We start from the raw sequence: 55,493 nt of genomic DNA, 5'->3' as shown, positions 1-55,493 counted from the left end.
CCACAACCTGATGGGCGCAGGCCGCTCGATCGCGGTGCAGAACTTCAACGAGCAGGCCTGCATCCTGGCGCTGGGCGTCATCTACAGCCTGTTCACCAAGATGGGACTGTCGGCCTACGGCGCCATCACCTGCTTCGGCCTGCTGGTGGCGGCCATCATGTGGTGCATCGGCGAGTGGTACCGCCGCAATTGCCGCAAGCACCCGCAGGAGCTGGAGCGGCTGCTGGACATCGCCCGCCACGACGAGAACCACTGACGCCCTGCCGGGCGGCTGGGTCGCGCGCGCCGGCTCAGTAGAATGCTGCCTTTTCAATAGCTGTTTGTACTTGCTGATCCTGGTTTTCAGATGAAAAATCATCTGAAACCCTCATACAGCAAGCGCGAGCAGCTATCCATTTTATTTTCCTGCATGCCTACCGCGCTTCCCTTCCTGGCACTGCTGTGCAACGCCTTCATCTGGGGCACGATCTGGTGGCCCTTCAAGATCCTGCAGTCGCACGGCGTGCATCCGGTGCTGGGCACCACGCTGATGTATGCGCTGCTGTTCAGTTGCCTGGCGCTGCTCAAGCCCGGCGCGATCGCCATCGCGCGCCGCCACCCCATGCTGCTGGTGCTGGCCACCTCGTCGGGCGTGACCAACATCCTGTTCAACTGGGCCGTCACCTCGGGCGAAGTGGTGCGCGTGGTGCTGCTGTTCTACCTGATGCCCGCGTGGTCGGTGCTGCTGGCCTGGTACTTCCTGGGCGAAAAGCCCACGCGCTACTCGCTGCTGCGGCTGGTGCTGGCCTTTGCCGGCGTGGCGCTGGTGATGCTGCCGCCGGGCACGACCTGGCAGTCGCTGACCGCGCACCTGGCGCTGCCCGACCTGCTGGCCATCGCCGGCGGCTTCACCTTCGCCTGCACCAACGTGGTCCTGCGCAGCCAGCACCGCGTGGCCAGCGAGGCGCGCATGCTGTCCATGTTCTTCGGCGGGCTGGTGGCCGGCTCGCTGATGTCCTGGCTGGGCACCAGCACCGGCCTGCTGCCGGGGCTGCCGGCCCTGGCGTGGGCCTGGCCGGTGCTGATCGCGGTGATCGCCGTGCTGCTGATGCTGAGCAACTGGTCGCTGCAGTACGGTGCCTCGCGGCTCGCGGCCACGACGGCGGCGGTGGTCATGCTGTCCGAAGTGGTGTTCGCCAGCACCTCCAGCGTGCTGATCGAGGGCACGGTGCTGAGCAGCCGCCTGCTGCTGGGCGGCGCGCTGGTGCTGTCGGCCTCGCTCTTGGCAGCGCTGGAGAAGAAGCTAGCATAGGCGCATGCCTACCACCGTCTTCGATTTCACGCTGCACGACGCCGCCGGCCAGCCGCTGGCGCTGTCGGGCCACCAGGGCCGGGTGCTGCTCATCGTCAACACCGCCACGGCCTGCGGCTTCACGCCGCAGCTCGCGGGGCTGGAGGAGCTGCAGCAGCGCTACGGCGCCCAGGGCCTGCAGGTGCTGGGCGTGCCCTGCAACCAGTTCGGCGCGCAGGCGCCGGGCAGCAACGGCGAGATCGCGCAGTTCTGCGAGCTGCGCTACCAGACCAGCTTTCCCAGCCTGGCGAAGGTGGAGGTCAACGGCGACGGCGCCGATCCGCTGTATGTGTGGCTGAAGGAACGCGCGCCCGGATTGCTGGGCCGGCGCATCCGCTGGAATTTCACCAAGTTCCTGGTGGGGCGCGACGGTACGACGGTGCAGCGCTTTGCGCCGATGACCAAGCCGGACCGGCTGCGCGCCGCCATCGAGCGGGCGCTGGCGGCCTGACGGCAGCGCCGCGCGTTATTCGAGCATCACGGACTCGATGCCGGCGGCCAGGCTGACCAGGCCGGCGATGATGCACACGGTGCCCCAGAACTTGCGCAGCCAGCGGCGGGCGGAGGGTGACATGGGCATGGAGGTCTCCTGAAGCTGGTCAGTGACCAGGGGCATGCGGCCAGTGTACGTATGCCGGCCGGCCGCAGCAAGCGAGAAATAATAATGAAAATAGCTGCAAACGCCTGACTATCAAGCGCTTGCAGCTATCAATAGATGAGCTTTCGCTTATTCTGCAGCGGCGGCTTCGCCGTCGGCCGGCGCGGCCACGGGGGCGGGCACCGGCGCCTGAGCGATCTGCTCGAGCTGGGCGGCGCGCTCCAGGTGGCGCTGCACGGCACCGGGGTGCATGCCGTACATGTCGGCGAACTCGGCCACGCTCTTGCCGCTGGCGGCATAGGCGCGGGCCAGGGCCTCGGCCTTGGCGTCGAACTCGGCCACTTCCTGCAGCGCGGCGTCGAGCAGGGCCTGCGTGGCCTCGTCGCGCACCTGCACCTTTTCCAGGAAGGCTTCGCGGCTCAGGCCCGAGGCCATGAAGGCGATGCCCATGCGGCGGCGCAGCTTGATCTGCAGGTCTTCGCCATCGCGCGGCTTGCGGCGGCGGAAGGCCTCGACCAGCGCGTGGAACACGTGCTCGGGCGCCATGGCCTCGACCACCTGGCCCTGCAGGTCATGGCGCGGCTGGCCCATGGAGACGGCGTTCAGATAGCGCGTGGAGCGGGTGTGCAGGCCCAGCGCCACCTTCAGCTCGGCCTTGTCGAAGGCGTCGGTATGCGCGGCCAGCAGATCCTGGTAGATGCCGCGCTTGAGCGGCAGCGGCTGCTCGCCGAACAGCGCCGGGTACAGGCCGGCCAGCTTCTCGACCACCGGGTGGCGCGGGCGCGGCGGAGCCTTGGGCTGCTGCGGCGCGGCCTTGGCGGCGGCGCGCGGCCGGCGCTGGTCGGAGCGGCCCTCGTTGCGGCGTTCCGGGCGGCGCTCGCCGCGCGGCTCGTTGCGCGGCGCCTGGCGTGGAGCCTCCGGCGCGGGCTCGGCCGCGCGGGTCTCGAGCGCCGTGCCCTGGGTGGCCAGCTTCAGTGCGTCGGCCATCGCGGAGTTGGAGGGGGCGCGGTCTTGGTTGCGCTGCGGCCGGGGCTGGCGAGGCGCGTTGGAGGGGGTGGAGGATTCAGTCGTCATGGCAAAAAAATGCCTTGGCTACTACCAAGGCTATGGCCCGAATTGTAGCTACTCGGCGTCCGGCCTAGGTTTCCGAAGGCAATAGGGCGTCGTCCAGCACCTCGATCCAGTGCCGCACGGGCACGCCGCTGGCCGCCTGCAGGTGAGAGATGCAGCCGATGTTGGCCGACAGGATTGCGGCCGGCTTGGTGTCGCCGCAGGCGTCATCCAGCGCGTGGAGCTTGCGGTCGCGCAGCTGGTGCGACAGCTCGGGCTGCAGCACCGAGTAGGTGCCGGCCGAGCCGCAGCACAGGTGCGACTCGGTGCGCGCCACGCGGATGTCGAAGCCCAGGCTGCGCAACGCGGCCTCGACGCCGCCGCGCAGTTGCTGGCCGTGCTGCAGCGTGCAAGGCGGGTGGTAGGCCAGCGGCGCGTCGGGGATGCGCAGCTTGCCCTGCAGCTGCGGCACCAGGCGGGGCAGCAGGTCGGGCAGCAGCTCGCTCAAGTCGCGCGTGAGGCCGGCGATGGTGGCGGCGCGCTCGGCGTAATCGGCGTCGTGGCGCAGCAGGTGGCCGTAGTCCTTGACCATCACGCCGCAGCCCGAGGCGTTCATCACGATGGCCTCGACCTCCTTGCGCGCCACATAGGGCCACCAGGCGTCGATATTGGCCTTGGCCTGCGCCAGCGCGCCCTCGGGGTCGCTCAAATGCTGCTTGACGGCGCCGCAGCAGGTGGCGGCCTGCGCCACGATGGTCTGGATGCCGGCGGCATCGAGCACGCGCGCGGTGGCGGTGTTGATGCCGGGCATCATCGCGGGCTGCACGCAGCCGGCCAGCATCAGCACCTTGCGCGGGTGCTCGCGGCTGGGCCAGGCGCCGGGCTTGGGCGCGGAGGCCAGCTTCTCCTGCAGCCCGGCGGGCAGCAGCGGTTTGACTATGCGCCCCAGCGCCATCGCCGGCGCAAAGGCCTTGGACGTGAGGCCGGCGCGCAGCGCCGCGCGCTTGCTGCGCTCGCCCAGCGGGCGGGCGACCTGCTCGTCGACGATGTGGCGGCCGATGTCGAGCAGCTTGCCGTACTGCACGCCGCTCGGGCAGGTGCTCTCGCAGTTGCGGCAGGTGAGGCAGCGGTCCAGGTGCTGCTGGGTCTTGCGCGTGGGCTCGTGACCTTCGAGCACCTGCTTGATGAGGTAGATGCGGCCGCGCGGGCCATCGAGCTCGTCGCCCAGCAGCTGGTAGGTGGGGCAGGTGGCGGTGCAGAAGCCGCAGTGCACGCATTTGCGCAGGATGGCCTCGGCCTCCTCGCCTTCGGCCGTGCGCTTGTATTGGGGGGCCAGTTGGGTTTGCATGGTCGCTCCTTACGCTACGGCCCAGTCGCCCAGGCGGCCCGGGTTGAAGATGCCCCGGGGGTCGAAGGCCTGCTTGAGCCGCTGGTGCACGCCCAGCAGCGCCGGCGACGCGGGCGCGAGGCCGAAGTCCTCCGACGAGGTCCAGCGCACCGCGGCGCCCAGGCGAAAGCACACGGCGCTGCCGCCCACGCTGCGCGCCAGCGCCTGCAGCGCATGGGCATGCTCGATGGGCGCCTGCAGCCAGCGCAGCGCGCCGCCCCACTCCAGCAGCGCCGAACCCAGCCCCTCGCCGTGGTTGAGCACCGGCGCGGTGGCCGGCACCGACAGGCGCCACAGCGCATGCTCGGGCGCCATGTGGCGGAACCACGGCAGCTGCTGCTCGCGGCAGGCCAGCCACATGGCGTCGGCCTGGGCGTGGTCCAGCATCTGGCCGCCCATCCTGCCCACGGCGGCCTGCACCGCCGCCATGGCGCCGCGCAGCCGCACCATCAGGTAGCCGGCATCGGGGGCATCGTCCACCGCCTGCCACAGGCTGGCGTTGATAGGCAGCGGCTGGGCACGCCAGCCGGCCAGCAGGTGCAGCGCCTGCTGCTGGCTGCATTCGTAGTACAGCGTGGCCTGCGCCTTGGGGATGGGCAGCACCTTGAGGCTGATCTCGGTGAGCAGGCCCAGCGTGCCCCAGGAGCCGGCCATCAGGCGCGAGACGTCGTAGCCGGCCACGTTCTTCATGACCTGGCCGCCGTAGACGAGGTGTTCGCCCTGGCCGTTGAGCATGCCCAAGCCCAGCACGTAGTCGCGCACCGCGCCCACCGCGGCCCGCGTGGGGCCCGACAGGCCCGCCGCCACCATGCCGCCGACGGTGGCGCCGGGGCCGAAGTGCGGCGGCTCGAACGGCAGGCACTGGCCCTGTTGCTGCAGCAGCTGCTCCAGCTCCAAGAGCGGCGTGCCGCTGCGCACGGTGACCACCAGCTCGCTGGGCTCGTAGCTGACCACGCCGGCATGCGCCCGCGTGTCCAGCGCGTCGCCGCCGTGGCGCACGCCGTAGAAGTCCTTGGTGCCGCCGCCGCGGATGCGAAGCGGCGTCTGGCTTGCATGGGCGGCGCGTATGCGCTCCTGCATCTGGCTGACGGTGGAATCCATGCTGCGGATGGTAGCGGCAGTTGCGGCACGAGGCCGTCGCTCGGGTTTGAAATTTTCTGCAGCAATGCGTGAAAGCGCGCTGGCAAGGGGGACAAACCCGCCCTCCAGCCAAGGCCTCGTCTGCATAGACTGTGCGCCCACCGCCGCGCAGAGCACCATGCCACCTCCCATGCCCGCCCATATCGCCGAACCCACCAGGACCCAGGCCTGTTTCTCATCGCAGGCACTGCCGGCGCGCAAGCGCTTTGCCGCGCTGCGCGAGCTGAGCCACGAGTTGATGGGCCTGGACCTGCAGCCCCATCCCGATGCCGCCGACGACGCGCCGTGCCACTTCTCCACCGCCGTCACCGGCCTGGGCGGCGGCATGGTGTATGCGCGCACCGTCCACACGCCGCTGCGCGCGCTGCGTACCAAAGAGCTGGTGCGCGACGGCTCGGACGATGTGTACCTGAGCCGGGTGGACAACGGCGTGGCCGGGCGCAGCGCCAGCGGTGAATTCATCGCCCGGCCCGGCGCGCTGGTGCTGATGTCCAAGGCGCGCCCGCACGAAGGGCTGACGCCGCCGGGCCGCAGCTGCAGCACCGCCGGCATCGTGGTGCCGCGCGCCAGCCTGCTGCGGCTGCTGCCGCACCTGGAAGAAGCGCCTTTCCGCCTGCTGCCCGCAAACACTGCCGGCGCCGCCATGGCGCTGGACTATGCCGCGCTGATCGCCCAGGCGCAGCAGCTCACGCCCGCGCAGCTGCAGGCGGCCACCAGCCATCTGCAGGAGTTGGTCGCCAGCGTGATCGACCCGCATTGGGGATCGGCCCAGCCACCCGGCGGCGAGGCGCAGGCCCTGCCCCGGCTGGCGCTGATCCAGCGCGACATCCGCGCCCACATCGACTGGCCAGGGCTGAGCCTGGCCTTCATCGCGCGCCAGCACCACCTCACGCCGCGCCAGATCCAGCGGCTGTTTGCACAGCAGGGCGGCAGCTACTCCGACTTTGTGGCGCGGGCGCGCATGGAGCGGGCCCGCGCCCTGCTGGCCGATCCGCGCGAGGGCCACCGCCGCGTGCTCGACATCGCGCTGGACTGCGGCTACGACGACGTGACGGCCTTCAGCCGCGCGTTCCGCCGGCATTTCGGCATGTCGCCGTCCGACGCGCGCAACGCAGTGCCGGACGCCGGCTGAGCACGCCGCGCCGCGGCAAGCCCAGGGTTTCCACGGAATTCGGAGCGGAATGTCGCCTCCAGCAAGCATGGTGTCGCGTTGGGCATGGCAGACCGGCGGCGGTTTTCGAAGAATGGGCGCCTTCGCCACCCTGGCAAGCCCCAAGCCTCCTGCCCATGCCCTTCGTCCGCCCCGCTCATCTCTTCGCACTGGCCACCTGCGCGGCGGCCACCGTGCTGGCGCTGCCGGCCCTGGCCCGCACCTGCACCTGGACGGGCGCCGTCGACAACCTGGCGACGACGGCGGGCAACTGGGCTTGCGATGCCGGCAGCGGGCCGCCCGCAGGGGGCGACGATGTGATGTTCCCGGCCGCTGCCGCGCACAAGGACACGTACAGCCACAACTATGCGTCCGGCCTTGTCCCCATCTTCAATACCATCGACTTCGCGCCCGGCTACACCGTGAACGGCCCCGGCGGACTACGCTTCACCCACAGCCTGTACGCCACCGGCCCGCTCACGGTCAACACCCTCATCGACGGCCAGCACACTGGCACGCTGGCCATACGCGAGGCCGCATCCACCAGCGACGTGGTGTACATGCAGGGCTACGTCAGGTTCATGAGTCCGGTCGCCGGCATCACGGTGGGCACCAGCGGCGCGGCCAACACGGCACGGCTGATTCTGAACGGCACCCTGCCAGGCTCACCGGATCGCGTCACCGTCTACCAGGGCGGACGGCTGTCCTTCGCGACATCCAACGCCTCCGAAGTCTCCGTGCTGACGGTGCGGCAGGGCGGCACACTGGCGGTCAGCGATCCACCGCCCGGGGTACCGCCCGCCATTCTGGGCAACGCCACGGTCACCCAGGCGCTCGACCTGCAGAGCGGCTCCACCTTCGAGTACCTGGTCCATGCCGACGGCTTCAGCTCCGGCGGCGTCATCATCGGCGCGGGCGCCACGGCCAACCTGTCCGGCGCCACGCTGAAGGTGGTGCTGGGAGACCCCGGCGCGCCTGAGCCTGTAGGCACCGAGCACCGCATCCTCGAATACCCGTCCGGCACCACCCTCGGCAGCACCTTCGCCAGCCTGCCGGAAGGTGCCACCGTGGAGGCCAGCAACGCGCCGGGCGTGTTCTACCGCATCACCTACGGAGCGGCCGGCACTGAAACCGTTCAGCTCACCCGCGTGGCCGCCCCACCCAGGCCGTCCGAACCTGGAGCGGCCGTCCCCGTGCCCACGCTGGGCTCCATGGGGCTGGCGCTGCTGGCCCTGCTGGCGGGAGCCATGGGCCTGCGCGCACGGCGCAGAGGCTGAGCGCAGGGCGCGCATGTCGCCCGGTGCATGGCAGTTGTCGCCGGATGCACAGACAGGCCTGGGTGCTTTCCCGAAAAATTGGTGATCTTCAGCATGCCGCTGGAGCAGCACCAAGCACAACAACAAGCGCCCATGGCTTTCCGCAGCCCGGAAAACAGGGCGCAACGGAAACGCCATGCACCCTCCCCTCCTTCCACAGCGCCTGCTGCGAAGCTGCGGCACCGCGCTGGGGGCCGCAGCCCTGGCCTGCGCCCTGCCGGCGCAAGCCGCCGTCGTGGGCAGCGGCACAGCGGGCAGCTGCACCGAGGCCGCGCTGAACACCGCACTGAGCGGCGGTGGCGTGGTCACGTTCGACTGCGGCGGCCCGGTCACCATCGCGCTGACCACCGAGAAGGTGCTCACCACAGCCACCAACATTGACGGCGCCGGCCTGGTGACGCTGGACGGCAACGCGGCGGTACGGCATTTCCGACTGAGCAATGCGGTGAGCTACACGCTCGCCGGGCTGAGCCTGGTGAACGGCCGGACCACGGACGATGGCGGCGCCGTCCACGTCAATGGCGCCACCCTGCTGCTGAACAAGGTGACGCTGGCCAACAACGTGGCATCAGGCATGGGAACCCGGGGGGGCGCCCTCTTCGCCACCGGCGGCGCGAACGTGACCCTGAGCGAGGTGAAGGCAACGGGCAACCAGGCGGCCTCGGGCGGCGCCATCTACACCAATACCAACAGCACGCTCCTGCTGAACGGGTTCATCGCGGATGGCAACCATGCAAGCGTAGAGGGCGGTGCCCTCGCGCATCGCGGCAGCGCCCTGACCGTGCAGCAAAGCCTTTTCACCGCCAACAGCATCGACGACCCGCAAGAAGCGGGCGCCGCGATCGTGGTCGCTCCGCATGTCGGAACGAGCAGCCTGGCGATCGCCAACAGCACCTTCCAGGGCAACACCAGCGCCGGAGGCCCGGGCGGCAGCACGCTCGGGGTGGCGATGGCTCCGGACGGCACCATCGACAACAGTACCTTCGCGGCCAATGGCTCGGCGGATGCATCAGTGCGCGCCTTTTTCAACGCGACACTGACGCTGAGGAACACCATCGTCAGCCATACCACCGGCGGCAACAACTGCCGAACCAGTGATGGCGGTGCCGTCGTGGATGGCGGCAACAATCTGCAGTTCGGCGGTGGCACGGCGCAGTCGTGCGGCGCCTCCATCCCGGTGGCCGACCCCCAGCTGGCAGCGCTGGCCGACAACGGCGGCTTCAGCCGCACGATGGCCCTGCTGCCGGGCAGCCCAGCCATCGATGCGGGCAGTGGCTGCACGGCGACGGACCAGCGCCTGGTGGCACGCCCCATCGGCCCGGCCTGCGACATCGGGGCCTACGAGGCGCCGCTGCCAACCGCACCCGGTGGCGGTGGCGATGGCGATCCCCCGTCTTCCGCCGCGCCCGCCCCGGTGCCGGCACTGGCCCCTGCGGGCCTCGCGCTGCTGGCGGCCCTGGCCGGCGCGGCAGGCCTGGGCGCCCTGCGCCGCCGCCACATTTCCGGCCGCTGAGCGGTACCATCACGGCCAGAAAGGGGCACACCTTCCTCTGTGCCCGCGCAGCACCATGAACGATACGGCCCCGCCCCTCCAGGATGCCCGCGTGTCGCGCCTTTGCTCCCGCGAACTGCCCGGGCGCGACAAGATGGCCGCGCTGCGCGAACTCTACGGGCGGGAGCTGATGCGCGTGGACCTGTGGCCCCATGCCAACGCTGCACCCGGCGGCTTCGATTTTTCCGCCACCATTGCCGACCTCGGCGAGCACACGGTCTATGCGCACTGCGTGCACGGCCCCTCCCACATGTGGCGCTCGCCCACGCTGATGCACGACGGCGCCGACGACATCTACCTCGCCACCGCGCAGACCCGCTTCATCGTGCGCACGCCGGGCGAGGATTTGCTGCTGCCGGCCGGTGGCATGGCCATCATGTCCAAGGCGCGGGCCCATGAGGCCATCGCCCCCTGGGGCGGGCCCAGTTCCTGCATCCAGGTGCCGCGCGCGGTGCTGGCCCGGCTGGTGCCCCGGCTCGAAGAAGCGCCCATGCGCCAGCTGACTCCCGATACGCCCGGTGCCGCGCTGGTGCTGGGCTATGCGCAGCTGCTGGCGCAATCGCCTGCGCTGCCGGCCAGCCAACAGGATGCCGCGGTGGCCCATGTGCATGCGCTGCTGGCGGGCATCTTCTCGGTCGAGTGGCGGTCGGAGCTGGAGGCAGAGCACCCGTCCGCGCAGGCCCCCCGGCTGGCGCTGATACGGCGCGACATCGAGGCCCGGCTGTCGTCGCCCGAACTGGGGCTGGCGCAGATCGCACGCCTGCACCACCTCACGCCCCGCCAGGTACAGCGGCTGTTCGCGCAGGAAGGCACCTGCTTCTCGGACCATGTGCGCGATGCCCGGCTGCAGCGCGCCCATGCGATGCTGGCCGACCCGCGGCAAAGCCGCCGCCGGGTGCTCGAGATCGCCTTCGACTGCGGCTTTGCCGACATCTCGACCTTCAACCGGGCCTTCCGGCGGCGCTACGGATTGGCGCCGTCGGAGGTGCGGCCCTAGACCTCGCGCCAGGGCTGCACCGGCAGCCCGGCCACGCCAACGCGCATCGCGAACACGCAGCCCGACAGCGGCATCTGCGCCAGTTCATCCTGGCCGCGGCCGTGGCGCGCCGAGGTGACGTAGAGCGTGCGCCCGTCCGCGCCGCCGAAGCACGGCATGGTGGGGCACAGCGCCGGGGTCACGTGGCTGGCCAGGATCTCGCCGGCCGGCGAGATCTGCAGCACGCGGCCGCCTTCGTACATGGCGCACCAGTAGTTGCCGTCCACGTCCACCGCGGCGCCGTCGGGGCGGCCGCCGTAGCCGGGCTCGCCGGGCCGCCAGCCCTCGGGCTTGCCGGGGAACTGCACGAAGACCTCGCCTTCGCCCAAAGGATTGCCCTGCACATCGCAGCGCCAGCGGCGGATGGTGTGGCTGGGCGTATCGGCCCAGTACAGCGTGCGCCGGTCGGGCGACCAGGCCAGGCCGTTGGCATTGGCGACGCCGCCGAGCACGGAGCGCACCGATGCGCCCTGCGGCGACTGGCGCTGGCCGTCCACGCAGTACAGGCCGGCCACCGGCTGGCGCGGGCCGCTGGCGGGCTCGTGGATGGTGCCCACCCACAGCCGGCCCTGGGCGTCGCACTTGCCGTCGTTGGCGCGCTGGCTGGCGGCATCGATCGGCAGGCTGGCGATGGGCAGCAGCTCGCCGCCCCAGACCGGCGCGCGGCAGATGCGGTCGCGCAGCGCGACGACCAGGCCGCTGTCGGCGCCGCTGCTGCGCGCGGGCGCGATGCAGCCGGGTTCATCCGGCATGGCCCAGCGCTCGACGAGGCCCGAGCCGGGCACGGTGCGCCACAGCAGGCGGCCGGCGATGTCCACGCCATACAGGCGCTGCTCGCCGCTGTGCCAGAAGGGCGACTCGCCGACGGCGAACGCTTGGCTGATCACGGTATGCCAGGTCATGGCTTTCCTCTTCAAAACAGGGGGATGGGCTCTGCATTCGCATTTTCCATGCCAACCGGCCGGCCCGTGCTCAGGGAATGTAGGACAGCGGCAGCGCGGTGGTGAACTTCAGCTCTTCCATCGCAAAGCTGGACGACACGTCGAACAGCTGCGTATCGGCGATCAGCCGCTTGTAGACCTTGTCGTAGGCCGCGATGTCGGGCACGACCACGCGCAGCAGGTAGTCCACGTCGCCGCTCATGCGGTAGAACTCGACCACCTCGGGAATCGCCTGCACCGCGCCCCGGAAGCGCTCGAACCATTCCTGGCTGTGGGTGCTGGTGCGCACCGCGACGAAAACGGTCACGCCGACGTTCACCTTGTCGCGGTCCACCAGCGCCACCTGGCGCTTGATGACGCCAGCCTCCTTGAGCCGCTGGATGCGGCGCCAGCACGGCGTGGCCGACAGGCCGACCTGCGCCGCCAGATCGGCGACCTGGGTTTCGGCGTCGGTCTGCAGCAGCTCCAGCAGCTTGCGGTCAATGGAATCCAGTTTTATTTTTTGCATGATTTTTGGAATCAGTTTCCATAAATCATGCCACAAACAGCCAATTTTGCATGCGTATGCCCCACCCCAAATTCGACAATAAGCGTATGGAAATCTACCTCGACGCCAACGCCACCACCCCCGTGCTCCCGCAGGCCCGCGCCGCCGCTCTGGCGGTGATGGGCGATGCCTACGGCAACCCCAGCAGCATCCACGGCAGCGGCCTCAAGGCCCGCGCGCTGCTCGACGAGGTGCGCGCGGCCGCGCGCCGCGTGCTGGGCGTGCCCACCGGCCAGCTGCTGTTCACCAGCGGCGCCACCGAAGGCATCCAGACCGCCGTGCTGTCGGCGCTGACCGAGCTGCGCCGCCGCCAGGATGCCGGCGAGACCACGGCGCTGCAACTGCTGTACGGCGCCACCGAGCACAAGGCCGTGCCCGAGGCGCTCAAGCACTGGAACGCGGTGCTGGGCCTGCACCTGCCTGTCCAGGCGATTCCGGTGGGCATCGATGGCCGCCACGACCTGGCCTGGCTGCGCGCGCAGGCACCCTCGGCTGGCCTGGTCTGCACCATGGCGGCGAACAACGAGACCGGCGTGGTCAGCGACCTGGACGGCATCGCCGAGGCGCTGCGCGGCAGCCCCGCGCTGTGGCTGGTGGATGGCGTGCAGGCGCTGGGCAAGCTGGCGCTCCAGCCCATCGAGCGCGGCATCGACTACGCGCCGTTCTCGGGCCACAAGCTCTATGCGCCGAAGGGCGTTGGCATGCTCTATGTGCGCGAAGGCGCGCCGTTCACGCCGCTGCTGGCCGGCGGCGGGCAAGAGGGCGCGCTGCGCGCCGGCACCGAGAACATGGCCGGCATCGCGGCGCTGGGCGCGGTGCTGCAGGCGCTGCAGGACGGCAGCACCTTTGCCGACGCCGCCACGCTGGCCGACCACCGCAGCCGGCTGGCATCGGCCCTGCGCGACGCGTTTGCCGGCCTGGTGTTCAACGCGCCGCCGGCGCTGAGCCTGCCCACGACGCTGAACTTCGCGGTGCCGGGTCTGGCCTCCAAGCTGCTGCTCGACCTGTTCGACGCCGCGGGCCTGCGCGTCAGCGGCGGCTCGGCCTGCAGCGCCTCTAAGGCGCAGCCCAGCTATGTGCTTGAGGCCATGGGCCTGCCCGCATGGCAGACCGCCGCCGCGGTGCGCATGTCCTTCGGCGCGGCCGACCCAACGGCGATGATCGACGAGGCCTGCGCCCGCATCCGCGCCTGCGGCGCCGCGCTGCGCACCAATTGCCTGGTCGAGGCACCGCCGGCCACCGAGCACGGCGCGGCCCCGCTGCTGACGCGCTTTGCCGTCGATGGCGCCTGCTGCTATCTGGTGGCCGATGCCGCCAGCCAGCGCTGCGTGGTGATCGACCCGCTGCCCGAGCTGGTCGACCGCCTCGCGCAATGGGTGCGCTGCCGCGGCTTCACGCTGGCCGCGGTCCTGGACACACACAGCCATGGCGACCACCAGTCTTCCGCGCATGAGCTGCGCGCGGCCGTGCCGCCCGAGCTGCAAGCCGATGGCGGCGTTGACGCGCTGGGCTGGCCCGAGGGCGCCGCACAGATCGACCTCGGCGCCCACCGCCTGGCGCGCCTGGCGCTGCCGGGCCACACCGCCGATTCCACCGCCTACCTGCTGCACGAGGGCGCCGAGCTGCGCCTGGCCTTCGTGGGTGATACCGTGCTGCCCGGCGCGCTGGGCCGCAGCGACTTCGCCCAGAGCGCGCCGCTGGCTTACGCCGGCTCGCTGCAGGTGCTGGAGCAGGCCGTCGGCCCGCACACGCTGCTGCTGCCCGGGCACGACTACGACGACCGCTTCGCCTGCACGCTCAGCGTGGAATGCGCGGCCCAGCCGCAGTTGGCCGGCGTGCTGCAGGGCCGGCTCGACGCGGCGGCCTTTGCCGCGGCCAAGGCCGAGCTGGAGCGCGACCTGGCGCCCACCGCGTACCAGACCATGGCCTGCGGTGCCCGCGTCGATGCCACCATGGGTGCCTGCCAACCTCAGCGCGTCGAACTCTCGGCCGCGCAGGCCCAGGCGCTGCGCCACACCGGCCCCGCACCGCTGCTGGTGGATGTGCGCGAGCCCTACGAGCAGCAGCTGGGCGGCGCGCCCGGCCTGGAAGGCGACGGCCACGCGCAGGCCGTGCCGCTGTCGGGCCTGCTGAACGCGCTGCCGCAATGGCTGGCGCTGCCCGCCGAGACGCCGGTGGTCTTCTACTGCCGCAGCGGCAACCGCAGCGCCCAGGCCGCGCGTGCGCTGCGCCGCCTGGGGCACGACCAGGCCTTCAGCCTGGCCGGTGGCCTGGCGCTGTGGCCCGAGCCTGCGGCCACCGCAACCCTCTGAGCAACGAAAAAAAGGCCGGGCGGGTTCATCACCCGTCCGGCCCCCCAAGGAGTATGCGGAACGATCAGCGGCTGTAGGCCACTTCGCCGTGCGAGCTGATGTCCAGCCCTTCGCGCTCGGATTCCTCGCTCACCCGCAGGCCCACCAGCAGGCCGGCCACCTTGTAGGCGATGAAGGACACCACGCCCGACCACACGATGGTGATCAGCACGCTCTTGACCTGTACCCACACCTGCGCCGCCATGTCGAAGGTATCGGGCGTGAGGCCGCCGGTGCCGCCCAGGCTTTGCGATGCGAACACGCCGGTCAGGATGGCGCCGACGATGCCGCCCACGCCATGCACGCCGAACACGTCGCAGGTGTCATCGGCCTTGAGCAGGCGCTTGAGGCCGCTCACGCCCCACAGGCAGAGGATGCCGCAGATCAGGCCCATGACGATGGCGCCCATGGGGCCGACGAAGCCGGCGGCCGGCGTGATCGCCACCAGGCCCGCCACGGCGCCCGAGGCCGCGCCCAGCATCGAGGGCTTGCCCTTGTGCAGCGCCTCGCCCAGCAGCCACGACAGCGTGGCGGCGCCCGTGGCGACGATGGTGTTGATGAAGGCCAGGCCCGCGATGCCGTTGGCCGCGCCGGCCGAACCGGCGTTGAAGCCGAACCAGCCCACCCACAGCAGCGAGGCGCCCACCATGGTCAGCGTCAGGCTGTGCGGCGCCAGCGCCTCGCGGCCGAAGCCGATGCGCTTGCCCAGCACATACGAGCCCACCAGGCCGGCGATACCGGCGTTGATGTGCACCACGGTGCCGCCGGCGAAGTCCAGCGCGCCGTCCTTGCCCAGCAGGCCGCCGCCCCAGACCATGTGCGCGATCGGCACATAGCTGAAGGTGAACCACAGCACGGCGAACACCAGCACGGCCGCGAACTTGATGCGCTCGGCGAAGGCGCCGACGATCAGCGCCACCGTGATGGCCGCGAACGTGGACTGGTACGACACGAAGGCGAACTCCGGCACCGTGGGCATGGGGCCCGACAGCGTATCGGGCTTGATGCCCATCAGGAAGGCCTTCTCCAGCCCGCCGAAGAAGTTGCCCTCGCCCGCGAAGGTCAGCGAGTAGCCGTAGATGGCCCACAGCACGGTGATGAGCGCGAAGATGGTGAACACCTGCGCCAGCACCGAGAGCATGTTCTTGGCGCGCACCAGGCCGCCGTAGAACAGCGCCAGGCCGGGGATGACCATCAGCGTCACCAGCATGGCCGAGGTCAGGATCCACGCCGTGTCGCCCGCGTTCAGCGTGGGCGCGGCAGCCGGTGCTGCAGCAGCGGCATCGGCAACCGCTTCGGCAGCGGCAGCCACCGGTGCGGCGGCGGCCTGTGCGGCATCGGCCGCAGCGGCCGGATCGGCGGCCCAGGCACCCACGGCCACGGCGCCCAGCGCCAGCCCGGGAAGGAGGAGGAGTAGTTTTCGCATGGTGTTCACACCCTTTTGAATCAAATCAGGCTTTAAGGCAATAGAAATAAGCGGCAATAGCTATTATTTAAATAGCATTCACCCCAGTCTCGCCGGTGCGGATACGCACCACCTGCTCCAGCTGCGCAACAAAGATCTTGCCGTCGCCGATCTTGCCGGTGCGCGCCGCGCCCTCGATGGCCTCGATCACTCGGTCCACCAGGTCTTCGCTCACCGCGACTTCCAGCTTCACCTTGGGCAGGAAATCGACCACGTACTCGGCGCCGCGGTACAGCTCGGTGTGGCCCTTCTGGCGGCCGAAGCCCTTGACTTCGCTCACGGTGATGCCATTCACGCCGATGTCCGACAGCGCTTCGCGCACCTCGTCCAGCTTGAAGGGTTTGATCACGGCGGTCACCATTTTCATGGTCATGATGTGCTCCTCGAAAGATCAGAAAGTCTTGTTCAGGGCGACGATGGCGCGCCCCTTGTTCACCCAGCCGAAATAGCTGCGCTTGTTGGCCCCCACCCAGGCGGCACTGAGCGCGAAGCCGTCGCCCAGGTCGTAGGCGCCGCCCACGCTGTAGTCCACGTAGTTGGGCACGCCCAGGTCCTTGATGTCGCTGGAAAAGCGCGTGTAGCCCAGCGCCAGCTTCAGCGTCAGCTTGGGCGCGATCTCCTGCGCGTAGGCCACGTTCAGGTAGCCGGTGTTGCGGCCTTTCATCGATCCATCGATCTTGTTGCCGGCCCAGCCGAAATAGTCCTTGGACACGGTGTGCGAGTACTTCACCGTCAGCGGACCGTAGGTGCCGGCGCCGTACAGCTCGGTGGTGTTGCCCGTGCTGTTGCCGGGGTACACATAGGTCAGCGCGCCCACGTCCCAGTCCACGTCGGCCGCCTTGAACTTGTAGCCGCCGTAGAAGTCCATCTCGACCTTGTTGTTGTCGAGCCAGTTGACCATCGAGTTCCAGTTGCCCACATAGAAGCCCGAGTCGCCGAAGGCGTAGTCCACGCCGCCCTGCAGCGCCGGCTTGATGACCCGTGCATGCGCGGTGTTCTGGTCCTGCCCGCGGAACTTGTAGTTCGTCGTCAGCCCCAGGTTGGCCGACCACTGCGCGCTGGCCGCCATAGGCGCCAGTGCCACCAGGGCGGCCAGGGCCCAGTGCTTGCCGGTAGGTTTGTCGAACTTCGCCATCATTCACCCCTTTGCATCGTCTTGCTTGGATGGCTGTGGCAATGCAGGGAGCGTGCCATTTGAAGTAAAAATAACCCGCAATCCCCATCCAATAAGCGCAAGCAGCTATCAAATTTGCAAATTGACAACGCCTTTGCCAGCCCAACCCTTGCCATCGCCCGCGTTCTTGCCCATGCTTGTGCACAGCGGTGCACCAACACGCACCGGCGCAAATGCACCAACATGGTGCATCGATGGCAGAAAAAAACGCAGAGAGGGTTCCATGAGTCTTGCAATGGTGCAAAGCCGGGCGCTGGTCGGGCTGCAGGCGCACGCGGTGTCGGTGGAAGTGCATCTGGCCAATGGCCTGCCCAGCTTCACGCTGGTGGGCTTGGCCGATGTGGAGGTGAAGGAGGCGCGCGAGCGCGTGCGCTCAGCGCTGTCCAACAGCGGGCTGGAGTTTCCGCACAACAAGCGCATCACCGTCAACCTGGCGCCGGCCGACCTGCCCAAGGACTCGGGCCGCTTCGACCTGGCGATCGCCATCGGCATTCTCGCGGCCAGCGGACAGATCGACGGCACGCAACTCGCGCACTACGAGTTCGCCGGCGAGCTGTCGCTGTCGGGCGCGCTGCGGCCGGTGCGCGGCGCGCTCGCCGCCAGCATGGATCTGCACCAGCGCGGCCTGCCGGTGCGCCAGGTGCTGCCGCCGGGCAGTGCCGAGGAAGCCGCCCTGGTGCCCGGCGCCGAAATCTACCGCGCCGAACACCTGCTCGACGTGGTGCGCCACTTTGCGCTACAGCCTGAGGCCGATGCGCCCGCCGCCGATGGCTGGCGCCGGCTCACGCCGCCCACCGACCTGCCCGCGGGCGAGCATGCCGACCTGGCCGACGTCAAAGGGCAGACCGCCGCCCGGCGCGCGCTGGAGATCGCCGCCGCCGGCGGGCACAACCTGCTGATGCTGGGCGCCCCGGGCGCGGGCAAGTCCATGCTGGCGCAGCGCTTTGCCGGCATCCTGCCGGCGATGACCGTCACCGAGGCGCTGGAGAACGCCGCGCTGCACAGCCTGGCCGGGCGCTTCGATCCCGCGCGCTGGGGCCAGCGCAGCACCCAGGCGCCGCACCACACCGCCAGCGCCGTGGCCCTGGTGGGCGGCGGCAGCCCGCCGCAGCCCGGGGCGATCTCGCTGGCCCACCGGGGCATCCTGTTTCTGGACGAGTTGCCGGAGTTTCCCCGTGCCGCGCTCGAGGCGCTGCGCGAGCCGCTGGAGACCGGCCACATCACCATCGCGCGCGCCGCGCGGCAGGCGCAGTTTCCGGCGCGCTTCCAACTGATCGCGGCGATGAACCCCTGCCCCTGCGGCTTCCGCGGCTCTCGCCAGCGCGCCTGCCGCTGCACGCCCGACCAGGTGGCGCGCTACCAGTCGCGCATCAGCGGGCCGCTGCTCGACCGCATCGACCTGCACCTCGAAGTCGCGCCGCTGCCGCCCGACGAGCTGCTGCATGCGCCGGCAGGCGAGCCCTCGGCCGCAGTGCGCGCCCGCGTGGTCGCCGCCCGGGCACGCGCCGTGCAGCGGCAGGGCGTGGAGAACCAGCAGCTGCAGGGCCAGCTGCTCGATGCCCACCACCAAGCCGAGCCCGCGGCGCTCGCGCTGCTGCAGACGGCGGCGCACAAGCTCGGCTGGTCGGCGCGCGGCATCCACCGCGCGCTGCGCGTGGCCCGCACCATCGCCGACCTGGCGGATGCCGGGCACATCACGACCGCGCATGCCGCCGAGGCTGTGCAGTACCGGCGGGCCTTGCTGGGCGGTGCGGACTGAGCCGCGCCCCCGGTAAAACTTGCCACAATGGTGCATGCCCACACCATCGCAGTCCTTCGTCCACCGCGTCCGCAGCCAGCTCGACAACCTGCCCGCCACCGAAAGGCAGCTGGCCCACTTCCTGCTGGAGTTTCCCGGCGAACTCGCGAGCTATGCCGGCAGCGAGCTGGCGGAGCTGGCGGGCGTGTCGCCATCGACCGTGAGCCGCTTCATACGGCGCATCGGCTACGGCAACTACGAAGAGGCACGGCGCCATGCGCGCGAAGAGCGCGAGAGCGGCTCGCCGCTGTTCCAGGCCAGCACCGGCAGCCAGCCGGCGGCCAGCAGCGTCGCGGCGCATTTCCAGCAGTCGCAGGCCAACCTGGAGGCCAGCTTCGCGCGGCTGTCGGACCGCACCATGGCCGAGATCGCCAAGAGCCTGGCCAGCGCGCGGCAGGTGCTGGTCTTCGGCAGCCGGGCCAGCCATGGCTTCGCGGCCTACCTGCGCTGGCAACTCGTGCAGGTGCTGCCGCGCGTCACCACCATCCCCGGGCCGGGCGAATCGCTGGGCGAATACCTGGCCGACATCGGCCGCGATGACTGCGTGATCGCGTTCGGCATGCGCCGCCCGACGCGCCAGATGCGCGACCTGCTGCAGGCCGCCACCCAGGCACGCGCCAAGCTGCTGTTCATCAGCGACAGCAGCTCGCCCGACCACGCCGGTGCGACCTGGTCGCTGCCTTGCGACTGCCGCGGCACCGGCCGGCTCGACGACCACGCGGCAGTCATGGCGGTGTGCAACCTGATCGCCACCACCACCATCGAGGCCTGCGGCGCAGCCGGCCGCAAGCGCCTGGCCGCCATCGAGCTGGCGCACGAGGCGCTCGAAGAGCTCTAACCCCAGCCCCGGGGAAACCCCCGTTGACGCCTGGCAAGGCGATTTCTACATTACACCCCTAAATGAAATTCAAATTTCACATAAATCAAAATGTGAAATCTGGATGGCATTCACCGGGGGCTACGCCCTCCTTCCCGTCCCAACCCAGGAGTAGCCATGGCTGGCCCCGCACTTTCCTCCGGACCTGATTCCCCCCGCGTCGCCGAGCTCGACCGAGCGCTCGACCAGATCGGCGTGACCCGATCGCACCACACCATCATCTTCCTGATCCTCATCGGCTGCCTGTTCGACGCGTTCGAGCAGAACGCCGTCGGCATCGTCGGGCCCATGCTGCGCGAGCAGTGGGGCCTGACGGCCGCCGACATCGGCATGCTCAACACGGCCACCTTCGCCAGCGCGGCCGTGGGCCGCATCCTGTCGGGCCTGATCGCCGACCGCTGGGGCCGCCGCACCATGCTGACGGTGGACCTGCTGCTGTTCACCATCGGCGCGGGCATCTGCGCCGCCGCGCCCAACCTCACGGTCATGGCGCTGGGCCGCGTGGTCGTGGGCTTCGGCCTGGGCGGCGAGATCGCCATCGCCGTCACCATGCTGGCGGAGTTCTGCTCCACCAAGTTCCGCGGCACGGCCGTGGGCCTGGTCAACGTGGGTGCCGGCGGCCTGGGCAACTTCCTGGCCCCCGGTTTCGGCCTGCTGGTGTTCACGCTGTTCCCGGGCGACAACGCCTGGCGCTGGCTGTTCATCGCGCTGATGGTGCCCGCGCTGCTGGGCGCCTTCTACCGCCGCTACATCCCCGAGACGCCGCGCTTTTTGCTGTCGCAAGGCCGCATCCGCGAAACCAACGTGGTGCTGTCCAAGCTGGCCAGCGGCCGCCTGTCGGCCAAGAACACGCCGGTGACGGCCTTCCTCACCGACGACGGCAAGGCCCCCTCCGCGGCCGCCAAGGTCAAGGTGCGCGTGACCGAGATCTTCCGCGGCGCGCTGGCGCGGCGCACCATCCCGCTGTGCATCACGATCTGGATGGCCTACGGCGCGCAGATCTCGGTGCTGACGCTGATGCCGACCATCCTGGTCACGCTGGGCTATACGGTGTCCAAGAGCCTGCTGTTCACGATGATCATGCAAGGCGGCAGCCTGCTGGGCGCCATCGCGGCCTCGGCGCTGGGCTTCAGGTTCCCGCGCAAGCGGGTGCTGACGGCCGGCGCGGTCTGCGCCGGCGTGGCGGCCCTGGTCATCGGCTTCGCGGCCAAGAGCATCGTCATGCTGCTCGTCGCCGGCGCCATCTTCCAGTTCTTCGTGCTGCTGCTGAACACCACCATCTGGATCTTCGCCCCCGAGCTCTACCCCACCCGGGTGCGCGCCTTCGGCACCGCCTTCATCCTGGCCACCGGCACGGCCGCCGGCGCCTTCATGCCGCTGGTGGCAGGCCGCCTGCTCGAGAGCGCGGGCATCGCCGGCATCTTCGGCATGGTGGCCGCGATGTACGCGGTCTTCGTGGTCAGCGTGCAGAGCGTGCCCGAGACCTATGGCCGTTCGCCCGACGCCGAGCCGCTGCTCGCCGAAGAGCCCCAGGCCGCGCCGCGCACCGCCTGACCCTGCCTTACCGACGACTTTTGCTTATGCCCAATATCCTGCTCATCAACCCGAACTCGTCCCATGCCACCACCGAGATGATGGTGCGCATCGCGCAGGCCGATGCGCCGGCCGGCTTCACCGTCGTCGGCGTCACCGCCAGCGGCGGCCCGTCGATGATCGTGAACGAGACCGAACTCCAGGCCGCGGCCGTCGAGGTGGAGCGCGTCTGGCGCAGCGCCAGCGTGCCCTGTGCCGGCGTCATCATCAGCGCCTTCGGCGACCCAGGCGTCGACCAGGTACGCGCCCTCAGCGGCGCCACGCCCGTAGTCGGCATCTGCGAGTCCTCGATGCTCGAAGCCGCCGAAGGCGGCCGACGCTTCGGCGTGGCGACGGTGACGCCCGACCTGGTCGACGCCATCGACGCCAAGGCCCGCCAGCTTGGCCTGGGCGAGCTCTACACCGGTGTGCGGCTCACGCCTGGCGAACCGCGCGCCCTCACGGCGCACCCCCAGTCGCTGGAGGACGCGCTGGCCGTGGCCACGCAGGAGTGCCTCAACGAAGGCGCACAGGCCGTGATCATCGGCGGCGGCCCGCTGGGCCAGGCCGCGGTGAGCCTGTCCAAACGCTTCGACATGCCGCTGATCGCCCCGATCAGCGCCGCGGTGCGCCGGCTGGGCCGGCAGATGGCCGCCGCCACCGCATAAACGCCTGCGTTATCAAAAACAGGAGCTGCTTGCGCTTTGTACATCTTGGATTTCAATATATTTCATATTGAAATCCAATGATGAAAAGCGCAAGCAGCTCCTTTTTTAATAGTAGAAAATACCGGCCCCGGTGCCGCCGGCCTGCGGCGGCGCCGGCTTTTTATTCGCTACCATAGCCCCCACCAAACCATCCATCGACAAAGGGTCCGCATGGCCAGAAAGCCAGTCACGGTGGCGACCGACACGCGTGAAAACCTGCTGCGCCACGCCGCAAGGATGCTGGGAGCCCACGGCTACGCAGCCACCACCATGCGCGCCATCGCCGAGCAGGCTGGCATCGAGGCGGCCAGCATCTACTACCACTTCGCGTCGAAGGAAGACCTAGTCGAGCATGTGATGGCGCACGGCGTGGCGCAGTGCGAGCAGACGCTGCAGGCGCACCTGGATGCGCTGCCCGCCGGTGCCAATTCCCGCCAACGCTTCGAAGCCGCCGTCGCCGGCATTCTGGATGGCTTCGTCACCCACAGCGACTTCGCCGCCGCCAACAGCAAGCTGCTGGGGCAGCTGCCCGAGAAACTGCAGCGCCAGCAGGACAAGCGCCACCAGCAGCACCGCAAGGTCTGGGACCGGCTGCTGCTGGAGCTGCAGGCCGAGGGCTACCTGCGGCCCGACGTGGACCTGGGCCTGTGCCGCGTCTTCATCCTCGGCACGGTGAACTACGCCCAGGCCTGGTACAACCCGCGCAAGGGCTCGATCGCGCAGGTGGCGAAACAATTCTGCACAGTTTTCTTCGAGGGCATGGCACCGCTCAAGGTCCCGGCCTGAGGCGGGCCGGCCGCGCCGGCGGCACAATACGCGCATGAGACCGGATGCCGTTCGCGACATTGTGCTGGCCTATGCCATAGAGACCGCGCCCCCTTCGCCCGCCCTGCCCACGCCCGAGCGCTGCCAGGCCCTCACGGCCGACACGCTGCACGCGCTGGGTTCCGAGCCGCTGCCGCCCGGCGACGCCCCCACCACGGCGTCGCCGCGCTTCCAGGCTTTCGTGCAGCAGCGGGCCGCGCGCATCATCCAGGCCAGCGAACTTCCCGCCGACGTGCGGCAGGTGTGGCAGCAAAGCGCCCGCCTGGCGCCGTGGATTCCGCTGGCCATCGTGGCGGGCGCGCTGCTCGTGGGCTTTGCGGGCCACCGCATCGCCGACCCGCACCGCGTGAACCTGCTGTCGCTGCCGCTGCTGGCCCTGGTGGCCTGGAACCTGCTGATGTACGCCTGGCTGCTGCTGCACGGCACCTGGGCCTGGCTGCGGCGCGCGCCGCCGGCGGCTGCACCGCTGGTGCCGACCGCGCTGGCCGAGGCCGCCGCCCCTGCCTCGGCCAGCGCGGCGCCGCCCTGGTGGCAGCGCCTGTCGGGCAAGCGCTGGCAGCCGCTGCGCGGCAACCCCTTGCGCAAGATGGCGCTGGCCTTCGAGAAGAACTGGTGGAACCTGGCCCGCAACGCGCGCCACGCGCAGTGGCTGCAGTGGCTGCACCTGGGCGCCGCGATGCTGGCGCTGGGCGCGCTGGCCTCGCTGTGGACCACCGGGCTGACGAACGCCTACCAGGTCGGCTGGGAAAGCACCTTCCTGTCGGCCGAACAGGTGCAGCGCCTGCTGAACGCACTGTTCTGGCCTGCACAGGCGCTGCTGCACGCCAGCCCCTGGTCGCTGGCCGACATCCAGGCACTGCAGGGCTGGGTGGCGAACCCCGAGGTGCCGCCCGTGCCCAATCGCATGTTCACGCCGCCCTCGATAGGCGCGCAGTGGGTGGTGGCCTATAGCACGCTGCTGGCGGCCGTGGTGGTCGTGCCGCGCACCCTGCTGGCGCTGTGGCAGTGGGCGCGTGCGCGCTGGCTGCGCAACCGCCTGCCTCTGCCCTGGAAGCAGGCTTACTTCCAGGACCTGCTGCGCGACTTTGGCGGGCTGGCCACCACGCTGCGCATCACACCCTACAACCTGGCGCCGTCGCCCGAGCGCCAGCAGGTGCTGCAGGCCTGGGTGGCGCAGCAGCACGGCGCCGGCGCGCAGCTGCAGTGGCAGAACACCGTTCGCTACGGCGACCCGCTGCCGCCGGCCGCCGGCCAGGCCGTGGCCGACGGCGCCCAGCCCGTACTGCTGCTCAGCCTGGCCGCGACGCCCGAGGCCGAGGTCCACGGCGTGCTGCTGGCCGAGGCGCGCGAGCGCTGGGGCAGCGGCGCGCAGGTCTGGCTGTGGGCGCAGGACTTCGCCGAGCGCAACCGCGCCACGCCGCGCCGCCTGCAGGAGCGCGAGCAGCTGTGGCGCGAGTTCGTCCGGCCCTACGGGCTGGCGGCCACCATCCTTCCCTGCGCCACGGCATGACGACCGCGATCGACCCGCCACCCGGCGCCGACACCAGCATCGCCTGGTGCCTGCTGTCGCACACCAATATCGGCAAGACCACGCTGGCGCGCACGCTGCTGGCCGACGACGTCGGCGAGATCCAGGACGCCGCCCACGTCACCAGCCAGTCGCAGCGCTACCTGCTGGAGAAGAGCGGCCAGGGCGACACGCTGTGGCTGTGGGACACGCCGGGCTTCGGCGACTCGCTGCGCCTGTACGAGCGCCTGCGCCAGCAGGGCAACCCGCTGGGCTGGTTCCTCACCCACGTCTGGGACCGCTGGCGCGACCGGCCCTTCTACCTGAGCCAGCGCGCGCTGCTGGCCGCGCGCGACCATGCCGACGTGATGCTCTACCTGGTCAACGCCGCCGAAGACCCGGCCGACGCCGGCTACTGGGAGTCGGAGATGCGCATCCTGCAGTGGATGCGCAAGCCCGTGGTGGTGGTGCTGAACCAGATCGGCAGCGACACCTCGCCCGAGCAGACCGCGGCCGACCTGCAGCGCTGGCAGCGCGCCACCGCGGCCTTCGGCGACACGGTGCGCAGCGTGCGCGTGCTCGACGCCTTCACCCGCAGCTGGCGGCACGAGAGCGAGGTGCTGGGCTCCATCGCGCCGCTGCTGCCCACCGCCAAGCAGGCGGCCTACCAGCGCCTGCTGCAGTCGCGCAGCGCGCGCGAGCGCGAGCGGGTCGAGGCCTCGCTGCAGGCGCTGGCCGCGCAGCTCGCCGCCGCCGCCCGGCTGCAGGAGCAGGCCGATGCCCCCGAGCAGGCGCTGTGGCAGCGCGCGCTGCACCTGGTCAAGAGCCGGATCAAACCCGCGCCTGACGCCAGCCCGCAGGAGGCCGGCGCCATGCAGCGCCTGCTGCACCAGCTGCAGGCGCAGGACGTGGAATGCACCCAGCGCCTGCTGGCGCTGCACCGGCTCGACGGCAACGCGGCCAGCCAGATCCAGCAGCAGCTGCGCGAGCAGTTGCAGATCAGCACGCCCATCGACCCGCAGGCCGCAGGGCTCTGGGGCGCGCTCACCGCCGCCGCCGCCAGCGGCCTGGGCGCCGACCTGCTGGCCGGCGGCATGACGCTGGGCGCCGGCGCGATCCTGGGCGCGCTGGTGGGCGCGGTCACCTTCGCCGGCGCGGCCTGGGGCGCCAACAAGGTCTTCGACCAGCAGGCGCAGCGCTTCACGCTCTCGGGCCCCTACCTCGATGCGCTGGCCGCGCAGGCCCTGCTCAAGTACCTGGTGATCTCGCACTTCGGCCGCGGCCAGGGGCGCTACACCAGCCCCGCCGCGCCCCAGCGCTGGAACGACGCGGTGCAGGCCGCGCTGCAGGCCCGGGCCGACGAGCTGGCCGCGCTGTGGCCGCAGCTGCGCGGCACCGTCGATCCTGCTGCACCGCAGCAGGCGCTGCAGCTGCTGCTGGCGCAGTGCCTCGATCAGGCGCTGGCGCGGATCGACGCTGTCGCGTAAATGCGTCAACAATCGTCGTTGCACGGTTTGTCCTCTTGCCGCGCGCCGGGGACGGGCGCAGCATGGGCCGGTCACGCATGTGCGTGGCATATCGACTAGCCACATCCGATAGAGAGGACATCTGTATGCGCACCCCTTGGAAAACCTGGCTCGCCACCGCACTCGTCGGCAGCTCGGCCGCCGTATTCGCCCAAACGCCTGCGGCCACCGCGCCTGCGCCGGCCAAGCCACCTGCGGCAACGGCTCCGGCAGCTGCAGCCCCTGCGCCGGCTCCTGCGGCTGCACCTGCCCCCGCGCCGGCTCCGGCCGCAGTCACCCCTGCCGCCGCGCCGGCCGCAACCGCAGCAAAATCGCAGACCTTTGTGTGCAAGGACGGCAGCAGCGTGACCGCCGCCACCGCCAAGGGCGCCTGCGCGGGCCACAAGGGCATCGACAAGGACGCCACCGCCGCCCAGGCAGCGAAGGCCTCCAAGCGCTCGGCCACCCCGGCTCCCGGCGGCGGCGCCGGCATGGTCTGGGCCAACGAGGAAACCAAGGTGTACCACTGCCAGGGCGACCGCTACTACGGCACGACCAAGAAGGGCGCCTACATGAGCGCGGCCGACGCCAAGGCCAAGGGCCTGCACGCCGCCAAGAACAGCAAGAACTGCGCGTCGTAAGCGCAACCCGCAGCCAACCACCCCGCACGGCGCAGGCCCTGCGGGGTTTTTACTATCAAAAACAGAGCTACTTGCGCTTTCTGGATAAGCGCTAGACCGGCTTTTTATTCAAAACCCGCTGCCAGGCCAGCGCCGCATAGCCTGCCAGCCCTTGCGGGAACAGCAGCACCAGCGCCAGCATCACCCCGCCCAGCGCGGCGCGCCAGTAGTCGGTGCTGCGCGCCAGCGCATCGTGCAGCCAGGTGAAGCCGAAGGCACCCACGATGGGCCCGGCCAGCGTCTGCACCCCGCCCAGCAGCACCATCACCAGGCCATCGACCGAGCGGGCCACGCCCATGGTCTCGGGCGAGATGCTGCCCTTGGAGAAGGCGAACAAGGCCCCGGCCAGCCCCGCTACCGCACCTGCCAGCACAAAGCCGCGCCATTGCAGGCGCGCCACATTCATGCCGATGGCCTCGGCGCGCAGCGGCGAATCGCGTCCGGCGCGCAGCGCATAGCCGAACGGCGCATGCAGCACGCGCCACAGCCACAGCACCGCCACGGCGGCCAGCGCCAGCACCAACCCGTAGAACCAGCGGCGGTCCGACAGCCATGCGGCCGGCCAGATGCCGGTCAGGCCATTGCTGCCGCCGGTGACCGAGTCCCACTGGAAGGCCGTGGCCCAGGTGATCTGCGCGAACGCCAGCGTCAGCATCGAGAAGTACACGCCCGACAGCCGCACCGCGAACCAGCCGAACACCCAGGCGCCCAGCGCTGCCACCAGCGGCGCCAGCAGCAGCGCCGCCTCCATCGGCAGCGCGGCGGCGCGCAGCAACAGCGCCGCGCCATAGGCCCCCAGCCCGAAATAGGCCGCATGGCCGAACGAATGCAGGCCGGCCGGCCCCATCAGAAAATGCAGGCTCACCGCGAACAGCGCGGCAACCAGCAGGTCGATCAGCAGCACCAGCGTGTACGAGCCCTCGCCCGCCAGCCACGGCATGGCCGCGAGCAGCAGGCCCGCCAGCACGCCCACCGCCCACGCGCTGCGGCCGGGCGCGCGCAGCGGCTGCTCGGGCCGGCCCTGGTGGCGCTGCGGCGGCTGCGGCCGGCCCAGCAGGCCCCAGGGCCGCAGCACCAGCACCACGGCCATCACCACGAAGTCCGCCACCAGCGTGAGCTGCGGAAACGCCACCGCCACGCCCGCGATCTCGACCACGCCGAGCCAGATGCACAGCGACTTGACCAGCGACACCAGCAGCGCCGCGAGGTAGGCGCCGACCAGCGAGCCCATGCCGCCGACCACCACCACCACGAAGACCGCGCCTATGGTCTGCAGGTCCAGCTCCAGCATCGCCGGCTCGCGCGGCAGCTGCAGCGCGCCGCCCAGCCCGGCCAGCAGCGCGCCCAGCGCGAACACCGCGGTGAACAGCCAGGCCTGGCGCACGCCCAGCGCCGCCACCATCTCGCGGTCCTGCGTGGCGGCACGCACCAGCACGCCGAAGCGGGTTTTGTGCAGCAGAAGCCATACCAGGCCCAGCACACAAGGGCCAGCCGCTATCAAAAACAGATCGTAGCTGGGGAAGGCGCGGCCCAGGATGTCGACGGCGCCCTCCAGCCCCGGCGCGCGCGGCCCCAGCAGCTCGTCGGGCCCGCACAGCCACAGCACCGCGTCCTTGATGACCAGCACCAGCGCAAAGGTGGTCAGCAGCTGGAACAGCTCGGGCGCCCGGTAGATGCGCCTGAGCAGCACGATCTCGACCACCGCGCCCAGCAGGCCCACGCCCAGCGCCGCCAGCGGGATCGCCAGCCAGAAGGCCCAGCCGTCACCCCAGGGCGCCAGCGCCTCGGCCAAGCGGTAGGCCGCGTACAGCCCCACCATGTACAGCGAGCCGTGGGCGAAGTTGACGATGCGCGTGACGCCGAAGATCAGCGACAGCCCCGCCGCCACCAGGAACAGCGACGAGGCCCCGGCCAGGCCATTGAGCAATTGAACCAGCAGCCCCGAAAAGCTCATAAATCACCGCATCTACCGGCAAATTTCCGCCAAATGCTCAGGAAGCCGGGCGCAGCTTCTTCACTTCCTCGTCCGACGGCAGGTAGTTCTTGCCGTCGCGGTAGACGTAGTCCACCATCTCGCCCTTGCCTTTCACCTTCTTGAGCCTGCCCACGTAAGCGCCCATGGTCGACTGGTGGTCCTGGGCGCGGTAGGTGATCATGCCGAACGGCGACAGCAGCTGCAGGCCCTCGAAGGCCTTGACCAGCTTCTCGGTGTCGGTGGAGCCGGCCAGCTTGATGCCGGCCACCAGCGACTTGATGCCGGTGTAGCCCACCACCGAGCCCTGGCGCGGGTAGTCCTTGAAGCGCGCCTGGTAGGCCAGGAAGAAGGCCTTGTGCTCGGGCGTGTTGATGGTGTGCACCGGGTAGCCGGTGACGATCCAGCCGTCGGGCGTCTCGTTCTTCAGCGTGTCGAGGTACTCGGGCTCGCCGCTGAGCACGCTCACCACCGGGCGGTCCTTGAACAGCCCTCGCGTGTTGCCTTCGCGCACGAACTTGGTCAGATCGGTGGCGAACAGCACGTTGAAGATCGCATCCGGCTTGGCATCGGCCAGCGCCTGCACCACGCTGCCGGCATCCACCTTGCCCAGTACCGTGGCCTGTTCGGTGACGAACTCCACGTCGGGCTGGGCCGCCTTCATCTTCGCCTTGAAGGTGGCGATGGACGACTGGCCGTATTCGTAGTTGGGGTAGACGATGGCCCAGCGCTTCTTCTTGAGCTTGACGGCCTCCTCCACCAGCATCGACACCTGCATGTAGGTCGAGGGCCGCAGGCGGAAGGTGTAGGCGTTGCCACTGCTCCAGACCATCTTGTCGGTCAGCGGCTCGGTCGCCAGGTAGAAGAATTTCCTCTGCTTGGCAAAGTCGGTCAGCGCCATGCCGGTGTTGGACAGGAAGCCGCCCGCCAGCACATCGACTTTCTCGCGCGAGATCAGCTCCTCGGCCACGCGCACCGTGTCGCCGGGGTTGGCGTTGTCGTCGCGGGTGATGAGCACCAGCTTCTTGCCGTTCACGCCGCCGCCGGCGTTGACCTCGTCCACCGCCAGCTCCATGCCGCGCTTGTAGGCCTCGAGGAAGGCGGGCTGGTTCTTGTAGCTGTTGATCTCGCCGATCTTGATCACGTCCTGCGCATGGGCCGCCGGGGTGGCCAGGCCGGCCCCGGCCAGGGCGAGTGCGGCGCCGGCCAGCCAGGCGCGGCGAACAAGCAAAGTCTTCATGCAGATATCTCCAGATCGATGGCAGGCACGCAGCGGACCCGCGCAGGGGCCGCTTTTGGAACCGCGCCATTGTCGCCGCTTCCGGGCCGAAGCGCCGCCCCCATCCGCCGGCAGGCAGCATCGTTGGAAATTTAATCTTATTGAGATTATATGTATTCGTATTTCATCTAATTTCGATTTTATGAAGAGCGTTGCATCATGCAGGCTTCGATACACGGCAAGGGGTGCGCGACATGGACGTGGTTCAGCAACTGGTGGCCCAACTCGGCGACAGCGCCGTGCTGCGCGGCCCCGAGGACATGGCCGGGCACCTGAGCGACTGGCGCGGGCGCTACCAGGGCCGCGCGCAGTGCGTGGCCCTGCCGTCCACCACCGAGCAGGTGGCGGCGATCGTCAGGCTCTGCCGCCAGGCCGGGGCGCCCATCGTGGTCCAGGGCGGCAACACCAGCCTGTGCGAAGGCGCCGTGCCGCGCGCCGAGCTGCCCGGCACCGTGGTCATCAACCTGGCCCGCATGCGCCAGGTGCGCTCGGTGGACGTGGCCAACAACTCCATGGTGGTCGAGGCCGGCTGCGTGCTGGCCGCCGTGCAGCAGGCCGCCGCGGCGCACGATCGGCTCTACCCGGTGAGCCTGGGCGCCGAGGGCTCGTGCCAGATCGGCGGCAATATCGCCACCAACGCAGGCGGGACGGGCGTATTGCGCTATGGAAATACGCGCGAGAACGTGCTGGGGCTGGAGGTGGTACTGCCCGACGGCCGCATCTGGAACGGCCTGTACGGCCTGCGCAAGAACAACACCGGCTTCGACCTCAAGCATCTGTTCATCGGCTCCGAGGGCACGCTGGGCGTCGTCACCGCGGCCACGCTGAAGCTGCACCCGCTGCCCACCGCGCGCGCCATGGCCTGGCTGGCGGTGGACTCGCCGCAGACGGCCCTCACGCTGCTGGCGCGCCTGCAGCGCCGCTGCGGCGCCGCGCTGTCGGCCTACGAGCTGATGAACGACGTGCAGCTCAACATCGTGCTGCAGCAGGTAAGCGGCCGGCGCGCGCCGCTGAACCCCCAGCACCCCTGGCATGTGCTGGTGGAGCTGTCGGACACCGGCGGCGAGGCCGTGCTGGCCGCCGCGCTCGAAGAGGTGCTGGAAGCCGCCGCCAGCGAGGGCCTGCTGCTCGACGCCGCGCTGGCCGCCAGCGGCCAGCAGCAGGCGGACTGGTGGGAGGTGCGCCACAGCGTCTCCGAAGGCAACAAGAAAGCCGGCATCGGCATCAACACCGACCCGGCGGTGCCGCTGTCGGCCGTGCCCGCCTTCATCGCCCAGGCCACCGCGGCGGCGCACCGCGTGCTGCCGGGCGCGCCCATCATCGTCGTCGCCCACCTGGGGGACGGCAACGTGCACTTCATCCCGCAGGTGTCGTTCGAACAGTGGCGCGCACTGGCGCCCGAACAGCAGGACCGCCTGTCGCACGCCGTCAAGCAGGCCGTGAACGAGGTCGCGCACGCGCTGGGCGGCACCTTCAGCGCCGAGCACGGCATAGGCCAGGTGCTGACCGAGGAAATGGGCCTGTTCAAGCCCCCGGTCGAACTCGACCTGATGCACACCATCAAGCAGGCGCTCGATCCCGAGCAGCTTTTCAACCCTGGGCGCTTGTTGCCCGCCACGCCTTCCCACTGAAAGGAATTCCCGATGACCGACATCCGTTCCGCCCAACAAGCCCCCCAGGTATCGCGCCGCCAGGCGCTGAAGGCCGCGGCCGCCGGCGCCGGCCTGATCGCCGCCCCCGCCGTGCTGCGCTATGCGCGCGCCCAGTCCAAGCGCATCGTGGTGCGCGACGACGGCGGCATCTACACCAAGGCCTACGGCGCGGTGTACTACAAGCCCTTCACGCAGAAGACCGGCATCGAGGTGGTTGGCGTGCAGGCCACGGCCGAGCCGGTGGCGCAGATCCGCAGCATGGTCGAGACCAAGAACTACACCTGGGACATGGCCAAGATCAGCCAGCCGGCGATCCTGCTGCTCACCTCCGGCGGCAAGCCACTGCTGGAGAAACACGGGCTGGAGAACGATCCCTTCGTCAAGACCATTCCCGCGCAGTACATGTCGCCCTACGGCGTGGGCACCAACGTCTACAGCACGGTGCTGGCCTACCGCAAGGAAGCCTTCAAGGGCCGGGCCGAGCCCAAGTCCTGGGCCGACTTCTGGAACGTGAAGGACTTCCCCGGCCGCCGCGCGCTGCGCAAGCACCCGTTCGACACACTGGAAGAGGCGCTGATGGCCTCGGGCGTGGCCAACGACAAGGTCTACCCGCTGGACCTGGACCGCGCCTTCAAGACCCTGGACCAGATCAAGCCCAAGGTGGACGTGTGGTGGAACTCGGGCGCGCAGGTGGAGCAGATGCTCAAGTCCGGCGAGGTCGACCTGATCGCCACCTGGGTGTCGCGCCCGCAGTCGGCCAACGCCGACGGCGCCAACATCGGCATCGTCTGGAACCAGAACATCTGGGGCGTGGACAGCTGGTCCATCCTGGCCGGCACGCCCAATGCCGACGCCTGCCGCGAGTTCATCAAGTTCGCGTCCGAGCCGCAGCGCATGGCCTCGCTGGTGCAGTACTTCGCCGCCGGCGTCACCCAGCCCGAAGCCTTCAAGCACATCAAGCCCGAGCTGGCCAAGGACTGCCCGACCTTCCCCGACAACATCAAGACCGGCCTGCAGATCGACGCCAAGTACTGGCTGGCGAACCAGGCCGCCGTGATCGAGAAATTCAACGGCTGGGTGCTGAAGTGACGAACGCGAAGCTATCGATCGCCGGGCTCGCCAAGCGCTACGGCTCGTTCGTGGCGCTGCACCCCACCGACCTGCAGGTCGCCGAGGGCGAGTTCCTGACCCTGCTCGGCCCCTCGGGCTCCGGCAAGACCACGCTGCTGAGCATGATCGCCGGCCTGGCCGTGCCCGACGAGGGCCAGCTGCTCATCAACGGCCAGGACGTGACCTATGGCGCGCCCTACGAGCGCGACATCGGCATGGTGTTCCAGAACTACGCGCTGTTCCCGCACATGACCATCGCGGAGAACATCGCCTTTCCGCTGAAGATGCGCAAGGTAGATCGCGCGGCGGCGATGAAGCGTGCGCAGGAAGCGCTGGAGCTGGTGCACCTGCCGCATGTGGCGCAGCGCTTTCCCAAGGAGCTGTCGGGCGGCCAGCAGCAGCGCATCGCGCTGGCGCGCTGCCTGGTCTATAAGCCCTCCATCGTGCTGATGGACGAGCCGCTGGGCGCACTGGACAAGAAGCTGCGCGAGCACATGCAGCTCGAGATCAAGCGCATCCACCGCGAATCGGGCACCACCATCGTCTACGTGACTCACGACCAGGAAGAGGCGATGACCATGTCCGACCGCATCTGCCTAATGAACGGCGGGCGCATCGAGCAGCTCGGCACGCCGGGCGACCTGTACTTCCGCCCGCGCACGCCCTTCGTGGCCGACTTCCTGGGCGAGAGCAACCTGCTGCAGGGCGCAGTGGTGCAAGCCGCGGACGGCCAGGCCGAGATCGCGCTGGCAGGCTCGGGCACGGCGATCCGCGCCTCGGCCCACCAGCCGCTGCCGGCCGGCGCGGCCGTGCGCGTGATGGTGCGGCCGCAGAACATCGCGCTGGGCAGCGCCCTGGGTGACGCCCAGCAGTCGTTCACCGGCCAGGTCATGGACACCATGATCACCGGCGGCCTGACCAAGCTCTACCTGTCGGCCGCGCAGCTCGGCAACGCGCCCATCGTGCTGTCCTTCCCCACGTCGGTGAACACGCCAGGCTTCGGTATCGGCAGCAGCGTGGCCTTTGGCTGGGCCAGCGCCGACGCCGTGGCCGTGCCGGAGCAGCCATGAGCGCCGCCGCCACTCCCCGGCCGGCCTGGGTCAAGCCCGTGCTGATGGCGACGCCGCTGGTGCTGCTGTTCCTGGTGCTGCTGGTCTACCCCGTGGGCCAATTGCTGCTGCTCAGCATCTACAGCGACGGCGCCTTCACGCCCGCCAAGTACCAGCAGCTGTTCGCCTCGTCGGTGTACATGGACACCATGTTCATCACGCTGAAGATCTCGCTGATCACGGCGCTGCTGTCCATCGTCGGCGGCTACCCGGTGGCCTACCTGATCTCGTCGCTCTCCAAGGAGCGCAAGAGCCGCTGGGTGTTCTGGGTGCTGCTGTCGTTCTGGACCAGCTTCCTGGTGCGCGCCTTCGCGTGGATCGTGATGCTGGGCCGCAACGGCGTGGTCAACCAGCTGCTGCTGGCGCTGGGCCTGCAGGATGCGCCGTCGAACATGCTCTACAGCTTCGGCGCCGTGCTCGTGGGCATGGTGCATGCGCTGATGCCGCTGGCGGTGCTGACCATGCTGTCGGTGATGGAGAACATCGACCGCAACCTGCCGCGCGCCGCGCTCACGCTGGGCGCGCGCCCCGGCACGGCGTTCTGGCGCGTGTATTTCCCGCTGTCCATGCCCGGCGTGGCCGCGGGCGCCATCATGGTGTTCGTGACCGCCGTGGGCTTCTTCATCGTGCCGCAGCTGCTGGGCGGCCGCAAGGAGACCATGATCACCCAGCTCATCATCGAGCAGGTGCTGCAGGTGATGAACTGGGGCTTCGCCGGCTCGATCTCGGTGCTGCTGCTGGTGGTGGTGCTGGCCGTGTTCGCGCTCTACGACAAGGTGCTGGGCCTGTCCACCATGACCGGTGCGCAGTCCACCAAGGCCAACCACAGCAGCGGCTTCCTGCGCAATGTCTCCGACGCGGTGCTGGGCTTCCTCGGCACGGCCAGCGACAGGCTGATCGCGCTCATCCCCCGCTCGCGCCGCCGCGAGGTGCAGCAGGGCGACTCCACGCCGCTGCGCGTGGCCGTTGTCGTGCTGCTGTTCTTCCTGAGCGTGCCGGCGCTGCTGATGATCCCGATGTCGTTCGCCGGCAAGTCGGGGCTGAACTGGCCGCCGCAGGGCTTCACGCTGCAGCACTACCAGGACATGCTGGCCTCGCCGCTGTGGCTGTCGGCCACGCTGCGCTCGTTCACCGTGGGCTTCTTCGCGGCGCTGGCGGCCATGGCCGTCGGCACGCCGGTGGCCTTCCTGCTGGTGCGCGGCCAGATGCGCGGCAAGGCGCTGGTGCTGGGCTTCGTGCTCGCGCCGCTGATCGTGCCGCGCATGATCATCGCCGTCGGCATGTTCTATTTCTTCGCCAAGGTGGGCCTGGTGGGTACCTCGCTGGGCCTGGTGCTGGGCCACACGGTGATCGCCATCCCCTACGTGGTGATGACCATGATGGCCGTGCTGCGCAACTACGACACGCGGCTGGACCTGGCCGCGCAGAGCCTGGGCGCACGCCCCTGGCAGACGCTGCGCTACGTGACCTTCCCGATCATCGCGGCGGGCCTGACCTCGTCCTTCCTGTTCGCCTTCGCGACCTCGTTCGACGAGCTGACGATCTCGCTGTTCGCCTCGGGCGGCCTCAGCTCCACGCTGCCCAAGCAGTTCTGGGACGAGGTGACGCTGCAGATCTCGCCGGTCATCGCCGCCGTCTCCACCTGTTTGTTCGCCTTCATCGGCATTTTGATCACCTGTGCGGACTGGCTGCGCCGCCGCACCTCCGCATGACGCAAAGAACCACCATGACTACACGCATCACCTCGCAGACCCTGAAGGGCATCTTCCCGGCCCTGGCCACGCCGGTCACCGCCGACGGCCGCATCGACGCCGCCGCGCTCAAGGCCCTGCTGGCCCACCTGGCGGGCAGCGGCATCAGCGGCACCGTGCCGCTGGGCGGCACCGGCGAATACGGCGCGGTGTCGCGCAGCGAGCGCGCCCGCATGGTGTCGCTGGTGCGCGAGCACCTGGCCCCCGGCCTGCCGGTGATCGCCGGCGTGCTCGACCCGGGCTTCCACGACGCCATGGACGCCGGCAAGGCGCTGGCCGCCGCCGGCGCCGACGCGCTGATGGTGCTCACGCCCTACTACACCACGCCCACGCAGCAGGGCATCCGCGACTACTTCCTGCGCTACGCCGATGCTTCGCCGCTGCCGGTGGTGATCTACGAGATCCCGTACCGCACGCGCATCGCCATCGCGCCCGAGGTGCTGCACGAGCTGTCGCGCCACGAGAACATCATCGGCATGAAGGCCTGCAACACCGACATGTACCACTTCCTGAAGGTGGTGGCCGGCGTCTCCGATGATTTCTCGGTGCTCAGCGGCGAAGACACGCTGCTGCCCGTGCACATGGCGGCCGGCGCCCAGGGCGGCATCGTCGTCACGGCCAACCTCCTGCCCAAGACCTGGAACGCCATGTACCAGCTGCTGGCCCAGGGCAAGACGGCCGAGGCGCTGCAGCTGCACCGCGAGCTGATCCCGCTGATGGACCTGGCCTTCGCCGAGACCAACCCCGGCCCGATGAAGGCCGTGTGGGACCTGGTGGGCGTGCACGCGCCCCACCTGCTCGCGCCGCTGGTGACCTGCAACCCGGCGCTGGCCGCGCGCCTGCGCACCGAGCTGGAAAAGCGCCTCGCGCACGAGAACCAGCTCTGATGCTCCCCGCCGTCAAGGACTACCGCGCACTGGCGCGCCGGCGCCTGGCCCGGTTCGCGTTCGACTACCTCGAGGGCGGCGCCGAGGACGGCCAGGCCATGGCGCGCAACCTGGCCTCTTGGGGCCGGGTCACTTTCCAGCCGCGGGCGCTGGTCGATGTCTCCGAGGTCGATGCCGGCATCGATCTGTTCGGCCGCCGCCAGGCGCTGCCGGCCCTGGTCGGCCCCACGGGGCTGAACGGCCTGTACTGGCCGCGCGCCGAAGAGGTGCTGGCCCGCGCCGCGCACGCGGCGGGCCTGCCTTTCGTGCTATCCACCGCATCCACCTCGCTGATCGAGGAGGTGCGCGCCGCCAGCGCCGGCGACCTGTGGCTGCAGCTCTATGTGCAGAAGGACCGGCGCATCGCCGAGAGCATGATGGCGCGCGCGCAGGCCGCGGGCTTTTCCGCGCTGATGCTGACGGTGGACACCATGGTCCACGGCAAGCGCGACCACGACATCCGCAACGGCTTTCGCATGCCCATCCCGTGGACGCCGCGCCTGCTGGCCGACCTGCTCGCGCACCCGCGCTGGTGCCTGCGCATGCTGCGCCAGCGCGGCTCGCCGCAGCTCGTCAACCTGGCCCGCAGCTCGGGCATGGCCGCCGACCTGCAGCAGCAGGCGGCCGTGATGAGCCGCCAGATGGACATGGCACTGACCTGGGACGATCTCGCCTGGGTGCGCCGCCACTGGCGCGGGCCGGTGCTCGTCAAGGGCCTGCTCACCGCGCGCGACGCCGTGCAGGCGCTCAACGCAGGCGCCGACGGCATCGTCGTCAGCAACCACGGCGGGCGCCAGCTCGACGGCGCGCCCAGCCCGCTGGAGCAGCTGCCCGGCATTGCCGATGCGCTTCGTGGCAAGATGCGCATCCTGGTCGACGGCGGCGTGCGGCGCGGCAGCGACCTCGCCAAGGCGCGGGCCCTGGGCGCCGATGCGGTGCTGCTCGGGCGGGCGCCGCTGTACGGCCTGGCCGCCCGCGGGCCGCAGGGCGTGGCCAAGGTGCTGGACATATTGCGCGGCGAGTTCGAGACCACGCTGCGCCTGCTGGGCGCCACCCGCGCCGCCGGCCTGGACGCCAGCTACCTTGCTTAAAAACAGGAGCTGCTCGCGCTTACCCTGATTGAAATTTAGATATTTTTCGCTTTGAATGCATTGATAGACAAGCGCCAGCAGCTATGATTTTTAAGAACAACCACCGCAGGCCCGAGCACTGATGCGCACGCCCAAGACCACCGCCGGCAGCCCCGCCGGCGACACCGATCCGCGCGAATCGTCCCTGTTCGTGGGTTCGGTGGCCAAGGCCTTCCAGGTGCTCGAAGCCTTCCGCGACACGCACCGCGAGATGTCCATCGCCGAGATCGCCCGCGCCGCCGGGCTGGACCGCAGCGCGACGCAGCGCATCATCTACACGCTGGAGCACCTGCAGTACCTCCGCCGCCTGCCCGGCTCCAACCTCTACGGCCTGGCGCCCGAGGTGCTGAGCCTGTCGTACAACTACCTGCGCTCGCGCCGCATCATCGACCGCGCCTCGCCCTACCTGGTGGAGATGACGCACGTGCTCGGCGAGACCTCGAACCTGCAGGAGCTCGACGGCCACGAGATCGTCTTCATCGCCCGCATCCCGGGCCGGCATTTGTTCAACTCCGACTTCACCGTGGGCTCGCGCCTGCCGGCGATCTACTCCGCGTCGGGGCGGGCCATGCTGGCGCGGCTCGACGTCGCCGAGCGCGAGCGCATCATCGCCGCCACGCCCATCGCCCGCATCACCGCGCAGACCGAGACCGACCCCGAGCTGCTGCTGCGCCACATCGAGCAGGCCGGCAAGGACGGCTTCGCCATCGTGCAGAACCAGACGGTGATCGGCGACATCTCCGTCGGCGCGCCCATCACCGGCCACGGCGGCCTGCCCATCGGCGCGATCAACATCTCGGTGCCGTCCACGCGCTGGACCGCCGCCAAGGTCGAGGCCGAGCTGCTGCCGCACGTGCTGCTGGCCTCGACCTCCATCTCCAAGATCCTCGACAACTTCTGAAGGGTGCCGCGCGCGCCGGCGCCGCGCCCTTCCTTGATCTGGCGCAGCTTCCAACCCGGGGATATTCCCTTATAACATCTAAGTTGTAGGAATCAGGAACAATAGCGTTTATAGATATACAACCTGCTTGCCGTTCAGGTTTACCCGGGCAAGCCGTTCCTTCCGTTTCACCTTTGCCAGAGTCACTGCCATGAGCGCTTTTCTTGAAGAACGCGTACTGTCCGTCCACCACTGGACCGACCGCCTTTTCTCCTTCACCACCACCCGTGATCCGGCGCTGCGCTTCTCCAGCGGCCACTTCACGATGATCGGCCTGAAGGTGGACGGCAAGAACCTGCTGCGCGCCTACTCCATCGCCAGCCCCAACTACGAAGACCACCTGGAGTTCCTGTCCATCAAGGTGGACAACGGTCCGCTGACCAGCAAGCTGCAGCACATCCAGGTCGGCGACACCGTCATCGTCGGCAAGAAGCCCACCGGCACGCTGCTGATCGACTACCTGCTGCCCGGCAAGAACCTGTACCTGATCGGCACCGGCACGGGCCTCGCGCCCTGGCTGTCGGTCGCGCGCGACCCCGAGACCTACGACAAGTTCGAGAAGGTCGTCGTGGTACACGGCGTGCGCCACGCCGCCGAACTGGCCTACCAGCAGCTGTTCGAGAAAGAGCTGCCCGAGCACGAGCTGCTGGGCGAGATCGTGCAGGACCAGCTCATCTACTACCCCACCGTCACGCGCGAGCCCTTCCGCAACCACGGCCGCATCTCCAACCAGATCAACGCCGGCACCTTCCCGCAGAACATCGGCCTGCCCGAGCTGAACCCCGAGACCGACCGCGTCATGCTCTGCGGCAGCCCCGCGATGCTGGCCGAGCTGAAGGAGCTGCTGGAGCACCGCGGCTTCAAGGAAGGCAACACCACCACGCCCGGCGACTTCGTGGTCGAGCGCGCCTTCGTCGAGAAGTAAGCGCCCGGCCTTCGGCACCAGCCGCGAACCGCCGTCCCCGGACGGCGGTTTTTTTGTGCCTGCCGTATGTGCAAACCCCAGGGATTACCCAGGCACAAAACTGCCGATTATTTCCATCACCTGAACAATGAGTTGTGATTTTGGTGATTTATCTGCGTTCGTCCCGAATCTATACTTCCCCCATCGTTGAACGAAAAGCACAACACCTCAACGCTCCGGCTCAACGAAGCGATCGGCCACCGGGCCGACCGCCACTCTCGAAAGGATTTGGAAAATGTTGAACGCACGTATCTTGACCGTTGCCGCCGCCCTTGCCCTGGGCACCGTCGCCGCACAAGCCGGCTCGCTGTACGAAGGCGAAGGCTCGCAGGCCCCCGCCGTGGCCGCCACCAGCACGCTGACCCGCGCCCAGGTGCAGGCCGAAGCCGTGCAGGCCCTGCGCGACGGCACGCTGCCGGTGATCGGCGACCGCATGGACTTCCCCCAGGCACAGGCCAAGTCCACGCTGACCCGCGAAGCCGTGCGCCAGGAAGCCATCCAGGCCGCCCGCTCGGGCCGCACCGTGGAAGGTGACGGCTACTACGGCGAATAAGCCGCTAGCCACGCGCCGGAGCCACGTCCGGCGCGCACCCCGCACGGGCCCTTCGCACACTCCAAGGGCCGGTGCGAGAAAAGCTGCCACTACGGCAGCTTTTTCTTTTTCCGGGCTGGCACCGGCCAGGCGCCCGCCGGTGCCGTGGCCCGATGACCTTGCGGCGCGGTGCGGAGATGCGGGCTCCATTTGCCAATGAAAACGATTCTCATTACATTCTGACATTCCGCGTTTTCAATTCCTTGACCTTCCGCCATGCAATCCATCCTGATTGCGGCCGCCCTCGCCCTGGGTGCGGCCGCCCCGATGAGCCAGGCCGCAGCCGCCGGCAACGTTCAACAGCCTGTGAAGCAGAAGCTTTCCGTCTCGGAGGTGGTCAGGCACTACGGCACGCTGGTCCATGCCAGCTACGCGGACTCGGTCACGTCGGCCCAGGCCATGCAGAAGGCGATCCAGGCCTTGGTGGCCGCGCCCAGCGAGCAGAACCTGCAGCGCGCCCGCAAGGCGTGGCTGGCCGCGCGCGAGTACTACGGCCAGACCGAGGCCTTCCGCTTCTACGGCGGGCCGATCGACAGCGACACCGGCCCCGAGGGCCAGATCAACGCCTGGCCCATGGACGAGTCCTATGTCGACTATGTCGAAGGCAACCCCGAGGCCGGCATCATCAACAACCGCAAGGAAGTGATCAGCAAGAAGCGCCTGGCCGAGCTCAACGAGCATGACGGCGAGGAGAACGTCTCCACCGGCTGGCATGCGATCGAGTTCATGCTCTGGGGCCAGGACCTCGACGACCAGGGCGCGGGCAACCGGCCCTACACCGACTATGTCGACGGCAAGAAGCCCAATGCCGACCGCCGCCGCCAGTACCTGAAGGTCGTGACCGAGCTGCTGGTCGAGGACCTGCAGTCCGTGGCCGACCAGTGGAAGCCCGGCGCCAGGAACTTCCGCGCCGGCTTCGAGCAGCAGCCCGACGACGCGCTGCGCCGCATCTTCGTCGGCCTGGGCTCGCTGTCGCGCGGCGAGCTGGCCGGCGAGCGCCTTGAGGTCGCCATGGCCAGCCGCGACCAGGAGGACGAGCATTCCTGCTTTTCCGACAACACGCACCGCGATGCCGTGACCAATGCCCAGGGCATCCTCAACGTCTGGCAGGGCCGCTACCAGCGCCTGGACGGCAGCCTGCTGCAGGGCCCGGGCATCCGCGACTGGGTCGCCGCCAAGGACGCCGCGCTGGCCGACAAGGCCACGCGCCAGATCACGCAGTCGGTCGAGGCGGCCAAGGCCATTCCCGCGCCGTTCGACCAGGCCATCCAGGGCGCGCGCGACTCGGCCTCGCGCGCCAAGGTCCAGGCCACGATCGACAGCCTGGTCCAGCAGAGCAAGGACCTGGTCGAGGCAGCCCATGCGGTCGGCATCGCCCAGCTCAACCTCGTCGACCCCAAGCAGCAGTAAACCGGCCCCTCGGCCACGGCCGTGGCCGGGGCCCGCCTCCCCCACCATGAATCTTTCCCCCCTGCTGCTCGCCATGGCCTGCCTGGCCCTGCCGGGCTGCTCGGCCCAGCGCCAGGAGCCGGCCGCCGCCGCGCAGCATGCGCCTCCGACCGCCGCCGAGGTCGAGGCCGCGCTGCGGCGGTTCGCCGCGCCCGCCGAGCCGCTGCTCCCGGGCGGACAGGCCACCGTGCACGCCACGGGCCGCAACGCCTTCTCGCTGCCAGCCGCGAACCTCGACGATGCCGAGCGCACGCGCTTCGTGATCGGCAATTCCTTCTTCAAGCGCAACTGGGTGCAGGCGCCGGCCTCGACCACGGCGCGCGACGGCCTGGGCCCGCATTTCCTCGCGCGCTCCTGCGGCGGCTGCCATGTGCAGGACGGCCGCGCCCAGCCGCCCGACTTCCACACGCCGCTGCAGCCCCGGCCCTTCGCGGGCCTGCTGGTGCGCCTGTCGGTGCCCGGCGCCGGGCCGCACGGCGGCCCGCTGCCCGACCCCGTCTACGGCGACCAGTTCAACACCGAGGGCGTGCTCGGCGTCCTGGGCGAGGGCCAGGTGCGCCTGCGCTACGAGACCATCCACGGCCGCTTCGCCGATGGCACGCCCTACCAGCTGGAAAAACCCCTCTACGAGCTGGCGGCGCTCCACTACGGTCCGCTGGCGCCGGGCCTGATGACCAGCCCGCGTATCGCGCCCCAGGTCATCGGCCTGGGCCTGCTCGAGCACATTCCCGCGGCCGAGATCCTCGCCAACGCCGCGGCCCAGGCCGCGCTGCCGGGGCCGATCAAGGGCCAACCCAACCAGGTCTGGGATGCCTACGGCGAGCGCATGATGCTGGGCCGCTTCGGCTGGAAGGCCAACGTGGCCTCGCTCGCGCACCAGACGGCCTCGGCCTTCCACGGCGACATCGGCATCACCTCGAAGCGCTTTCCCGAGCAGACCTGCACGCCCACGCAGCAGGACTGCCTGGCCGCGCCCCATGGCAATGGCGCCGAAGGCGTGGAGATCGAGGACCGCGTGCTCGACGACGTGATCTTCTACCAGGCCACGCTGGCGCCGCCCGCGCGCCGCAACGCCGGCGACCCGGCCGTGCGCCGCGGCGAAGCCCTGTTCCACCAGGCGCAGTGCGCGCTGTGCCACCGGCCCAGCTACCAGACCGGCCCGGCGCTGTTCCCCCGGCTCAGCAGCCCGGCGCTGGTGGGCCAGGCCATCGCGCCCTACACCGACCTGCTGCTGCACGACATGGGCGAGGCGCTGGCCGATGGCCGGCCCGACTTCCTCGCCTCGGGCCGCCAGTGGCGCACGCCGCCGCTGTGGGGCCTGGGCCTGCTGCCCGAAGTCAACAACCACCAGCGCCTGCTGCACGACGGCCGCGCGCGCGGCGTGCTCGAAGCCATCCTCTGGCATGGCGGCGAGGCCGCCGAGGCGCGCGAGCTGGTCCGCCAGTTCAGCGCCGAAGACCGCGACGCGCTGGTCCGATTTGTGGAGTCCCTCTGATGCCCAGCCTGTCCCTGTTCCCCCGCCAACTGCTGGCTGCCACCGCACTGGCACTGCTGGCCGCCGCCCCGGCCCGCGCCCAGGACGTAGCGGCCGGCGTCGCCATTCCCTTCTACAGCACCACCCATGCCGTGCAGGGCCTGTACGGCCACTGGTTCTCGCCCCGGGCCGGGGCCGCGCTGCGGTCGGCCCGGGCGCTGCGCCAGGCGCTGCAAAGCCACTGCGCGGCCGATGCCGGCGGCGCCACGCAGACGCTGCAGGCCGCGCGCCAGGCCTACACGCAGGCCGCCGGGCGCTGGAGCAGCCTCTCGGCCGTGGCGCTGGGGCCGCAGGTCGAGCGGCGCTCGGCGCGCCTGGTGGATTTCCGGCCGCTGCGGCCGGCCCTGCTCCAGAAGGCCATCCAGTCCGCACCCGCCAACCTCGCCGCGATGGAGCGCATCGGCGCACCCGCCAAGGGCTTTCCGGCGCTGGAGCAGCTGCTGTGGACCCAGCCCGCCGCGCCGCAGACCCCGGCCTGCGCCTATGCGGTGCTGGTGGCCGAGGAGATCGGCGCCGAGCTCGGCACGCTGGACGACGGCTTCACGAAACTCGCGCGCCAGGACTGGTCGGAGGACGGCGAAGCCACCACCCAGGCCATGGCCGAGTTCATCAACCAGTGGGTCGGGGGCCTGGAGCGCCTGCGCTGGGCCGACATGGAAAAGCCGGTGCGCAGCGCCGGCAGCAAGCCGCCGGCCTGGGAGCAGTTGGCCAGCGGCAACACCCTCGCGGCCTGGCGCGCGCACTGGCAGGGCCTGCGCAGCCTGGCCGTCAGCGTGGACCGCGGCGTGCCCCGGCCCGGCGCGGACCTCGTGCCCATCGAGGCCTACCTGCGCGGCCGCGGCCTGAACCCGCTGGCCGACCGCTGGCTGCAGGCCGTCAACGAGGTCGATGCCGGCATGCGCGCCTTGGCCGTGCTGTCGCCCGATGCCGTGCTGGCCGCGGCCAGGCCGCTGTCGCGTCTCAAGCGCCTCATGGAAGGCGAGGTCGCGCCCGCGCTCGAAGTCAACATCGGGTTCTCGGATGCCGACGGGGATTGACCGCCGCCGCTGGCTGCAGTCCCTGGGCCTGCTGGCCGCCGCGCCGCTGGCGCCGGCCCGCGCGGCCGGCACGCAGGCCACCGAAACCCTGGCCGCCGCCTGGCTGCAGGGCGAGCAGATGCGCGTGGGCCTGGTGCGGCCCGCCGCGCAGGCGGGCCGGCCGCTGCAGGTGCTGCAGTCGCTGGAGGTGCCCACGCGCGCCCACGGCATGGCCGTGCTGCGCGACGGCTCGGTGGTCTTCGCCAGCCGCCGTCCCGGCGACTGGCTGGTGCGCCTCTCGCCCGGCCAGGCGGCCGGCGCTGCGCAGTGGCAGTGGATCGAGCCCGACCGCGCCTTCAACGGCCATGTGATCGAAAGCGCCGACGGCCGCCATCTCTACACCACCGAAACCGACCTCGCGGATGCCCAGGGCCTGGTCGGCGTGCGCGACGCCAGGACGCTGGAGAAGCTCGCCGAATGGCGCACCGGCGGCATGGACCCGCACCAGCTGCTGCTGGACGCGGACGGCGCGCTGCTCGTCGCCAACGGCGGCATCTCCACGCAGTCCGAGACCGGCCGCCGCAAGCTGCAGCTCGACCACATGGACTCGTCGATCGCGCGGCTGCTGCCCGCCGAGGGCGGCGCCGGCGCGGGCCTGTGGAAGCTGGCCGACAACCGGCTGAGCCTGCGCCACCTGGCCTGGGGCCCGCGCGTGGCCCATGCGCCGCGCCAGCGCTGGCTGGGCATCGCGCTGCAGGCCGAGCACCGCGATGCCGCGGCGCGCGCGGCGGCGCCCGTGCTGGCGCTGTTCGACGGCGGGCGCCTGCATGCCGTGCCGCTGCCCGAAGGACAGGCACCGCTGGCAGGCTATGGCGGCGACATCGGCTGCGACGGCGCGCTGTTCGCCGTCAGCTGCCCGCGCGTGGACACCATCACCTGGTGGCAGGTGCCCGAGGGCCGCGAAGGCAGCGGCCGCTGGCTGCGCGGCGACCGGTTCGCGGGCGTGTACTGCGTGGCCAACCGCAGCGTCTCGCTGGATGCGGCGGGCCAGCCGGCCGCGCCGCGCCCCGCGCTGTGGATGGGCGGCGAGCGGCAGGCGCAGCTCCGGGACCGCAGCCAGGCGCTGCACACGGCCCTGGTGCCGGGGCTGGCGCTGGACAACCACTGGACGCCGCTGCCGCAGGGCCATTAAAACAATAGCTGCTTGCGCTTGCTATTCTTCAATTTCAAGGTTATTCATCCTTGAAAATAAGAAATGACAAGCGCCAGCAGCTATCGTTTTTGATGCTGGCTACAGCGGGTGTTCGGTGTAGAAGCGCCCGCCGTGGTACAGCAGCGGCGGCACGCCGGTGCGGTGCGTGCAGTGCAGCACCTCGCCGAGGAAGATCACGTGGTCGCCGGCATCCAGGTGGCTGTGGCTGCGGCATTCGAAGGTGGCGATGGCGCCGTCGAGCAGCGGCGTGCCGCTGGGCCCCGGCGCATGGACCACGCCGGCCCAGCGGTCCGCGCCGCGGCGGGCGAACTGCTCGGCCAGCGGCTGCTGCTCGGCCGACAGCACGTTGACCGCGAAGTGGCTGACGGCGCGGAAGGCCGGCAGCGACGCCGAGGTCTGCATCAGGCTCCACAGCACCAGCGGCGGCGTGAGCGACACCGAGTTGAAGGAGCTGATGGTCAGCCCCAGCGGCTCGCCGGCAGGGGAGATGGCCGTCACCACCGCCACGCCGGTGGCAAAGCGGCCCAGCGCATCGCGGAACTCGCGCGAATCGAAGGGCGCGGCGGCATCGGCGCCGTGCAGCAGGTGCTTGGGTGGAGAGGAATTCACTCGGAAGACTCCGCGAAAAGCCGCGGATGGTTGCGAAAAATACTGGGCTATTATCGACCCAGCCCCCTTGTCTTAGTGCGGGTAGGTACTTACCCCGCACGCCCCGGAACCGATTCCCATGCCATTCCTCCCCACCTTTGCCATGCTGGGCAGCGGCCCGGCCGTGCTGCTGCTGCACGATGCCGACAGCGACCACCTGGGCTTCGCGCCCCAGGTCGAGCTGCTGGCCAGCCAGGGCTGGCGCGCCATCGCCTGGGACATGCCCGGCTACCGCGGCAGCCCGCCGCCGCCCAGCGGCTACAGCCTGCCGGCGCTGGCGGCCACGGCCGCCCATTTGCTCGAAACCCTGAAGATCCCCCATGCGCACGTCGTCGGCCACGGCGTGGGCGCGATGGTGGCGCTGGAGCTGGCGCTGCGCCACCCGGCGCTGGTGCGGCGCCTGGTGCTGGTGGCCGGCGGCCCGGCGCTCGACGCCGAGGCCCACGGCCACTGGGTGGACAGCCGGCTGGAGCTGCTGGCGCAGTATGACGGCGGCGCGGCCGCCGGCGAGCCGCCGCTGGCCCGCTTTGCCGAGCAGGTGGTGCTGCGGCAGACCGGCCGCAAGGCCGTGCCGGCCGGCCAGGCCCTGGCGCGCCACGCGCTGGCGCAGCTGCAGCCGCTGGCCTACCGCCGCATGCTGCAGATGTTGGCGGAGTACCAGGAGCCCGTGGAGCGCTACCGCCAGCTGGCGCAGCCCGCGCTGCTGATCGGCGGCGGCCAGGACGTGTGCATGCCGCCCGCGCTGCTGCAGACGCTGGCCAACACGCTGCCCGACGCCGTGCACATGAGCCTGCCCGAGATCGGCCACTGGCCGCAGATGGAGAACCCCGAAGACTTCGAAGGGCTGCTGCTGAGCTTTCTGGCCGCGCGCGACCAGCCCGCGCTGCATTGACGGAGCGAATGCTCCTGTTTATATAGCTATCAGCGCTTTCTGCATAAGCGCTAGAGCCCTATTTTTCTTATATTCAGTGTGCGTAGCCGGCCAGCGCCTTGCCGGCCGCCGCGGTGGGCTGCTCGTAGCCGTGGAAGCCGAAGGGCATCTCCGGCGTGCGGCCGCTGATCAGCTCGGCCATGGCCTTGCCCGAGCCCGCGCCATGCGTCCAGCCCAGCGTGCCGTGGCCGGCGTTGATCCACAGCTTGCCAACCTGGGTGCGGCCGATGTAGGGGATGTTGGTGGGCGTGGCCGGGCGCAGGCCGGTCCAGAACTGCGGGTTGCCGCCCTGCTCGGGCAAACGCGTGTCGCAGACGCCGGGCATCAGCTCCTCGATGCGGCGCACCAGCATGCGGCAGCGCGCCTGTGCCAGCGGGCTGGTCAGCGAGGTGTCGTAGCCGTTCAGCTCGATGGTGCCGGCCACGCGCAGGAAGTTGCCCAGCCGGCTCATCGCCAGCTTGTTGCCGTCGTCGATGCACGAGACGAAGGGCGCCGCGTCGGGCTGCAGGATGGGCAGCGTGGCGCTGTAGCCCTTGCCAGGGTAGATGGACACGTTCACGCCCACGGTGCGCAGCAGCGGCGCGGTGTAGCTGCCGCAGGCCACCACCACGGCATCACCGCGCAGGGTTTTCAAGTCATTTCGGCCTGCGTCGCCCTCGCCACGAGCGCGGACAGCTACCGATTCAATAGCACCGCCGGCCTGGTTCAGCCGCACCACCTCGTGGCTGTAGAGGAACTGCGCGCCGCGCTCGGCGCACAGCCTGGCCAGCTGCTGGGTGAAGACGCGGGCGTCACCGCTCTCGTCCGACGCGGTGAAGGTGCCGCCCTTGATCTGCGCCGCATAGGGCTTGAAGGCGGGCTCGATGGCCAGGAACTCGTCGGTCGTCACCATGCGGCGGTGCACGCCGTGCTGGCGCATCAGGTCCACCGCGTAGGCCGCGTCATCCACCGCCTGCTGCGAGGTGAAGAAGTGGGCGATGCCGCGCTCGAGCCGGTTGAACTCGATGCCGGTGTCGGCCACCACCTGCTTGAGCGCCGTGTGGCTGTAGGCCCCCAGCGCCACGATCTGCTGCACGTTGCGCGCAAAGGCGGTGTCGTTGCACTGGCCCAGGAACTGCAGGCACCAGCGCCACTGCGCCGGGTCGAGCTTGGGGCGCAGCAGCAGCGGCGCCTCGGGGTCGAACATCCATTTCAGCGCCTTCAGCGGCGCGTGCTTGTTGGCCCAGGGCTCGCAGTAGCTCACCGAGATCTGCGCCGCGTTGGCAAAGCTGGTTTCCAGCGCCGCGTCGGGCTGGCGGTCGACGACGACCACCTCGTGCCCGGATTGCAGCAAATGCCAGGCCGTGCTGGTTCCGATGATGCCTGCGCCAAGGATGATGACTTTCATGCGTTGCAGTGTGCTACAGCGCCCGCGAATACAAAAGCATGATTAAACTTTCAGCAGATTCATCAGAACAGCTAATAGAACACCATGAGCAATCTGGACCCTGTCGCGCTGGAATGCCTGGCCGCCATCGTCGAGGAAGGCGGCTTCGAGAAGGCCGCGCTGCGCCTGCATGTGACGCAGTCCGCCGTGTCGCAGCGCCTGCGCGCGCTGGAAGCCCAGGTGGGCTCGGTGCTGGTGGTGCGCAGCCGGCCGCTGAAGGCCACGGCCGCCGGGCAGCGCCTGCTCAAGCACGTGAAGCAGCTGCGCCTGCTGCGCGCCGACCTGGAGCGCGACCTGCAGGAGCTGGCGCCGCTGGCCCACGGCGACCAGGACAACGAGCGCATCTCCATCGCCATCAACGCCGACAGCATCGCCACCTGGGCGCCGCCTGCGCTGCACGAGCTGGCGGTGCAGCGGCTGTCGCTGGAGGTGATCGCCGACGACCAGGACTTCACGCAGGACTGGCTGCGCTCGGGCGAGGTGCTGGGCTGCGTGACCACCATGTCGCAGGCGCTGCGCGGCTGCCGCATGGTGCCGCTGGGCGCGATGCACTACGTGGCCGTGGCAGCCGCGGACTATGCCGCGCAGCATGTGCCCGAGGGGCTGTCGCGCGGCAACTTCCGCGAGCTGCCCTTTCTCTCGTACAACCGCAAGGACGACATGCAGGACGTGTTCGTGGCCCGGGCCATGGGCCTGCCGCGCGTGGACCTGCAGCACATCTACCTGCCGAGTTCGGAAGGCCAGCTGCGCGCCGTGGCCGCCGGCTGGGGCCTGGGCGTGGTGCCCGAACTGCTGGCCCGCCCCGGCCTGACCGATGGCAGCCTGGTCAACGTCGCGCCCGGCCAGGTGCTGGCCGTCGACCTGTACTGGCACTGCTGGAACCTGCAGTCCGGCCTGCTGGAGGCGCTGACCGAAGCCATGCTGCGCACCGCGCGCGCCAGCCTGGAGCCGTCGCAGCTCCAGCCTGCATGACAGCGATCAGCGGATCAGCAGCACCGGCACCTTGCTCGCGGCCAGCACCTGGGTGGCCACCGAACCGACGACCAGCTTGGCCAATGCGCTGTGGCCGCGCGTGCCCATCACGAGCAGGTCGTAGCCGCCTTCGTCCGCGACACGGCTGATGGTCTCGCCGATGGGGCCGACCTTGCTGATGCACTGCGCCTCGACCTGGTGCCCGGCCAGGAACTCGCGCACGGGCGCCAGCACCTTCTGCGCTTCCTCATCGTAGTACTCGCTCACCACGTCCTTGCTCAGCATCTTGGCGGCGTGCGGCGGCAGCGGCGCACCGACCGTCAGCGCGGTGTATTCGTTGGGCGCTGCCAGCCAGTGGGGATGGCTGCCAAGGTATTCGAGCATTTTCCGGGTGTAGGCGCTGCCGTCGACAGCCAACAGGATACGCATGGCAAGACTCCTTGGTGGGTGGATATGCCTGCCAAGCATAGCCGCCTGCCTCCGCCCCTGCCTTGATCCATGTCATCGGCCGGGCGCGGGCACCTGCACCGTGAAGCCGGGCCGGAAGCCCTCCTGCTCGCCCTTGCGCGCATAGCCCAGCGGGTTCGCCACCACGCGGCAGCGCCAGGGCCGGCCGTCGTCCCGCGTGCCGCTGACCACGTAGTCGCTGGGCGCGTGCAGGTGGCCGTGGATCCACAGGTCGGCCAGGGGCAGCAGCGCATCGAGCTGGTTGCAGAACCCGGCCGTGCCCGGCGTGAGGCCGTAGCGGGGATCGGCGCTGCGCAGGCTGGGCGCGAAATGGGTGATGGCGACCGTCGGGCCATCGAAGGGCTGCTGCAGCGCCTCGCGCAGCCATTGCTGGCACCGCAGCGCCTCGTCGCGGATCTGCGCCGCCAGGAAGGGCTCGCCGTGGCGCGTGGCGGCGGTCTTGCTGAGGTAGAAATTGGCGGCCTTGTAGGCCTTCTCGCGCTGCTTGAGCAGGCTGGCCACGTCCTGCACGCCGGCCTGCAGCGCGATGGCGTCGAAGTCGCTCCACAGCGCCGTGCCGACGAAGCGCACGCCGCCCAGCACCTGCACGCGCCGCTCCAGCAGCACGATGCCCAGGCGCTCGCAGCACTCGGCCAGCCGCTGGTAGGCCAGGTCGAAGTCCATGCCGTCGAACTCGTGGTTGCCCGGCACCATCAGCACCGGCACGGGCCAGCTTCCGCCGGCCGAGCGCGGGCTGAACTGCGCCAGGCCGAAGTCGCCATCGCCCAGCTCGGCCAGCCGCGAGCCGGGCTGGTACGAGCCGATATCGCCGGCCAGCACCAGCACATCGGCGCCGGGCGCGGGCACGGCGCGAAAACGCGGATCGGTCTCCAGGTGCAGGTCAGAGAGGATTTGCAGTTGCATGGGGCAATGCTAACGCGGGCTACAGCGGCAGCTCCTGGTCGGGGAATGCCGCCTTGGCCGCGCGCTCCAGCGCCTGCAGCATCCAGGCCAGCGCCGACGCCGGGATGTGCCGGCTGCGCGTGCGCCACAGCGCATCCACGTGCACCGCCTCCACGCGCAGCGGCAGCGGGCGGCAGGCCAGCTGCCCGGCCAGGCCGGTGATGGGCACCATGTGGCGCGGCAGCACGGTCAGCAGGTCGGACTGGGCCGCGACGCGGGCGGCGGTGAAGTACTGGTTCACCGTCAGCACCACCCGGCGCTTGCGGCCGATGGAGGCCAGCGCCTCGTCGAGGAAGCCGAAGGGCTGGCCCGAGAAGCTCACCAGCAGGTGGCGCGCGCTGCAGTAGCGGTCCAGCGTGAGCAGGCCCTCGGCCAGCGGGTGGTCGTGGCGCATCACGCAGATGTATTCGCCGTCGTACAGGCGCCGGCTCTCGAAGTCGACCAGCGCGCCGGCCTGGGCGCGTGCCGTCATCTCGGCCAGCACGAAGGGGAAGTAGCCCACGGCCAGATCGGCCGATTCGTCGTCGAGCACGGGACGCGGGTCGCGCGTGGTCAGCGGCTGCACCTGCAGCGAAACCTGCGGCGCCTCGGCCTCCAGGATGTCCACCAGGTGCGGCAGCAGCGTGGCCGTGGTGGCATCGGCCATCGCCAGCACGAAGGCCTGCCGGTCGTGGGCGGCGTCGAAGGTGTCGGGCGCAAAGGCCTGCTGCAGCCGCGCCAGCGATTCGCGCACCGACGGCCACAGCGCGTTGGCCAGCGGCGTCGGCGCCACGCCCTGGCCGCTGCGCACCAGCAGCTCGTCGCCCAGCACCTCGCGCAGCCGGCGTATCGCATTGCTGACCGCCGGCTGGGTGATGGCCAGCTTGTCGGCGGCGCGCGTCAGGCTGCGCTCGGTCATCACCTCGTCGAACACGCGCAGCAGGTTCAGGTCCAGGTGGCGGAACTGGTGGGTTTGCATGGAACGCTCCTCGGGCCAACGGGCCTTGCGCCAATCATCATCATTGTGAATGACAAAGATTCAAAATATAAATTTGAGATAGTTTAGGGTAAACCCTAGAATACGTTCATCGCTTCTCAGAAAGCATTTTTTGACAAGCCCCTCCGGGCTGACTGACTACCATGAGCAACCATTTCTTCTACACCGACATTTCGACCGAGCACACCGGCGTGCAGCGTGTGGAACGCGCCACCGAACACCTGCAGGAAACCTTCAGCAGCAAGCGCAGCGGCACCCGCCTCGTGCTGGCAGCCCTGGTGGCCAGCGTGCTCGTGGCCAGCGAATGGATCACCTCCATGGCCGGCAGCCAGCACTGGGTCGCCGGCTGGGCCCTGCTGTGGGTGGTGGCATTCGCCTCGATCGCCCTGCTGGCCGAGCCCGCACAATCGCTGAGCGAAGGCCTGCGCGCCCTGCGCAAGAAGTGGAGCGAACAGACCCAGCGCGCCGAAGAAGACGACCGCACCTGGAGCTACGCGCTGCTGGATGCCCGCCTGATGGCCGACCTGAACCGCGCCATGAGCGATACGGCCGTGACCTTCCGCTATCCGCACGCCTGATCTTCGGGCCAGGCTTACAAGCCAAATCGGCTTGTAGCGCTTATCCAATAAGCGCTGACAGCTATCAATTTTAAAAAGCCACGGCCTGCCGTGGCTTTTTTGTCATTCGGGCCGCCCGTCGGCCGCACGGTACTGCGGCGGCGGCACAAAGCCCGGCTGCGCCAGCAGCCAGTCGCAGAACCGGTCCAGCCGCGGCTGGCCGCGCCCCCCGTCGCCGGCGCGCCGCTGCGCCACATAGCGGTAGCCCGAGCGCTGGAAGCCCAGCGGCGCCAGCAGCCGGCCCGCCGCCAGGTCGTCCATCACCAGGTGCCAGGGCGCGACGGCGATGCCCAGGCCGCGCACCGCGGCCTCCAGCGTGAAGAAATAGTGCTCGAACTCGGTGCCGGCGCCGCCGTGCAGCCCCGGCAGCGCCACGCCCATGGACTGGCACCACATGTCCCAGGCATTGCGCCGGGTGCGCGTGTGCAGCAGGGCCTGGCCCGCCAGGTCGCCGGGCTCGCGCAGGCCCAGCCGCGCGGCCAGCGGCGGCGCCAGCACCGGGCCCAGCCATTCGACGAACAGCGGCAGGCTGGCGATGTGCGGGCGCGCCATGCCGTCGTCCACCGTGATGGCCAGGTCGCCGCCCTGCGCAATGTCCACCTGGGTGGTGCGCAGCCGGACCTCGATGTCCGGGTGCAGCGTATTGAACGCAAATAGCCGCGGAATCAGCCATTTGACGGCAAAAGTGCTGAAACAGCTCACATCCAGCGGCCCGCGGCCATCATCGCTGATCTCGCGCACCGCGCTGTCGATCTGCCCGAAGGCCGCCGTCAGCGCCGGCAGCAGCCGCAGGCCGGCGGCACTGAGCTGCGGCCGGCTCTTGGGGCCTTCGAACAGCGCCACGCCCAGGCTGCTCTCGAGCTGCTGCACCTGGCGGCTGACCGCGCCGGGCGTGACCGACAGCTCCTCGGCGGCCGCGGTCATGCGGCCCAGTCTTGCGGCAGCCTCAAAGGCGCGCAGGGCGTTCAGGGGTGGCAGGCGGTGTGTCATTGAGTTTATTGCACATAGATGCTGCAAAGATATCGCTTTTCGGGCCGCGGGAACCTCCCGAGAATCACGGGCTTGCCAACCGGCGACAACCCCATTTCCAGAAACAGCCATGCCCTTCATCCGCACCAACGTACCCCAGGACACCCCGCAAGCCCAGCGCGAAGCCATCGTGCAAGGCATCCACCAGGCGCTGGTGGACAGCATCGGCATGCCGCAGGACGAGCTGTTCAACATGGTGGCCGACTACGCGCCGAACCAGTTCTGGTGCAGCCGCACTTTCAACGGCATCCAGCGCTCGGAGCGCGTGGTCGTCGTCGAGATCACCATGCGCCGCGGCCGCAGCGATGCGATGAAGCGCGAGCTGTACGCCGCCATTGCGCGCAACCTCGAAGCCCAGGCCCAGGTCAAGCCGGCGGACGTGCTGATCTTCACGCACGAGAACGATTACTCGGACTGGTCCGTCGGCCTGGGCCAGTTCGCCATGGGCCTGCACCAGCGCGTGGGCGGAGCCGATCCGCGCTGAAACTTGAATAAAATTGGCCGCTAGCGCTTATACAGCAAGCGCCGGCAGCTATTGTTTTCGAAAGCCACGGCCTGCCGTGGCTTTTTTGCGCCCGGCCTCAGCGCTTGGCTGCCGCCTTGGCCGGCGGGCTGGGCTGGCGGGCGGCGGCATCCGACAACGCCTGCGAATAGTCCAGCGGCAGCCAGCGGTAGCCCTTGCCGTTGGCCAGCACCCGGCCGATGCCCGGGAAAGGCATGTGCGCGCCGGCCACCCAGGTGCCCGAGCGGGCGGCGTCCTGCAGCGCCTTGACGCGTGTGGCGCGGGCCTGCTTCTGGTTCACGTCGAACTCCAGCGCCACCGTGGGGTCGGCGAACTGCGTGGTGTGGCTGTGCACCACGTCGCCCCACAGCAGCAGCGTCTCGCCGCCGGACTGCACCGCAAAGCCGCTGTGGCCCGGCGTATGGCCGGCCAGCGCCACGGCACCGAAGCTGCCCACCAGGCGCTCGCCGGCGGTGAAGGTGTGGAAGCGCTGCGCCTGCCGGTAGGGCGCCACCGCCTTCTGCGCGCCGACGAAATAGGGCCGCACGGCCTCGGGCGCCGCCTTGGTCTGCGCCTCGGACAGCCAGAAGTCCGCCTCGGCCTTGGCCGCGTAGACCTCGGCATTCGGGAAGGCCGCTTGCCCGCCCTGCAGCAGGCCGCCGGCATGGTCGGGGTGCAGGTGCGTCAGCAGCACGGCGGTCACGTCCGGGGCGGCGTAGCCGGCGGCGGCCAGGCTCTCGAGCAGCCGGCCCATGCCCGGGCCCAGCGTGTCGGCGGCGCCGGTATCGACCAGCACCACGTTCTTGCCGTCGTCGAACAGGAAGGCGTTGACCGCCGTCTGCACGCCCTGGTCCGACGGCTGCCGGCCCTGGCGCAGCAGCTGTGCGATGGTGGCGGCCGGCCGGCCGCCGAGCAGCTTGCGGTCTATCTCTACCTTGCCGTCGTACAGCGCCGTCACGTTGAGCTGGCCCAGCCGCATGCGCACGAAGCCCGGCGCCTGCGCGGTCTTGCTGGCAGCGCCCGGGGCCTGCACCGGCGCCACGGCCTGGGTCTCGGCACTGGCGGCGGGGGCCGGGGCGGTGCCGTCCGCGGCGCGGGGGGCATCGGCATTGGGGCCGGCGCAGCCCGCCAGCAGGCCGGCCATCAGCAGGACGGCGGCGGTGGCCCGGAGGCCGGTGGGAACGGTGGGGGACATGCGACAGGCTCCTCGGAAGTAAGGGTTTGCGCCACAGTGTAGGGCCGAACCCGGGTCGAACTCGGGTCGAAAGGCGGCCGCTTTCCCACGCATAGAATGGTGTGCAACGCAGGAAGATGAAATACCAATGGCAACCATTGCAACCAAGATCCAGTCGCAGATTTCCGATCTGATCATCAGCGGCCACTTCAAGCCCGGCAGCCGGCTCGACGAGCGCCAGCTGGCCGAGCAGTTCAGCGTGTCGCGCACCCCCGTGCGCGAAGCGCTGCGCCAGCTCGCGGCGCGCGGGCTCACGCAGGTGCTGCCGATGCGCGGCGTGGTGGTGATGGAGATCAGCCTGAAGGAGCTGACCGAGATCCTGCACGCCGACTGCGAACTCGAGGCCATGTGCGCCCGCCTGGCGGCCGAGTCCATGACCACGATGGAGAAATCCGAGCTGCAGTACCTGCACGAGCGCTCCAACGAATACGTCGCCGAGGGCAACCTCGACCTGTACCTCGACGCCAACCGCGAGCTGCACCGGCTGATCCTCGAGGGCGCGCACAACGCCGTCATCAGCAAGCTGGTCGGCGAGATCCGCGACCGGCTGAGCCCCTACCGCCAGTTCCACCCGGCGGAGACCGACCGCCTGGTGACCTCGCA

Annotated in this window: 52 protein-coding genes (2 of these 52 only partly in view); 34 read left to right on the top strand and 18 right to left on the bottom strand. The window is 69.8% G+C overall.

Features of this window, described 5'->3' with window-relative positions:
• The 3 genes from lplT to ACYVKR_RS21195 form a co-directional block, all read left to right on the top strand.
• Positions 1-256, top strand: partial view of an MFS transporter gene (gene lplT / locus ACYVKR_RS21205; RefSeq protein ID WP_460482958.1) — the final stretch only. It extends 1,049 nt beyond the left edge of the window; only the last 256 of its 1,305 coding nucleotides appear in the window; the start codon falls outside the window, past its left edge; the stop codon is at positions 254-256.
• Positions 257-409: 153 nt separating this feature from the next.
• Positions 410-1,291 carry a DMT family transporter gene (locus tag ACYVKR_RS21200; protein WP_460482957.1) on the top strand — a complete coding sequence of 294 codons (882 nt, stop codon included), beginning with the start codon at positions 410-412 and terminating at the stop codon, positions 1,289-1,291.
• Between the two features lie 4 nt (positions 1,292-1,295).
• Positions 1,296-1,781: a glutathione peroxidase gene (locus ACYVKR_RS21195; protein WP_460482956.1), complete on the top strand. Its 486-nt coding sequence runs from the start codon at positions 1,296-1,298 to the stop codon at positions 1,779-1,781.
• A 276-nt stretch (positions 1,782-2,057) separates the two neighbouring features.
• On the opposite strand, the gene ACYVKR_RS21190 is transcribed toward ACYVKR_RS21195, so the two are convergent.
• The 3 genes from ACYVKR_RS21190 to glcE form a co-directional block, all read right to left on the bottom strand.
• Positions 2,058-3,002 (bottom strand): ProQ/FINO family protein, encoded by a 945-nt coding sequence (locus tag ACYVKR_RS21190; protein ID WP_460482955.1) that lies wholly within the window; start codon positions 3,000-3,002, stop codon positions 2,058-2,060.
• Positions 3,003-3,066: 64 nt separating this feature from the next.
• The gene (gene glcF, locus ACYVKR_RS21185; protein WP_460482954.1) at positions 3,067-4,326 is read right to left on the bottom strand and encodes a glycolate oxidase iron-sulfur subunit; all 1,260 of its coding nucleotides are present in this window, start codon (positions 4,324-4,326) and stop codon (positions 3,067-3,069) included.
• Positions 4,327-4,335: 9 nt separating this feature from the next.
• Positions 4,336-5,466: a glycolate oxidase subunit GlcE gene (glcE, locus tag ACYVKR_RS21180; RefSeq protein WP_460482953.1), complete on the bottom strand. Its 1,131-nt coding sequence runs from the start codon at positions 5,464-5,466 to the stop codon at positions 4,336-4,338.
• 157 nt (positions 5,467-5,623) lie between these two features.
• On the opposite strand from glcE, the gene ACYVKR_RS21175 reads away from it, so the two are divergent.
• The 4 genes from ACYVKR_RS21175 (at position 5,624) to ACYVKR_RS21160 (ending at position 10,520) form a co-directional block, all read left to right on the top strand.
• Positions 5,624-6,637, top strand: a complete 1,014-nt coding sequence (locus ACYVKR_RS21175; RefSeq protein WP_460482952.1) for an AraC family transcriptional regulator — start codon at positions 5,624-5,626, stop codon at positions 6,635-6,637.
• Positions 6,638-6,792: 155 nt separating this feature from the next.
• Entirely contained in the window at positions 6,793-7,932 is a 1,140-nt protein-coding gene (locus ACYVKR_RS21170) for an IPTL-CTERM sorting domain-containing protein (protein WP_460482951.1), read from the top strand.
• Between the two features lie 175 nt (positions 7,933-8,107).
• Positions 8,108-9,484 (top strand): choice-of-anchor Q domain-containing protein, encoded by a 1,377-nt coding sequence (locus ACYVKR_RS21165; protein WP_460482950.1) that lies wholly within the window; start codon positions 8,108-8,110, stop codon positions 9,482-9,484.
• A gap of 55 nt (positions 9,485-9,539) precedes the next feature.
• Complete coding sequence (locus tag ACYVKR_RS21160) at positions 9,540-10,520, top strand: helix-turn-helix transcriptional regulator (protein WP_460482949.1); 981 nt, start codon at positions 9,540-9,542, stop codon at positions 10,518-10,520.
• Here ACYVKR_RS21160 and ACYVKR_RS21155 read toward each other — a convergent pair.
• Together ACYVKR_RS21155 and ACYVKR_RS21150 are read right to left on the bottom strand one after the other, a co-directional pair.
• The gene (locus ACYVKR_RS21155; protein ID WP_460482948.1) at positions 10,517-11,461 is read right to left on the bottom strand and encodes an SMP-30/gluconolactonase/LRE family protein; all 945 of its coding nucleotides are present in this window, start codon (positions 11,459-11,461) and stop codon (positions 10,517-10,519) included. The genes ACYVKR_RS21160 and ACYVKR_RS21155 overlap by 4 nt on opposite strands.
• Before the next feature lie 70 nt (positions 11,462-11,531).
• On the bottom strand, positions 11,532-11,993 hold the full coding sequence (locus ACYVKR_RS21150) for an Lrp/AsnC family transcriptional regulator (RefSeq protein WP_460483197.1): 462 nt from the start codon (positions 11,991-11,993) through the stop codon (positions 11,532-11,534).
• Between the two features lie 101 nt (positions 11,994-12,094).
• On the opposite strand from ACYVKR_RS21150, the gene ACYVKR_RS21145 reads away from it, so the two are divergent.
• Positions 12,095-14,359, top strand: a complete 2,265-nt coding sequence (locus tag ACYVKR_RS21145) for an aminotransferase class V-fold PLP-dependent enzyme (protein ID WP_460482947.1) — start codon at positions 12,095-12,097, stop codon at positions 14,357-14,359.
• Positions 14,360-14,423: 64 nt separating this feature from the next.
• Here the strand turns inward: ACYVKR_RS21145 and amt are convergent, their stop codons facing one another.
• From amt to ACYVKR_RS21125, 4 genes are all read right to left on the bottom strand, one after another.
• Positions 14,424-15,824, bottom strand: a complete 1,401-nt coding sequence (gene amt / locus ACYVKR_RS21140) for an ammonium transporter (RefSeq protein WP_460482946.1) — start codon at positions 15,822-15,824, stop codon at positions 14,424-14,426.
• A 67-nt stretch (positions 15,825-15,891) separates the two neighbouring features.
• Positions 15,892-16,230 carry a P-II family nitrogen regulator gene (locus ACYVKR_RS21135; RefSeq protein ID WP_460483196.1) on the bottom strand — a complete coding sequence of 113 codons (339 nt, stop codon included), beginning with the start codon at positions 16,228-16,230 and terminating at the stop codon, positions 15,892-15,894.
• A gap of 24 nt (positions 16,231-16,254) precedes the next feature.
• On the bottom strand, positions 16,255-16,998 hold the full coding sequence (locus ACYVKR_RS21130) for a TorF family putative porin (RefSeq protein WP_460482945.1): 744 nt from the start codon (positions 16,996-16,998) through the stop codon (positions 16,255-16,257).
• Between the two features lie 108 nt (positions 16,999-17,106).
• Positions 17,107-17,262 carry a hypothetical protein gene (locus ACYVKR_RS21125; protein ID WP_460482944.1) on the bottom strand — a complete coding sequence of 52 codons (156 nt, stop codon included), beginning with the start codon at positions 17,260-17,262 and terminating at the stop codon, positions 17,107-17,109.
• Between ACYVKR_RS21125 and ACYVKR_RS21120 the strand changes: the two genes are divergently transcribed.
• The 8 genes from ACYVKR_RS21120 to ACYVKR_RS21085 all read left to right on the top strand — a co-directional run bounded on the left by ACYVKR_RS21120 (position 17,261) and on the right by ACYVKR_RS21085 (position 26,469).
• Positions 17,261-18,796 carry a YifB family Mg chelatase-like AAA ATPase gene (locus ACYVKR_RS21120; RefSeq protein ID WP_460482943.1) on the top strand — a complete coding sequence of 512 codons (1,536 nt, stop codon included), beginning with the start codon at positions 17,261-17,263 and terminating at the stop codon, positions 18,794-18,796. The two genes, ACYVKR_RS21125 and ACYVKR_RS21120, sit on opposite strands and share 2 nt — an antisense overlap.
• A gap of 34 nt (positions 18,797-18,830) precedes the next feature.
• The gene (locus ACYVKR_RS21115; RefSeq protein ID WP_460482942.1) at positions 18,831-19,673 is read left to right on the top strand and encodes a MurR/RpiR family transcriptional regulator; all 843 of its coding nucleotides are present in this window, start codon (positions 18,831-18,833) and stop codon (positions 19,671-19,673) included.
• A gap of 156 nt (positions 19,674-19,829) precedes the next feature.
• Complete coding sequence (locus tag ACYVKR_RS21110) at positions 19,830-21,266, top strand: MFS transporter (protein WP_460482941.1); 1,437 nt, start codon at positions 19,830-19,832, stop codon at positions 21,264-21,266.
• Between the two features lie 26 nt (positions 21,267-21,292).
• Positions 21,293-21,952, top strand: a complete 660-nt coding sequence (locus ACYVKR_RS21105; protein WP_460482940.1) for an aspartate/glutamate racemase family protein — start codon at positions 21,293-21,295, stop codon at positions 21,950-21,952.
• Positions 21,953-22,162: 210 nt separating this feature from the next.
• Entirely contained in the window at positions 22,163-22,777 is a 615-nt protein-coding gene (locus ACYVKR_RS21100; protein ID WP_460482939.1) for a TetR/AcrR family transcriptional regulator, read from the top strand.
• 34 nt (positions 22,778-22,811) lie between these two features.
• On the top strand, positions 22,812-24,326 hold the full coding sequence (locus ACYVKR_RS21095) for a DUF2868 domain-containing protein (RefSeq protein ID WP_460482938.1): 1,515 nt from the start codon (positions 22,812-22,814) through the stop codon (positions 24,324-24,326).
• A complete protein-coding gene (locus ACYVKR_RS21090) occupies positions 24,323-25,810 on the top strand; it encodes a GTPase family protein (RefSeq protein WP_460482937.1) in 1,488 nt (495 codons plus the stop codon). Before ACYVKR_RS21095 ends, ACYVKR_RS21090 begins: the two co-directional genes overlap by 4 nt.
• 125 nt (positions 25,811-25,935) lie before the next feature.
• Positions 25,936-26,469, top strand: a complete 534-nt coding sequence (locus tag ACYVKR_RS21085; RefSeq protein ID WP_460482936.1) for a hypothetical protein — start codon at positions 25,936-25,938, stop codon at positions 26,467-26,469.
• A gap of 91 nt (positions 26,470-26,560) precedes the next feature.
• Here the strand turns inward: ACYVKR_RS21085 and ACYVKR_RS21080 are convergent, their stop codons facing one another.
• Both ACYVKR_RS21080 and ACYVKR_RS21075 read right to left on the bottom strand, forming a co-directional pair.
• Entirely contained in the window at positions 26,561-28,462 is a 1,902-nt protein-coding gene (locus tag ACYVKR_RS21080; protein WP_460482935.1) for an ABC transporter permease, read from the bottom strand.
• A 37-nt stretch (positions 28,463-28,499) separates the two neighbouring features.
• A complete protein-coding gene (locus ACYVKR_RS21075; RefSeq protein WP_460482934.1) occupies positions 28,500-29,720 on the bottom strand; it encodes an ABC transporter substrate-binding protein in 1,221 nt (406 codons plus the stop codon).
• Positions 29,721-29,953: 233 nt separating this feature from the next.
• On the opposite strand from ACYVKR_RS21075, the gene ACYVKR_RS21070 reads away from it, so the two are divergent.
• The 13 genes from ACYVKR_RS21070 to ACYVKR_RS21010 all read left to right on the top strand — a co-directional run bounded on the left by ACYVKR_RS21070 (position 29,954) and on the right by ACYVKR_RS21010 (position 45,124).
• Positions 29,954-31,390, top strand: coding sequence for an FAD-binding oxidoreductase (locus tag ACYVKR_RS21070; protein ID WP_460482933.1), 1,437 nt, complete (start codon positions 29,954-29,956; stop codon positions 31,388-31,390).
• A 12-nt stretch (positions 31,391-31,402) separates the two neighbouring features.
• Positions 31,403-32,500, top strand: a complete 1,098-nt coding sequence (locus tag ACYVKR_RS21065; RefSeq protein ID WP_460482932.1) for an ABC transporter substrate-binding protein — start codon at positions 31,403-31,405, stop codon at positions 32,498-32,500.
• Positions 32,497-33,591 carry an ABC transporter ATP-binding protein gene (locus ACYVKR_RS21060; protein ID WP_460482931.1) on the top strand — a complete coding sequence of 365 codons (1,095 nt, stop codon included), beginning with the start codon at positions 32,497-32,499 and terminating at the stop codon, positions 33,589-33,591. The genes ACYVKR_RS21065 and ACYVKR_RS21060 overlap by 4 nt, the downstream gene beginning before the upstream one ends.
• Positions 33,588-35,342: an ABC transporter permease subunit gene (locus ACYVKR_RS21055; protein ID WP_460482930.1), complete on the top strand. Its 1,755-nt coding sequence runs from the start codon at positions 33,588-33,590 to the stop codon at positions 35,340-35,342. The genes ACYVKR_RS21060 and ACYVKR_RS21055 overlap by 4 nt, the downstream gene beginning before the upstream one ends.
• Positions 35,343-35,356: 14 nt before the next feature.
• A complete protein-coding gene (gene dapA, locus ACYVKR_RS21050) occupies positions 35,357-36,268 on the top strand; it encodes a dihydrodipicolinate synthase family protein (protein ID WP_460482929.1) in 912 nt (303 codons plus the stop codon).
• Positions 36,268-37,398, top strand: a complete 1,131-nt coding sequence (locus tag ACYVKR_RS21045) for an alpha-hydroxy acid oxidase (protein WP_460482928.1) — start codon at positions 36,268-36,270, stop codon at positions 37,396-37,398. The genes dapA and ACYVKR_RS21045 overlap by 1 nt, the downstream gene beginning before the upstream one ends.
• Before the next feature lie 121 nt (positions 37,399-37,519).
• On the top strand, positions 37,520-38,338 hold the full coding sequence (locus ACYVKR_RS21040) for an IclR family transcriptional regulator (protein WP_460482927.1): 819 nt from the start codon (positions 37,520-37,522) through the stop codon (positions 38,336-38,338).
• A gap of 190 nt (positions 38,339-38,528) precedes the next feature.
• Positions 38,529-39,302 carry a ferredoxin--NADP reductase gene (locus ACYVKR_RS21035; protein WP_460482926.1) on the top strand — a complete coding sequence of 258 codons (774 nt, stop codon included), beginning with the start codon at positions 38,529-38,531 and terminating at the stop codon, positions 39,300-39,302.
• A gap of 274 nt (positions 39,303-39,576) precedes the next feature.
• On the top strand, positions 39,577-39,894 hold the full coding sequence (locus ACYVKR_RS21030) for a DUF4148 domain-containing protein (protein ID WP_460482925.1): 318 nt from the start codon (positions 39,577-39,579) through the stop codon (positions 39,892-39,894).
• 255 nt (positions 39,895-40,149) lie between these two features.
• The gene (locus ACYVKR_RS21025; RefSeq protein WP_460482924.1) at positions 40,150-41,343 is read left to right on the top strand and encodes an imelysin family protein; all 1,194 of its coding nucleotides are present in this window, start codon (positions 40,150-40,152) and stop codon (positions 41,341-41,343) included.
• 46 nt (positions 41,344-41,389) lie between these two features.
• Positions 41,390-42,877 carry a di-heme oxidoreductase family protein gene (locus tag ACYVKR_RS21020; protein ID WP_460482923.1) on the top strand — a complete coding sequence of 496 codons (1,488 nt, stop codon included), beginning with the start codon at positions 41,390-41,392 and terminating at the stop codon, positions 42,875-42,877.
• Complete coding sequence (locus ACYVKR_RS21015) at positions 42,877-43,953, top strand: imelysin family protein (protein ID WP_460482922.1); 1,077 nt, start codon at positions 42,877-42,879, stop codon at positions 43,951-43,953. The genes ACYVKR_RS21020 and ACYVKR_RS21015 overlap by 1 nt, the downstream gene beginning before the upstream one ends.
• A complete protein-coding gene (locus ACYVKR_RS21010) occupies positions 43,937-45,124 on the top strand; it encodes a DUF1513 domain-containing protein (RefSeq protein ID WP_460482921.1) in 1,188 nt (395 codons plus the stop codon). Before ACYVKR_RS21015 ends, ACYVKR_RS21010 begins: the two co-directional genes overlap by 17 nt.
• 99 nt (positions 45,125-45,223) lie before the next feature.
• Here ACYVKR_RS21010 and ACYVKR_RS21005 read toward each other — a convergent pair whose 3' ends face one another.
• Positions 45,224-45,754: a flavin reductase family protein gene (locus ACYVKR_RS21005; protein WP_460482920.1), complete on the bottom strand. Its 531-nt coding sequence runs from the start codon at positions 45,752-45,754 to the stop codon at positions 45,224-45,226.
• A gap of 118 nt (positions 45,755-45,872) precedes the next feature.
• Here ACYVKR_RS21005 and ACYVKR_RS21000 point away from each other — a divergent pair, with 118 nt between their 5' ends.
• Positions 45,873-46,685, top strand: a complete 813-nt coding sequence (locus ACYVKR_RS21000) for an alpha/beta fold hydrolase (protein WP_460482919.1) — start codon at positions 45,873-45,875, stop codon at positions 46,683-46,685.
• A gap of 73 nt (positions 46,686-46,758) precedes the next feature.
• Here ACYVKR_RS21000 and ACYVKR_RS20995 read toward each other — a convergent pair whose 3' ends face one another.
• Positions 46,759-48,111 carry an FAD dependent oxidoreductase family protein gene (locus tag ACYVKR_RS20995; RefSeq protein WP_460482918.1) on the bottom strand — a complete coding sequence of 451 codons (1,353 nt, stop codon included), beginning with the start codon at positions 48,109-48,111 and terminating at the stop codon, positions 46,759-46,761.
• An 84-nt stretch (positions 48,112-48,195) separates the two neighbouring features.
• Here ACYVKR_RS20995 and ACYVKR_RS20990 point away from each other — a divergent pair, with 84 nt between their 5' ends.
• A complete protein-coding gene (locus tag ACYVKR_RS20990) occupies positions 48,196-49,122 on the top strand; it encodes a LysR family transcriptional regulator ArgP (RefSeq protein ID WP_460482917.1) in 927 nt (308 codons plus the stop codon).
• A 6-nt stretch (positions 49,123-49,128) separates the two neighbouring features.
• Here ACYVKR_RS20990 and ACYVKR_RS20985 read toward each other — a convergent pair whose 3' ends face one another.
• The 3 genes from ACYVKR_RS20985 to ACYVKR_RS20975 all read right to left on the bottom strand — a co-directional run bounded on the left by ACYVKR_RS20985 (position 49,129) and on the right by ACYVKR_RS20975 (position 51,490).
• Complete coding sequence (locus ACYVKR_RS20985) at positions 49,129-49,551, bottom strand: universal stress protein (RefSeq protein ID WP_460482916.1); 423 nt, start codon at positions 49,549-49,551, stop codon at positions 49,129-49,131.
• Between the two features lie 72 nt (positions 49,552-49,623).
• A complete protein-coding gene (locus ACYVKR_RS20980) occupies positions 49,624-50,493 on the bottom strand; it encodes a metallophosphoesterase family protein (protein WP_460482915.1) in 870 nt (289 codons plus the stop codon).
• Positions 50,494-50,512: 19 nt separating this feature from the next.
• Entirely contained in the window at positions 50,513-51,490 is a 978-nt protein-coding gene (locus ACYVKR_RS20975; protein WP_460482914.1) for a LysR family transcriptional regulator, read from the bottom strand.
• Positions 51,491-51,651: 161 nt separating this feature from the next.
• Here ACYVKR_RS20975 and ACYVKR_RS20970 point away from each other — a divergent pair, with 161 nt between their 5' ends.
• On the top strand, positions 51,652-52,086 hold the full coding sequence (locus ACYVKR_RS20970) for a hypothetical protein (protein WP_460482913.1): 435 nt from the start codon (positions 51,652-51,654) through the stop codon (positions 52,084-52,086).
• Between the two features lie 102 nt (positions 52,087-52,188).
• On the opposite strand, the gene ACYVKR_RS20965 is transcribed toward ACYVKR_RS20970, so the two are convergent.
• Positions 52,189-53,115, bottom strand: coding sequence for a LysR family transcriptional regulator (locus tag ACYVKR_RS20965; protein ID WP_460482912.1), 927 nt, complete (start codon positions 53,113-53,115; stop codon positions 52,189-52,191).
• Positions 53,116-53,224: 109 nt separating this feature from the next.
• Between ACYVKR_RS20965 and ACYVKR_RS20960 the strand changes: the two genes are divergently transcribed.
• Positions 53,225-53,638, top strand: coding sequence for a tautomerase family protein (locus tag ACYVKR_RS20960; protein WP_460482911.1), 414 nt, complete (start codon positions 53,225-53,227; stop codon positions 53,636-53,638).
• Between the two features lie 97 nt (positions 53,639-53,735).
• Here ACYVKR_RS20960 and ACYVKR_RS20955 read toward each other — a convergent pair whose 3' ends face one another.
• The gene (locus ACYVKR_RS20955; RefSeq protein ID WP_460482910.1) at positions 53,736-54,851 is read right to left on the bottom strand and encodes an MBL fold metallo-hydrolase; all 1,116 of its coding nucleotides are present in this window, start codon (positions 54,849-54,851) and stop codon (positions 53,736-53,738) included.
• A 127-nt stretch (positions 54,852-54,978) separates the two neighbouring features.
• Between ACYVKR_RS20955 and ACYVKR_RS20950 the strand changes: the two genes are divergently transcribed.
• Positions 54,979-55,493 carry the 5' portion of a GntR family transcriptional regulator gene (locus ACYVKR_RS20950; protein ID WP_460482909.1) on the top strand. The gene runs 244 nt beyond the window's last position, so 515 of the gene's 759 nt are visible here — the first part of the coding sequence; its start codon is at positions 54,979-54,981; its stop codon lies off the right edge, out of view.

This window comes from Comamonas humi, assembly GCF_054782535.1.
Note: the sequence above shows the minus strand (reverse complement) of the source record. Positions and strands in the feature narration are given on the sequence as shown.

Excerpts from the sequence above, each read along its gene's own strand:
- ACYVKR_RS21095 (WP_460482938.1), top strand. The coding sequence starts at position 22,812 with ATGAGACCGGATGCCGTTCGCGACATTGTGCTGGCCTATGCCATAGAG.
- amt (WP_460482946.1), bottom strand. The coding sequence starts at position 15,824 with ATGCGAAAACTACTCCTCCTCCTTCCCGGGCTGGCGCTGGGCGCCGTG.
- ACYVKR_RS21130 (WP_460482945.1), bottom strand. The coding sequence starts at position 16,998 with ATGGCGAAGTTCGACAAACCTACCGGCAAGCACTGGGCCCTGGCCGCC.
- ACYVKR_RS21120 (WP_460482943.1), top strand. The coding sequence starts at position 17,261 with ATGAGTCTTGCAATGGTGCAAAGCCGGGCGCTGGTCGGGCTGCAGGCG.
- ACYVKR_RS21055 (WP_460482930.1), top strand. The coding sequence starts at position 33,588 with ATGAGCGCCGCCGCCACTCCCCGGCCGGCCTGGGTCAAGCCCGTGCTG.
- ACYVKR_RS21025 (WP_460482924.1), top strand. The coding sequence starts at position 40,150 with ATGCAATCCATCCTGATTGCGGCCGCCCTCGCCCTGGGTGCGGCCGCC.
- ACYVKR_RS21030 (WP_460482925.1), top strand. The coding sequence starts at position 39,577 with ATGTTGAACGCACGTATCTTGACCGTTGCCGCCGCCCTTGCCCTGGGC.
- ACYVKR_RS21190 (WP_460482955.1), bottom strand. The coding sequence starts at position 3,002 with ATGACGACTGAATCCTCCACCCCCTCCAACGCGCCTCGCCAGCCCCGG.
- ACYVKR_RS20965 (WP_460482912.1), bottom strand. The coding sequence starts at position 53,115 with ATGACACACCGCCTGCCACCCCTGAACGCCCTGCGCGCCTTTGAGGCT.
- ACYVKR_RS21020 (WP_460482923.1), top strand. The coding sequence starts at position 41,390 with ATGAATCTTTCCCCCCTGCTGCTCGCCATGGCCTGCCTGGCCCTGCCG.
- ACYVKR_RS21160 (WP_460482949.1), top strand. The coding sequence starts at position 9,540 with ATGAACGATACGGCCCCGCCCCTCCAGGATGCCCGCGTGTCGCGCCTT.
- glcF (WP_460482954.1), bottom strand. The coding sequence starts at position 4,326 with ATGCAAACCCAACTGGCCCCCCAATACAAGCGCACGGCCGAAGGCGAG.
- ACYVKR_RS21195 (WP_460482956.1), top strand. The coding sequence starts at position 1,296 with ATGCCTACCACCGTCTTCGATTTCACGCTGCACGACGCCGCCGGCCAG.
- ACYVKR_RS21200 (WP_460482957.1), top strand. The coding sequence starts at position 410 with ATGCCTACCGCGCTTCCCTTCCTGGCACTGCTGTGCAACGCCTTCATC.
- ACYVKR_RS21170 (WP_460482951.1), top strand. The coding sequence starts at position 6,793 with ATGCCCTTCGTCCGCCCCGCTCATCTCTTCGCACTGGCCACCTGCGCG.
- ACYVKR_RS21015 (WP_460482922.1), top strand. The coding sequence starts at position 42,877 with ATGCCCAGCCTGTCCCTGTTCCCCCGCCAACTGCTGGCTGCCACCGCA.
- ACYVKR_RS21085 (WP_460482936.1), top strand. The coding sequence starts at position 25,936 with ATGCGCACCCCTTGGAAAACCTGGCTCGCCACCGCACTCGTCGGCAGC.
- ACYVKR_RS21075 (WP_460482934.1), bottom strand. The coding sequence starts at position 29,720 with ATGAAGACTTTGCTTGTTCGCCGCGCCTGGCTGGCCGGCGCCGCACTC.
- ACYVKR_RS20960 (WP_460482911.1), top strand. The coding sequence starts at position 53,225 with ATGCCCTTCATCCGCACCAACGTACCCCAGGACACCCCGCAAGCCCAG.
- ACYVKR_RS20995 (WP_460482918.1), bottom strand. The coding sequence starts at position 48,111 with ATGAAAGTCATCATCCTTGGCGCAGGCATCATCGGAACCAGCACGGCC.
- ACYVKR_RS21165 (WP_460482950.1), top strand. The coding sequence starts at position 8,108 with ATGCACCCTCCCCTCCTTCCACAGCGCCTGCTGCGAAGCTGCGGCACC.
- ACYVKR_RS21035 (WP_460482926.1), top strand. The coding sequence starts at position 38,529 with ATGAGCGCTTTTCTTGAAGAACGCGTACTGTCCGTCCACCACTGGACC.
- ACYVKR_RS21105 (WP_460482940.1), top strand. The coding sequence starts at position 21,293 with ATGCCCAATATCCTGCTCATCAACCCGAACTCGTCCCATGCCACCACC.
- ACYVKR_RS20975 (WP_460482914.1), bottom strand. The coding sequence starts at position 51,490 with ATGCAAACCCACCAGTTCCGCCACCTGGACCTGAACCTGCTGCGCGTG.
- dapA (WP_460482929.1), top strand. The coding sequence starts at position 35,357 with ATGACTACACGCATCACCTCGCAGACCCTGAAGGGCATCTTCCCGGCC.
- ACYVKR_RS21155 (WP_460482948.1), bottom strand. The coding sequence starts at position 11,461 with ATGACCTGGCATACCGTGATCAGCCAAGCGTTCGCCGTCGGCGAGTCG.
- ACYVKR_RS20985 (WP_460482916.1), bottom strand. The coding sequence starts at position 49,551 with ATGCGTATCCTGTTGGCTGTCGACGGCAGCGCCTACACCCGGAAAATG.
- ACYVKR_RS21045 (WP_460482928.1), top strand. The coding sequence starts at position 36,268 with ATGCTCCCCGCCGTCAAGGACTACCGCGCACTGGCGCGCCGGCGCCTG.
- ACYVKR_RS21110 (WP_460482941.1), top strand. The coding sequence starts at position 19,830 with ATGGCTGGCCCCGCACTTTCCTCCGGACCTGATTCCCCCCGCGTCGCC.
- ACYVKR_RS21175 (WP_460482952.1), top strand. The coding sequence starts at position 5,624 with ATGCCACCTCCCATGCCCGCCCATATCGCCGAACCCACCAGGACCCAG.
- ACYVKR_RS21115 (WP_460482942.1), top strand. The coding sequence starts at position 18,831 with ATGCCCACACCATCGCAGTCCTTCGTCCACCGCGTCCGCAGCCAGCTC.
- ACYVKR_RS21080 (WP_460482935.1), bottom strand. The coding sequence starts at position 28,462 with ATGAGCTTTTCGGGGCTGCTGGTTCAATTGCTCAATGGCCTGGCCGGG.
- ACYVKR_RS21125 (WP_460482944.1), bottom strand. The coding sequence starts at position 17,262 with ATGGAACCCTCTCTGCGTTTTTTTCTGCCATCGATGCACCATGTTGGT.
- glcE (WP_460482953.1), bottom strand. The coding sequence starts at position 5,466 with ATGGATTCCACCGTCAGCCAGATGCAGGAGCGCATACGCGCCGCCCAT.
- ACYVKR_RS21065 (WP_460482932.1), top strand. The coding sequence starts at position 31,403 with ATGACCGACATCCGTTCCGCCCAACAAGCCCCCCAGGTATCGCGCCGC.
- ACYVKR_RS21135 (WP_460483196.1), bottom strand. The coding sequence starts at position 16,230 with ATGAAAATGGTGACCGCCGTGATCAAACCCTTCAAGCTGGACGAGGTG.
- ACYVKR_RS21000 (WP_460482919.1), top strand. The coding sequence starts at position 45,873 with ATGCCATTCCTCCCCACCTTTGCCATGCTGGGCAGCGGCCCGGCCGTG.
- ACYVKR_RS20970 (WP_460482913.1), top strand. The coding sequence starts at position 51,652 with ATGAGCAACCATTTCTTCTACACCGACATTTCGACCGAGCACACCGGC.
- ACYVKR_RS20980 (WP_460482915.1), bottom strand. The coding sequence starts at position 50,493 with ATGCAACTGCAAATCCTCTCTGACCTGCACCTGGAGACCGATCCGCGT.
- ACYVKR_RS20955 (WP_460482910.1), bottom strand. The coding sequence starts at position 54,851 with ATGTCCCCCACCGTTCCCACCGGCCTCCGGGCCACCGCCGCCGTCCTG.
- ACYVKR_RS20990 (WP_460482917.1), top strand. The coding sequence starts at position 48,196 with ATGAGCAATCTGGACCCTGTCGCGCTGGAATGCCTGGCCGCCATCGTC.
- ACYVKR_RS21145 (WP_460482947.1), top strand. The coding sequence starts at position 12,095 with ATGGAAATCTACCTCGACGCCAACGCCACCACCCCCGTGCTCCCGCAG.
- ACYVKR_RS21010 (WP_460482921.1), top strand. The coding sequence starts at position 43,937 with ATGCCGACGGGGATTGACCGCCGCCGCTGGCTGCAGTCCCTGGGCCTG.
- ACYVKR_RS21040 (WP_460482927.1), top strand. The coding sequence starts at position 37,520 with ATGCGCACGCCCAAGACCACCGCCGGCAGCCCCGCCGGCGACACCGAT.
- ACYVKR_RS21070 (WP_460482933.1), top strand. The coding sequence starts at position 29,954 with ATGGACGTGGTTCAGCAACTGGTGGCCCAACTCGGCGACAGCGCCGTG.
- ACYVKR_RS21090 (WP_460482937.1), top strand. The coding sequence starts at position 24,323 with ATGACGACCGCGATCGACCCGCCACCCGGCGCCGACACCAGCATCGCC.
- ACYVKR_RS21100 (WP_460482939.1), top strand. The coding sequence starts at position 22,163 with ATGGCCAGAAAGCCAGTCACGGTGGCGACCGACACGCGTGAAAACCTG.